Genomic DNA, 41158 nt, shown 5'->3' with positions numbered 1-41158 from the left:
GAGGGATCTCCACAGGCGTCCCTTCCCGGGGAACTCCCGGTAGGGCCCGTCAGGTGGGCCCGCCCGTAGTGTTCCAGGTTGAGCGCCGCGTTCAGGTCCCGATCCAGCACCACCCCGCACGTCGCGCAGCGGAAGACCCGGCAGGAGAGGGGAAGCTTGGGGCCCACCCGCCCGCAGCGCACGCACCGCCGGGTGGACGGGAAACCCCGCGGCGCCACGATGAGCTGTGACCCATACCACCGGGCCTTGTACGCCAGCATCCGCCGGAAGGCGCCCCAACCCGCGTCGGCCACCGACCGGGAAAGCCTCCCCCGCCCCAGACCTGGCACGTTCAGGTCCTCGAGGACGATAACCGGCGCGGTGGAGCCGGGCCAGGCGCAGAGCCGCTTTGGCGTGGTTCCCCGACCCTACGCTACGGAGGAGGCAGGGCCTGCCAGGGGTTTACGAAGCCGCCCGGTCCCCGGATCTCGAAGTGCAAGTGCGGTCCGGTGGAACGCCCAGTGGAGCCCACGAGGCCGATCGTGGCCCCTTTCGCCACTTGCTGCCCACAGCCTACAAAGATAGCGCTGAGGTGGGCATAATACGTCTGGTAACCGTTCCCGTGGTCCAGGACGATTAGGTTGCCGTAGCCGACGGTGCTCCACCCCGCGTAAACCACGGTGCCGGCGTCCGCCGCATAAATCGGATCTCCCAGGCGTCCCGCGAAGTCCACCCCGGGGTGCCACGGGGCGAAGTCATAACCGGAGCGCCAGTGGCTGTTGACTGGCCAGACGAAACTTCCTGTGCCCAGGGGAGGGACCTGCACGCTGGGGCAGGCACCGGAGGGCAGCCGTTTGCCGCCCGCCACGACTACATAGGCCTGCCGGGGTGGAGTCCACCCCGCGAAGGGGCGGGTGCCGCCTGGCACGACCAGTACCTGGCCCACTTGAGGCTCCCCGCCATCCTGCAGGCCGTTCCACTCCGCGTTGCGGATAGCCTCGGGGGTCACATTGTATTTCTTGGCAATCGCCTCTAGAGTCTCCCCTTCCTTCACCACGTGTAGCACCCCATCCACCGGCGGGATGTTCAGGACCTGGCCAATCTCCAGCATATGGGGATCATCCTGGAGGACCTCATAGTTCGCCCAGAGGATGGTCTCAGGCCGCAGCTTGAATTTCTCCGCAATGCCGAAGAGGGTGTCGCCAGCCTGGACCGTATAGGTGATGATCCCTCGCCGGGGCCGCTCTGGGATCTCGGTGTGGAGATCCACTTGGCGGATCAATAGCGCCGGGCCGTTTCGCCGGGTTCCACCTAGATAAGCGGAACGGCGAAGGAGCGCTTGCAGAACCTCTGGGGAGGCCGGCTTGTCTCGGGAGAACACCGGAAGCTGAATAGGCTGGAGCAGCCATGCCGGGGCCATCCGGCTCTGGGTGAGGGCCAGATAGAGCAATCCCACCGCCAGAACCAGGCCGACGTGCACGCTGTAATGAGCCCATAGCGCGGCACTGAACGCCAGAGCTCTCCAAACCCCATTGTGTAGCTTTCTAAGCTGAGCCTGAAGCGGGATAGACCTGGGGACCTGCTCATCACGGGTAGAAGAGATCCGCGGCAGGCGCCCCCCTATCCTCCCGAAACGGGAGGATCTCCGAACCGAGGGGTGATGTTCCATCCCTGCATTCTCCTCAGCGGGAGGAGGGAAATCAGAATCAGGCGGCGGATCCCTCCCCCTCAGGATGGCCAACCTTCATAATCATAATCTCCAGCCCCGGCCCGGATCCCGACCCGGGTTGCCCCTATTATAGGGGGTCCCCCGATTCCAGGCAAGTCCATATTGTGAATATAATCACAAGATATGGGGAAGGATAGCCCGGTGTTCCCCATCAAAGGGGACGGAACCCCAGCAGATCCCGGATGCTGCCCGATCGCTCGGCGGGTGGTCGGAAGACGGCTTCCACTCGCATGCCGCTGGTCCATTCCTGGCCCTCGATCAGCTCGTGCACCAGAACCGCATCGGCGCCGTCCAGACGGATCAAGCCGATGGTTCGGGGGGGAACCTGGCGGGTGCCATCCGGAGCCACATGCAACCGGGTCCACGAAACCAGAGTCCCCTGCGGGCCGACCTCGATCCAGGTGTCCTCTCCCAGGGGACCCAGGCAGCGCTCACAGAACCGTCGAGCCGGAACATAGGTATATTGGCAGCGGGAGCAACGGGTTCCATAGATTTTCCCTGTCTGCAGCCCGCGCAGCCAGCGTTCCCCCGCCACGCCCGCGGTGTAGACGCCCTCCAGCTGGATGGCTCCCCGCCAGACCCGGACCTCGTCCAGATGCTGGATCCGTTCGATCAAGGGCATTGGGGGCCTCCTTAGGGCTCCAGAGGTCGGAAATAGAGGATATCGGTGATCGCGCCTTCCCGCTCCCCGGCCGGCCTCCAGACCGCCTGGACGCGCATTCCGATCCGGACCCGATTCAGGATCTCCTCGAGGGTTCGGCCGACCTCCCCGAGTTTATGCATGATCCCTATTCCTGGGGAGGCCCCATCGATGGCGATCACGGCCGGGACCTCCGGGACTTCCAGGCGGCGCATATCCCAGGAGATGGTGCACACCGAGAACGTGATCACGGTTCCGGTATCGGCCAGGGGCACCCACTCATCCGTGGGCCGGAAGCATTGCTCGCAGAACATCCGGGGCGGGATGATCACCCGGCCGCAGGCCCGGCAGCGACGCCCAACCAGGCGACCCGCTTTTAGTTCTGTTAGGAACCGCCCGATGGCCACCCCGGCGTCCCAGGCATATTCCCCCCGCAGGGGGGTTCGTGTGGCGCACACCCGTCCCTGTCCCACATCCTCTGACCGAAGGCTGGTGACCGGGTAGACCCAGCGTTCCATGGATGTTCCTCCCGAACTTTTAGATCCCCAGGATGATCACCGTACCCACCTGCATGAGATCGCCCCAGGCCTGGGCCAGGCCCCGCCGGGGCTGACCGGGCACCTGGCGCTTTCCGGCCTCTCCCCGCAGCTGCCAGAAGATCTCGGCCACCTTCATTAAACCCGCGGCGGCGATCGGGTTGCCCACTCCCAGAAGCCCCCCCGACGGCGTCACTGGCAGATCCCCATCCCGATTGGCGATCCCCAGGGCAATCAGCTCGGCCGCCTTCCCCCGATCGGCCAGGAGCAGCCCTTCCAGATGGTGCAATTCTTTGTAATCAAAGGGATCATAGGGCTCGACGATGTGGATCTCCTTGCGGGGCTCCTTGATCCCAGCCATGGCGTAGGCTTTGCGGGCCGCCTCTTCGACATACGTGGGGTAGGAGAGATCCCGGTTGGTCCAGTATTGCGTATCCAGCGACCAGCCCACCCCTTCGACCCAGACAGGCTGGCTGGTCACCCGCCGGGCGATATGTTCGGCGGCCATCACGATGGCCACCGCCCCATCGCTGGGAGGGGAAACATCCAGCCGCTGGACAGGCCAGGCCAGCACCTCCGAGTTGAGCACATCCTCGACCGTGATGTGGGGGTCTCCCAGCTGAGCGGCGGGATGGTCGGCGGCGTTCCGTTTGTTCTTCACGGCCACCATCGCGACATCTCGCTTGGTCAGGCCGTATTTGCTCATATACGCGTTCATTTCCAGGGCGAAGATCCACAGGAGGTTGGGGCCCAGGGGGCGTTCCAGGGTGTGATCGAAAATGTAATTGAAGGCGGCTTGGGGGTGGGGATGGCAGGAAGACATCTTCTCTTCGCACACCACCAGCACCGTATCGAACATCCCGCTGGCGATGTGATACCAGCCCTGGATGGCCGCGAAGACCCCTGTCCCACCGCCCACATATCCCCGGATGGTGGGTTTACCCCAGGCTCCCGCCCCGGGGCTCAGGTATTCGACTTTCATATGGACTCCATCGAAGGCGTCTGGAGCGGAGCCCAGGACCACGGCGTCAATCTGGTCCAGGGTCATCTCGCAGGATTCCAGCGCCTTGCTGGCGGCCTCCCAGGCCAGCTCCTGGCCGGTCTCCAGGGCCCGACGGACGAATTGGGTCATCCCAGCGCCCACAATGGCCACCCGTCGTCCCGCCATGATCCATTCCCTCCTATATGGGCTTTTGGAATCCAGAGCAGGACTTCTATCTTTCAACTCCCAGAGCCCTTCCGCAGCTTCTTCGGATCCCTGGAGGCAGTTCACCAGAGCGTCTCCACCCGCCCGGACTGGCGGATGGTCTCATCGTAGGTCACCAGCACCGCGTTGTAACGCTGCGCAGTGGCCACGATCACCCGATCGTGCAGATCTTCCAACTCGGGAAGTTCCCGAACCAGGGCCAGCAGGCTGAGATCCAGGGGGACGATTTCGAATCGCCCCTCTCCCAGCAGCGTGGTGATAGCGATCTCCCAGAGCGGGGGGATCAGCTCCTTCTCCTCGATTCGGATCAATTCCAGCAGGACCACAGCGGGGATCAGGCCTCGGGCCTCTCCCCGTTCGATCTCCTCCAGCGCGCGGCGAGCGGCCGGGCTCAATCGCTCATCCCGGGTGAGATACCAGATCAGGGCATGGGTGTCCAGAACGTAAGCTCTCACAGGGACCTCGAGTTGGAGGTGCTCAGATCATGCCATTCCTGAGCCCACTGGGCCTGGATCTCCCGCCGCACTTGCCGCACCGTCTCCGGATCCAGCCGCTGGCTGGGAAAGGGGGAAAGATTGCGTCGGTGAGCCGCTAGGATAAGGCGGATCACATGTTTGAGCACCATCACCTCGCTTTCCAGCTGCTCTAATCGCACCCGCAGTTCCTCCGAATCCATGGGCCCCTCCGGCCGCACCCCTTGAGGTTACTCTTCCCGCGTGGGGCTTCCTTTCTTCCCCCGATGGCGGAAGGACGCGCCAGATCGGACGGTGAGGGTTTTGCGCCCGTGGGCTCACCTGACCGGGTGCCCTCATCCCCATGTCTGCCATCGGGTTCTGACGCGGCCGGATGGAAGGAAAGGGCGCGGATCGCTTCGCTGCATCCCTTAAGGCTCCCGGCTCAGGATGGCCACCGCTCCGGTGGCGGTGGGCAGCCCTCGCCATGAGGCCACGAGGGCGGTATGGGCGTTCGGGATCTGGCGAGGGCCGGCCTCTCCCCGGAGCTGAAGCACGGCCTCTAGCACCCGGGCCAGCCCCGAGGCATCCAGCAGATGCCCTTCGCCCAAGCAACCCCCCGAGGGATTCACCGGCAATTCCCCTCCGATCTCAGTGGCCCCCTCGGCGGTCCACCAGCCGGCCTCCCCCGGGCGGCAGAGGCCCAGGGCTTCCAGATGTTGGAGCTCTTTGTAGGCGAACGTGTCATCGACCTCGACGAAAGCGAAAGCCTGGCGGGGGGATCGGATCCTGGCCTGCTGATAGGCCAGCTCGGCTGCCCGGCGCAGGTAACGCGCTCCCTCCCAATCCCGGTTTTCCAGGCTGTAAGAATCTGTCGCCCATCCGATACCCCGGATCCAGATCGGCCGATCGGTGAGGGAGCGGGCGATATCCCCCCGGGCCAGGACCAGCACCACGCATCCGTCCGCCGGTTCCGCCGCCATCAGCCGGGTGAGGGGCTCCGCCAAGGGCTCACTGCTCAGCACATCCTCAACGGAGAGCGCTGCCGGGAAGGCCGCTCGCGGGTTGCGCATGGCGTTGCGCCGGTTCTTGACCACCACCCGGGCCACATGCTCCACGGGGGTGCGCGTGGCTTCCAGATAACGGCGCATCTCCAGCCCGGCGATGAAGAGGGGGTGAGCCTCCAGGGGGCGCTGGAACACCGGATCCATGGCGAGAGCGGTGATCTGAGGAAGGTTCCGGATGTTGCTGGCCTTGCTGTGGGACTCGACGGCCACGATACGGGCGGCACCGGAGGCGATTTGCATCACCCCGGCGGCCAGCGCTTGCAGCCCATCCCCGGCGATGGTGTGCACGGATTTGAGAACGGCTCCCATCTGGTCAGGGACGTATTCATCGCTGATGGCGATGCCTTCGTGGAAGTCCTCTTCGGCGGTGACCAGCCCGTCCAGATCCCGGCGGGGATGGATCCCGGCGTCGGCGTAGGCCATGGCGGCGGCCTCAAACATCAGCTCTCGGAACGAGAGATCGGGGGTGATCGAGCGGAAACCGCTCCAGCCGATGCCCACGATGGCTACCTCGCTCATCAGACGCCCCATCCCGAACCTCCGCGGTGAGAATTGAATGCCGCCGGCTTCTCCAGGGGGACTTTGGGGGCCGAGCAAGGCACCGAAGATCCTCGCCGGCCTTGTCCCATCTTGAGGGGCCATTCAGCCCCGTGGAAGCCCAACCGGGCTAGTCCTGGCCTTATTGCGTGCCGCGCATGCGCGGATCCAGGGCGTCTCGCAGCCCATCCCCCAGGAAGTTGAAAGCGAACATCGTGATGGCGAGGGCCAGCGCGGGCGCCAGGGCCTGGTTGGGGTAGGTGCGGATGGCCTGGGCGCCCTGGGAGATCATCAGCCCCCAGCTGGGAGTGGGCGGGTTCACCCCGAGGCCGATGAAGCTGAGAAAGGCCTCGGTCGTGATGTAAGAGGGGATGGCCAGGGTTTCCGCCACAATGAGCGGGCCGATGATGTTGGGCAGGATGTGACGGAACATGATCCGAAGATGGCCTGCCCCGATGGCCCGGGCGGCCTCGATGAACTCCTTCTCCCGCACAGAGAGGACCTGCCCACGGGCCAGTCGAGCCATGTTCTCCCAGGCGGTCAGCCCGATGCCCACGAAGATAAACAGCATCCCCCCGAAGGCGGCATCGACCTTATACATTTGAATCCGTATCGCATCCCAGATCGATCGGGCCTCCTGGGGGACCTGGCGGAAGAACACCATCAGGAGGATGATGAACAGTAGCCCCGGGAAAGCATAGAGGACATCCACAAGACGCATCATGATGTTGTCCAGACGGCCGCCGAAATAGCCGGAGATCAACCCATAGGTGGTTCCCACAAGGAGGCTGATCAACGGGCCCACAAAGGCTACTGTCAGGGACACCCGGGTTCCGTAGATGATACGGCTGAAGAGATCCCGCCCCACGTAGTCGGCCCCCAGCAGGTAGCGATCGCTGATCCGGGCGTAGGGCCCCATGAAGGGGAAGATCTTCACCATCCAGGCGGGGACTTTATCCCGGTCGGTCAGCACCTGCTTATCGTAGGGATAAGGGGCGATGAGGGGGGCGAAGATGGCCACCAGGATCAGCAGGATGACAATCCCTGCCCCCACCATGGCCGCCCGGTTGCGGGAGAGCCGGTAGAAGGCGTCCTCCCAGAACCCGACTGGCCGGCGGGTAGGGACCGCGAGCGCTTCCGCGCCTCGGCGCATCGCTTGCGTCGCCATCGCTCACCTCGATCTTCCAGAGCTGAGATGCTAAAGCCCATATCAAGAAACCCGATTTAAGTATACCGGATTCGCGGATCCAGGAAGGCGTAGGTGATGTCCACCACCAGATTGGCGATTACCAAGAAGATCGCGTAGATCAGGATCGTCCCCATGATCACCGGGTGATCCCGGTTGGTGATACTGGTGACGAAATATCGGCCCAGCCCGGGTATGCCAAAGATCGTCTCCGTCACAAAGGTCCCGGTCACCAGGGCGGCGAAGAGAGGACCGAGGACAGTGACCACGGGGATCAGAGAGTTCCGGAGGGCGTGGCGGATAATGATCAGGCGCTCCGCCAGGCCCTTGGCCCGGGCGGTGCGGATGTAATCCTCCCGGATCACCTGAAGCAGGCTGGCCCGGGTAAGACGGGCGATGAGGGCAGAGCTGGCCAACCCCAGGGCGATCGACGGCATGATCGCATGCTGGGGGGTCCCCCACCCAGTCGGCGGCAGCCATTTGAGCCATACCCCGAAAACGGAGACCAGGATCGGCCCCAGGACGATGACCGGCACAGAGACTCCGAAAATCGCCATGCTCATTCCGAAGTAATCCAGGAAGGTGTTCTGATGGAGGGCCGCCAGGATGCCTAGGGGGATCCCGATCCCGACCGCTACCAGCAGGGCATACATCCCCAGCTCGAAGGAAACAGGTAGGTTCTGGCGGATGATATCGTTCACGGAGCGACTGCGGGAGGAGTACGAGGGGCCCAAGTTGATCCAAAGGAAATAGCCCGGCCCGATCTTCCAGCGAATAAGCGCATCTTCCTGAAGGGAAGTCGGAAGGGTGAGCGAATAGCGGGGAACCAGCAGATCGCGCATGTAATAGAGATATTGGACCACCAGGGGCTTATCCAGGTGATACTTGGCCTCGATGTTGGCCTTGATCTCGGGGGGTAGCGGCTTCTCCCGATCAAAAGGTCCTCCGGGAACCGCATGCATCAGGCCAAAGGTGATCAAAGTGATCACCCACAGGACCAGGAGATTCCACAGCATCCGCCGCGCGATATAGCGAATCATCCCCCATGCTCCTTTAGAAATGTACAGGTTGCGCCACTGGAAAAGACAAAGCCGCCCTCCTCGCAACCTGAAAGCCGGATAGGCGAGAAACCTACTGTTCCAGGGTCAGGGAAGAGATCGAAGGCGCACCGTTCCGCCCTTGTATGCGAAATCAAGAGAGGCCGGATGGGTCTGCGCCCGCTCCCGGCCTCTCCGGTTATACTCCAGTGTCGGATGTGAAACAAGGGGGGCAACCCGAAGGCTGCCCCCCCTGCTCGCTTGGTTATCGCTGGATATCCCACTTCTCGATATGCTCCAAGCCGCCCAGGACGGAGAAGGTTCGCTTCACATACGGCTTGGTGACCGTGACGCGGGTGTACCAGTAGATGGGGATGATCGCCGCATCCTTGGCCACCAGGATCTCCTCAGCCTGGGCGTAGAGCTCTCGAGCCTTCGCCTCATCCGTCTCCTTCAGCGCCTGGTCCACCAGGCGGTCGAAATCCGGGTTGCCCCACTTGGTGTGGTTGTTGTCGGACGTAGAATAGAACACATCCTTCAGGAAGTTGCTGGCGTGGGGATAATCCTGGCACCAGCCCAGCCGCCAGATCTGCGGCGGATCCGTCTGGAGGGTCTTTAGGAAAACCTTCCACTCCTGGGTCTCCAGCTTCACATCGACACCCAAGACCTCCTTCCACATCTGCTGAATGGCCTCGGCGATCTTGATATGGCCTTCCACCTGGTTAACCACTAGGGTGATGGGCGGCAACTTCTTCACATCACCGCCATACTTCTCCTTCAAGACTTCCTGGAAGAGCTGCTTGGCCCGCTCGGGATCATACTTCACACCGAGGTTCGGATGGGTCTGGAGGGTGGGTGCCGCCTGCAGGCCGGGCCGGGAGAACCACTGGGCGGGCTCCTGGCCGCCCTTGGTCACGTTCTCCACGAGGGCCTTGCGGTCCACCGCCAGGGAGAAGGCCAGCCGCATGCGGGCGTCATCGAAGGGCGGCTTGGTGACGTTGAAGCCGTAATAATAGGTGCAGAGGACCGGCGCGATGGTCAGCTCCTTGGAGAGCTGGGGATCTGCCTTCACCCGATCGATCTCGGAAAGCGGCACACCGGCCACATCCAGGTTCCCCGCTTCATATTCGGCGAAGGCGGGGGACTCATCCAGCATCCGGAAGACAATCTCCTCGATCTTCGGCTTCGGCACACTGGGGATGTTGTCTGGCCAGAAAGGATTGGCGACCATCACGATATGGCTGTCATGGACCCACTCCTTCATCACGTAGGGGCCATAGGAGTGGTAGGCGCCGGTCTCCGTCCAGCGGTCGCCTTTCGCTTTTATCAGCCACTGGGGCTCCGCCCGCAGCATCCAGAGGCCGGCGATGTTGGCGAAGAAGCCCACCGGCTCCTTCAGGGTGAACTGGATGGTGTAATCATCCAGCACCTTAATGCCGACCTTGGTTGGGTCAGTGATGGTTCCTTCGTTGAACTCCTTTGCGCCCTCGATGAAGAAGGCCGGCACGTAGGCGTATTCGCCACCGGTCTTGGGATCCAGGGTGCGGATGGCCCCATAGTAGAAGTCGTGGGCGGTCACGTAACGGACGTTGCCCTTTTCATCCTTGACTTGCTCCACCTCCTGGCCGTTCCAGCGCACCCACGGGATGCCCTTGCGCAGATAGAAGGTCCACACCTTGCCATCCGGCGAGACCTCCCAGCGCTCCGCCATCCCGGGCTCGACCGCAGCGGTCTCCTCATTCTGGCGGGTCAGGCCCACAAAGGCCAGTTCGATGATCTGGATTGAGGAGGTATCGGTAGCCAGGGAAGGATCTAGCGTCGGAACATCTCCAGGACCTAGATTGATGCGGAGGACTTTACGGGGCACGGGAGTGGGGGTCACCACTTTCTCCACCACTTTCTCAACCACCTGGGGGGTTGGCGTGGCCGCGGGGGCGCAAGCAGAGAGCACCAGGCCCACCAGAGCGACCAGCGAAAGCCACCACCATGCCTGTGAGCGGTTCATTGCACCTCCTCCTTTTAGCCTGATTCAGAATTGCGCTTCCCTGTGCAGCGGGGCCAGCGCTAAACCGCACGGCGCTGAGAGGCCAGACCCTCCTCGCGCTCTCTTCCTGCGAAATTATTTATAGCCCCCTTCGCAAGTTTTGGCAAGAGGATCTCTGGCTCCGCAGTGTTCCGGAGTCCCCCTGGCCTTCCCCCGCCTCCTTGGGTATGCTGGAAGGTGGATGGGAAATTTGGAATGCTTCCTGGCTTGAGGCGTTCGCGGGGTGAGCTCATTTTTCCCCATCCTTCATCGATCCCAGTGATCGCCGCCCAGGGGAGGGATTACCGGGAATTTTGATCCCCATTCGATGGACCTCAGGGGGGTTCGATGCCGAAGCGGTCTTCTCAGGCAAGCCGGGGATCGGCCCAAGACGCGCTGCTTCGATCCACTCGCGCGCCACAGGTTCAAGTGTATCTGACGCCGGAGCAGGAGCGCGCCCTGGATGCCCGTCTGGCCCGCATCGAGGGGCACCTGGCCGCCGTTCGACGGATGCTGGCCGAGCACCAGGATTGCAACAGCCTGCTGGTGCAGCTGGCGGCAATCAAGGCCGCGCTCAATCAGGCGATCATCACGCTTCTGGAAAGCCATATGCAAGCATGCATTATCGCCTGCGCCATGGATGAGGACAGCCGCGCGGCCCTGGAGGGCCTGAAAGAGGCGATGGCCATCGTCCTGCGGAAGACGTAAGTCGGGGTGGCCACCATGGATCTCCTGCAGCAACTGTGGGCCTGGCTGGCGGATCCCAATGTGGCCTATCTCCTGCTGGTGGGCGGGATCCTGGCCGCTGTCGCCGCCTGGAGCATCCCGGGGACCGGGCTCGCGGAGGGTTTGGCGGTCCTGATGCTGGGCCTGGCACTGATCGGCCTCCTGCGCCTACCGATCAGCGCCGCTGGGCTCCTGCTGATCCTGCTGGGCACCCTCCTGTTCCTGTCGGAGCTCTATTTCCAGAGCGGGGGATACCTGGGCCTATCCGGGGCCCTGGCGCTGGGGCTGGGCGGCATCCTCCTGCTCCCCCCCGGCGCTGGGAAACGGATCGCCCCCGTGGTCCTCGTTGGAACTACCCTGATAGCGGCCGTCGCCTCGTTCGGTCTGGCTTTCCTGATGCGGCCGCTCAGGCGTCGCCCTCCCCTTCAGTCCCTGGAGCAGCTGATCGGGGCGGAGGGCATTGCCCAGACGGATCTGGATCCAGAGGGGACGGTCTGGGTGCGGGGGGAAACGTGGACGGCGCGATCGGCGGAGGGGCGGATCGCCGCAGGCGAGCGGGTTCGGGTACTGGCCATTCATGGATTACGCCTGCAGGTGGCGCGCATGGAACAGCCCTCCGGGCCTTCCCCTGCGTATATCGAATCCTCGCCTCCCCCATCCGGGCCGGCGGCCGTGGGCGGCGGCATGGCCATCCTCCTGGCCGTCCACTGGCTCAGCTTCCTGGAATTCGATCTGTCTTCCCGGCGTTTCCCCGTTCTGGCTGATCCCTCGCTGGCCATAGCCCGTCAGCTCTCCGAGCAGCTCGCGGCCCGTCCAGTGGGTGAACAAGCGATCTCCACCCTTCCGATGGCTCTGGGGTGGATGGCTCTCGGTTTTCTTCTGGCCCTTCTCCTGCTCCGGCTGCGCAGCTCCTCGGGGATCCTCGGGAACGTCATGCTGGGCCTGTTCCCGCTGGCCCTATTTTTCTCTCTCCGTCTTCTGTGGATCTCCTTGCTCGGGCCGCTCCCCCCATGGGGCCTTCCGATCCTGGTAGGGGTTGCTTTCGGTCTGGTGCTCGGATGGCGCTGTCGGCCGGGGTGGGTGGCGTTAAACGGGATGGGGTTGCTGATCTGCAGCGCGGCGGCGGTTTACCTGGGGCATCTCTGGACCCCTGGGGCGACGGCAGCCCTGCTGTTCGTGATGATGCTGTATGACGCGCTGGCGGTTTACATCTCCGGGCACATGCAACAGCTCGCAGAGTGGGCGATCGGGGAGCGCGTGCCCCTCATGTTTTTCATCCCCCTGGACCTCCTCTCCTCCCCTGGGAAGAGCCCGCCCCTGATCCTGGGATTCGGGGACGCGGTCCTGCCGACTGTTTTAACCCTCTCTGCCCTTCGGACCCATCCCACGCCGTGGCCCGCTGTGGGGACGCTCCTCGGGATCCTGATCGGCCATGGGATTCTGGTTCGCGGGTTTCTCACGAGGGGAAAGGGCCACGCCGGGCTCCCTTTCCTCGCCGGAGGAGCGCTGGTGGGCTATGGGCTGGCAAGCGTGCTGGAAATGGTCCTTGAATGATCGCAGGTAGCGCTTTATTCGCCCGGGGGAGAGGCCATGCGGCCTCCCGGACAGAAGCCGAACCGCATAGGTCCTGCTCCATTCATCGAAAAGCCCCGTCAGGAGACCGCGCCTCATTGCATAATCCGTGAATCCGTGGTAGGATACCCCCGGCTTTGCGCCTTTCCGCTCCCGCCTCGAGCGGGGGCAATCCCATGGAAAGGAGGACGTTCTCGTGCTGGTTTCACCGGCGCCCCGCATTCGACCCTATGAGTTAATGGTGGTTCTGGATCCGGAGCTGTCTCCGGAGCAGCAGGAGCAGGTCATCGAACGCCTCAAGGGTCTCATCACCGCAAATGGCGGGCAGATCCAGGAGGTGATCCCCTGGGGCCGCCGCCGTTTCTGTTATCCGATCCGGAAGAGGATGGAAGGCCACTACGTCCTCATGCGGGCCGAGATGCCGGCCCAGGCGACTGCCCCTCTGGAACGTGCGCTGCGCATCACGGAGGAGGTCCTTCGTCACCTCCTGGTTCGCCTGAATGAGGATTAAGCGCCGATGGAATATGGGAGGATGGAGCCCGACGATGCGTGGGTTGAATAAGGTGATGATTATCGGTCAAGTCGGACGGGATCCCGAGATGCGCTTTACCCCGAACGGACGCCCAGTGACAACGTTCCCGGTGGCCACCCCGCGGACCTGGGTTGCCGGCAATGGGGAGCGGCGGGAGGAGACGGAATGGTTCAACGTCGTCGCCTGGGGTGGGCTGGCGGAGATCTGCAAGCAACGCCTGCGGAAGGGGATGTATGTCTATGTGGAGGGCCGGCTGCAGACCCGCGGCTGGGAGGACGCGGAGGGCCGCCGGCATTACCGGACCGAGCTGGTGGCGAATGAGATGATCCTGTTGGGGGAGGGGCGCACCGCGTTCCCGGGCTTTGGGGAAGAGGAGGAACCCGAACCCGGAGAAGAAGCGGCTGAGGAGTTCCCCTTTTAGCCACCATCGGATCTCCGCGGTGCATATCCTGTCGGATTGGCGTTCAATCCCGTGGATTCTCAAGAGATCCTTTGCCTGAGAGGAGGTTGGCCTTGACGGAAGAGCGGGATGCGATCGAAAGCCCGGCCTCGGAAGCCGTGGAAGCCGCTGTGGAGGGCGCGGCTCCGGCTGCGGCGTCTCCGGCGGCCCCTGCGAAGGCCGCTCCAGTGCGCCGTTATGTGCAGCCGCCACGCCTGTGTTATTTCTGTGTCGAGCGTGTGACGATCGACTATAAGAACGTCGACCTGCTCCGCCGCTTTGTGAACGAGCGGGCGCGCATCAAGCCCCGCCGCCAGACGGGCACATGCGCTAAACACCAGCGGCGCCTCTCGGTGGCGATCAAGCGGGCGCGCCACCTGGGACTTCTCCCGTTCACGGCCGAGCATGTCCGCAAATACGGCTGGGGAGGGGTCTGAGTCCGCCCGGCGGCTCCTGGACCGCTGTGGCTTCGCCCGGTTGGGTGCGGGCGGTATCCGACCCCGGAGGGATTCAGGGAACGGGGCGCGTCCCTCGCGCCCCGTTCCCTTATCTGTTGCTCAACCCGGCCTTCCGAAACCGCAGGGGATAAGTCCGGCAATGGCTCGAAAACCGACCAGCATCAATCGCAAAGCGCTCTCCCGGGCAGAACGGGAAGCCCGGATCCAGCGCTGGATCCTGCTAGCCACCGTCGGGGTGGTGGCTCTGGTGATCCTGATCCTCGCCGGCGGGTTTTTCTATGAGAAGATCATCTGGCCAGATCAACCGGTGGCTTCGGTGGATGGCCAGCCCATCCGAACCCGGGAGTTCCAGAAGCGGTTCCGGTTTGTGGAAGATTCACTGCGACGGCAGGTGGCTCTCCTGGAGCAGGAGAGCGCCGCCCTCAACCCGAACGATCCCACGCAGGCCACCATCGCGGCCCTTTATCGGCAGCAGATCCAGCAAATTAACCTCCAGCTGGAAGATCCCATCCTCCTGGGCCAGGCCGTCCTCCAGCAGATGATCGACGAGCGGCTGATCCGAGCCGAGGCCGAACGGCGTGGGATCCGGGTTCCATCGGAGGCGATCGATCGGGAGATCGAGCGCCGCTTCGGCTTCGTTCGGGAGACGCCGACCCCAGCTGGATCTCCCACCCCGACCATCACCCCTGGCCCCGGAACCCCTGAGCCTACTCCTCTCCCCACCCCCACACCGATGTCGGAGGCCAGTTTTCGGGCCCTTTATGCGGCTCAGCTCAAACGTTGGGAGGGGGAGCTCGGGTTCACGGAGGCGGATTACCGGGCCATGATCGAGGCGGAGTTGCTCGAACAGCAATTGCGGGAGGCGTTCGCCCGGGAGGTGCCCACCCATGAGGAGCAAGTGGATGTCCGCATGATCACCGCGGAGACGCTGGATCTGGCGAATGAGCTGTATCGCCGGGTTCAGGCAGAGGGTTTTGAGAAGGTCTTCGCGGCCGTGGAGGCCGGCCAGGTGGTCAGCGCCACCGCTCGGAACATGGGCTGGACGCCGGTGGGGGGGCTGGAGTCGTTATACGGGGCGGAGCTGGAAAAGATCGTTTTCGCCACCCCGGTTCTGTCGACGACGTCCGTGATCACCTCGCCGCTGGGCTATCACCTCGTCTTCGTGGCCGGCCGGGAGGATCGGGAGCTGGCCCCTTATTATCTGGAGGCACGTCAGCGACAGGCCTTCGAGGACTGGCTCCAGAAACAACGCACTGACCCGAATCGGGTGCGCTATTTGGACTGGCAGAACCGGCTTCCCCGCACAACCATAGCCCGCTCCGCGCCGCGTTAGGGGAACTCGAGAAGTCCATGAACGAAAAACGCCCCGGGATGCCCTGCATCCCGGGGCGTGGAGCGCAGAGAGGCGGCGGTGGGAATCGAACCCACGTCTGGGGTTTTGCAGACCCCCGCCTGGACCACTCGGCTACGCCGCCGTAGAGCGGGCGACGGGACTCGAACCCGCGACCTTCTCCATGGCAAGGAGACGCTCTACCCACTGAGCTACGCCCGCATGACCCATGCCGAGAGGCGGAATCGAACCGCCGACCCCCCGGTTTTCAGCCGGGTGCTCTACCAACTGAGCTATCTCGGCTTTTTTCAATTAATATCTAACACGGCCAGAGGGGTTTGTCAAGCCCGCTGCGCGCCGTCCGAATCATGGATCTTCTCCTTGGAGCTTTGCGGGTCGGCCCTCTTCCTCATCGCACCTCCCCAGGGTTCGTTGGAAAGCGCCGCTATATCTCCCCCACGACATCGGCCAGAGGCCGGCCTTTGGTTTCGTAAGGCAGCGACAGAGCGGCCACCCCTGAGATCAGATACGCTGCGGCGAAGGCCGTCAGAGCCAGGGGCATAGAGACTCCAAGCAGGTATCCCCCAAGGGTCGGCGCGAGGGCCCCGGCGATCCGGGTCATCCCGCTGGCCGCGCCCATGCCCGTTGTGCGCAGCTGGGTGGGATAGGCCTCGGGCGTGTAGGCATATAGGGCGCCCCATGCCCCCAGCGCGAAGAACGACATCCAGATCGCCGCTCCCATATAGGCAGGCAGGGAGACAGCCGCAGCAAACAGATAGGTGAAGATCCCACTGGCGATCAGATACAGCCCCAGGGTCCTTCGCCGCCCGATCTGCTCGACCAGATAGGCCGCCGAGAAATAACCCGGGAGCTGGGCCAAGGTCAGGATGAAGATGGATTCATAAGAGCGGAGGAAGGTCAAGCCGCGCTGCACGAACAGAGTGGGCAGCCAGGTGAAGACGCCGTAGTAGCCCAGGGAGATCCCAAACCAGATCAGCCACAGCAGCGCCGTGGTCCGCGTGTAGGGCCGGCGCCACAGATCCCCCACGGTGACCGGCGGCGCCGGCGGCGCCACCAGCCGGATCCCGTCCGGGAGCGGGGCACCGTTCTCCCGGGCGACCTGGGCCAGAACAGCACGGGCCTCCTCCTCGCGCCCGTGGATCAGTAAGAAGCGTGGGGATTCGGGAACATACCGGCGGATCCAGAAGACCAGAAGGCCGGGCAGGGCGGAGATCGCCAGGAGGGGTCGCCATCCCACCCGCGGTACGATCAGCCAGGCCAGCCCCGCGGCGATCAGGGCCCCCAGTGCCCAGAAGGCCTCCAGATAAACCAGGTAACGCCCTCGCTTCTGGCGAGGCAGATACTCCGCGAAGATGGCATAGTCTACCGGCAGGGTGCCGCCCACCCCGAAGCCGGTCAGGGCACGCAGGAGGACCAAGGTGGCGAAATTCGGGGAGAGGGCGGAAAGCAGACCGAATCCGGAGTCGATCAGCACGGTCAGGATGAACCCCAGTTTGCGCCCGATGCGATCGGAGAGCATCCCCCAGAACCAGGCGCCGGCCAGCATCCCCAGGAAGATGGCTGTGCCCAACAGACCCGCCTGGGCCGTGGTCAGCCCCCACTCCTGACGGATGGCCGGCAGCGCGAAGGAGATCAGCAACACCTCCATGGCGTCCGCGGCCCATCCCGCGCCGCAGATCGCCATCAGCTTGTATTGAAACCGGCCCAGGCCCACCCGATCGATGGCTTCCTCGAAGGTCATCGTCAGAGCGGCCATGGAAAGCACCTCCATTCCTGGTGAGATGGGGATAGGGCTTATGCCGTTGGGCTCCGATCCGATAGGGAGGGCGGAAGGGCTCTTCTCCTCCTTCCCAAGGCGGGAGCGCCGAAAGCGCTCCCGGACCCACAACGCAAAAGCGCATGCGATGGGGGGTGAGGTGGAGGGCCCCCTCTGACTTCACTCCACCAGATACCCTCGTTGCCGCAGCGCCTCTCGCGCCCGTTCCAGAGTCTCCGGATTCCGCGCCTCCAAGGTGTGCAGATGCAGCCCGTCGGTCAGCTCGCTCAACAACCGGGCCCCTGTCCGCCGCAGTGCTTCCATGAACTGACGGACATCCTCGCGGGAAGCGATGTGGAGGCTTCCCCGCAGTTCGCCGTAGATCGCGTGCTCCACGATCACGTCCACCACCTCAACCCCCAGATCCACCAAGAGGGTCAGCTCGTCCTCGGTCTGATCCGGGGCATGGCGGACCGCCACCAGCATCCGATGGGCCGGCCGGGCGCTGGGGAGGCAGTATCCCCGGGGCGTGGCCAGGATCTCCACGCCGGCTGCCCGCAATACCGCAATATCCTGCACGATGATCTGCCGGCTGGTTCCCAGGCGCTGGGCCAGTTCCGAACCGGTGAGCGGCCGGCCGGCCGTTTGCAGCAACTCCAGGATCTGCGCCCGACGGGCCTCTGGGCCCGCGAGGCGTTCCGTGGGCTTCCCCTGAACGGCCATTCTCTCCTCCTTCAGGCGGCCACTGGGGAGCGCACCCGCAGGGCATCCACCGTGGTCAGCGTGCCCCGGAATAGGAAGGCGGTCTGGCGGTTGGCCGCTTCCATGTCGAAAGGATGGAGGGCAGACGTCGCATCGACGGGAAGGATCACGTGGAACCAACGCAGGGCCGCGCTGGCCGCCGTATAGTGCACGCAGATGCTGGCCACCGTGCCGCAGATGACCAGATCGCGGATCCCCCGAAGCCGGAGCTCATGCTCCAGGGGCGTGCCATAGAAAGCGTCATAGCGCCGCTTGGGAAGGATCAGCTCCCCCTCCCGGGGCTTCAGATCGTCCACGATCTCCCAGCCCCATGTGCCCGCCAGACAGTGCTCTCCCCAGATCGGGAACTCCGGATCTCCCGGATAATGCGTGTCCTGGGTGAAGACCACGAACATCCCGCTGGAGCGGGCCAGGTCCAGGAGCTTGCGGATCTTCGGGACTGTGGCCGGGGCGTCTGGGACGAAGAGCTTGCCCTGGGGATGGACGAAATCGTTCTGCATATCCACAATGATCAGCGCCGAGGTCTGGGGGTCGATCGCCACGGAGGGAGCCAGGGAATATTCCGGAACTTCCACCATCCGCGCCATGGGAGCCTCCTGCTGTTCCCGCATGTGACTTGTCAACTGTCATGTCACATGTTACTCCCACGATGCCCTCTTGTCAACCCGCGACCTCAGGCGATGGGAAATGACCCGCCCCCTCCCCCTGTTTGTTTCACTTCGAAACAACTTATGATCCAAATTGTTTCTTTTTGGAACATCATGGGTGAAAGGCTTGTGGAGGAGTAGGCCAGCGATTTAAGATGGAGGTGGATTTGTTGATCCAGATTTTGGGGGAAGGAGGTGTGGGAGACGCGAGGGGGAGGAGGATCGTTGGGGAGCATGGGCTTGCGGACGGATTGACCGTCCTGCGCGGTGGGGTCAGTGCGGAATCGCAGATTGAAATCCCTCCTTCACGAAAGGAGCGCAGCCATGGCACCCTGGGTGGCGGAGATCATCGGCACGATGATCCTCATCCTCCTGGGCGACGGTGTGGTGGCCAACGTCGTCCTAGGCAAGACCAAGGGCCAGGCCTCGGGGTGGATCGTGATCACCACGGGGTGGGCCATGGCGGTGGCCATGGCCGTGTATGCGGTGGGCCGCATCAGCGGGGCCCACATTAACCCGGCCGTGACCATTGCCCTTGCTGCCGTCGGCAAGTTTCCGTGGTCCGATGTTCCCCTCTACATTGTGGGCCAGTTCATCGGCGCCTTCATCGGCGCGGTGCTGGTATGGCTGGCGTATTACCCCCACTGGGCGGAGACGCCGGATCCTGCCCTCAAGCGCGCGGTGTTTTGCACGGCTCCCAACATCCGCAATTACGCGCTGAACTTCCTCACCGAGGTCATTGGGACCTTCACACTGGTCTTTGGGGTTCTGGCTATCGGAGGGAACAAGCTGGCGGAAGGTCTCGCTCCTCTGCTTGTGGGTTTCTTGGTGTGGGCCATTGGCCTCTCGCTGGGCGGGCCCACCGGCTATGCCATCAATCCGGCCCGTGACCTCGGGCCGCGCATCGCCCACGCGGTGCTTCCGATCCCCGGCAAAGGCGACTCCGACTGGGGCTACAGCTGGGTGCCGGTGGTCGGCCCCATCGTGGGCGGCTTGATCGGCGCTTTCCTGTTCGTGGCGCTGGGGATGTGAAGGCCATGGGGTCGGTGGGGAAGGCGACCCGCCTCCCCCACCGGTTCCCCGCGGATCGCCAAGGAGGGTGATCATGAAGAAGGAGGGTGATCATGAAGAAATTAATTAACGATCCAATGAATGTGGTCCCGGAAGCGCTTGAGGGGATGGCTAAGGCCCATTCGGATCTGATCAAAGTGCACTTCAATCCCAATTTCGTTTACCGCGCCGATGCCCCCCGGCCCGGGAAGGTGGCAGTGATCTCGGGCGGCGGCAGCGGCCATGAGCCGATGCACGTGGGCTTTGTGGGCTATGGGATGCTGGATGCGGCCTGCCCGGGCGCGGTGTTCACCTCCCCTACCCCCGACCAGATGTATGAAGCGGCCAAAGCCGTCCACGGGGGCGCTGGGATCCTGATGATCGTGAAGAACTACGCCGGGGACGTGATGAACTTCGATATGGCAGCGGATCTCCTGCGGGGCGAGGGCTTCCAGGTGGAGAGCGTGCTGATCGCCGACGACGTGGCGGTGGAGAGCAGCCTTTACTCCCAGGGCCGCCGGGGGACGGGCACCACGGTGTTGGCGGAGAAGATCCTGGGGGCGGCCGCCGAGCGCGGCTACGATCTCCAGCGCCTGGCCGCCCTGGGCCGCCGAGTGGCGGAGAACGGTCGCTCGATGGGGATGGCCCTGACTTCATGCACGGTGCCCCATGTGGGCAAGCCGACCTTCGAGCTGGGCGAGGACGAGATGGAGATCGGCATCGGTATCCACGGGGAGCCCGGCCGTTATCGTGAGCCCTTGAAGCAGGCTGATGAGATCGTGGAGCGGTTGATGGAGCCCATCCTGAAGGACCTCCCCTTCAAGGCGGGCGATCGGGTGATCTGCATGGTGAACTCGATGGGCGGCACCCCCTTGAGCGAGCTCTATATCGTCTACCGCAAGGTCGCGGAGATCTGCGAGAAGTCCGGAATCCAGATCGTCCGCAATCTGGTGGGGGCCTATATCACCTCCCTGGAGATGGCCGGGACTTCTATTACCCTGCTCCGGGCGGATGATGAGATGCTGGAGCTGTGGGATCATCCGGTCAAGACCCCGGCGCTGCGCTGGGGGATGTGAGCGTTCGGGAGGTGGCGGCGGGCAGCCGCCACCTCCCCTTCCCGATGATCCAACCCATCAAATGGAGGTGCCTGGACGATGCCGGTGACGCGGGATGATGTGGTGGCCTGGCTGGAGCGTTGCGCTGCGGTGCTGGAGGAGCATCGGGATGATCTCACGCAGCTGGATGCCGCCATCGGCGATGCCGATCATGGCGTCAATATGGATCGTGGATTCAAGGCCTTCATGGCCAAGCTGCCCTCCGTGGCGGATAAGGACATTGGGACCATCCTCAAGACCCTGGGAATGACCCTCGTGGCCACGGTGGGCGGGGCCGGTGGGCCGCTTTATGGCACGTTCTTCCTACAGTTAGGCGTGAAGACCGCCAATAAGCTCATGCTGACCCCGGAGGATTGGGCCGAGGCCCTGCAGGCGGGCCTTCAGGGAGTGATCGCCCGCGGTCAGGCCCGCCCGGGCGATAAGACGATGGTCGACGCCCTGCTGCCGGCCCTGGAGGCCTTCCAGGAGGCTATCCGCAACGGCGACTCGTTTGGGAAGGCGCTCCAACGGATGGCCGAGGCGGCGGAGCAGGGCATGAAGGCCACCATCCCTATGGTGGCCCGCAAGGGGCGGGCCAGCTATCTCGGGGAGCGTTCTGCTGGACACCAGGATCCGGGGGCTACCTCCTCCTATCTCATCCTGAAAGCGGCCGCTGACACATGGGCCAATGCGACATGATCGGAGAAGGCTTTCCCCTTAAACAAGGATCAGGAGGGATGGCCATGGCGAAGTACGTGATGGCGATTGATCAGGGGACTACCAGCACCCGGGCCATGATCTTCGATCATGAGAGCAACGTGGTCGCGTGGGATCAGAAGGAGCACGAGCAGATCTACCCGCAGCCCGGCTGGGTGGAGCACAATCCGGTGGAGATTTGGGAGCGGACTCAGGAGGTGGTGAAGAACGCCTTGGCCAAGGCGGGGATCACCGGGGCGGACATCGCCGCCATTGGGGTGACCAACCAGCGGGAGACCACCATTGTCTGGAATAAGCGCACCGGCAAGCCGTATTACAACGCCATCGTCTGGCAGGATACCCGCACCGCCCCGATCTGCGCCCAGCTCCAGCGTGAGGGCTACGAGGCGATGTATCGGGAGAAGACGGGTCTCCCCATCGCCACCTACTTCTCCGGCCCCAAGCTCCAGTGGATCCTGGATAACGTCCCCGGGGTGCGGGAGGATGCGGAAAAGGGCGAGGCTCTCTTCGGCAACATCGACACCTGGCTGATCTGGTGGCTGACCGGCGGGCCAGAGGGTGGCGCCCACGTCACCGATGTCTCCAACGCCAGCCGCACCATGCTGATGAACCTGCGCACGCTGGACTGGGACGCTGACATCCTCAAGATCCACCGCATCCCACGCCAGATGCTCCCCCAGATCCGTCCCTCCTCCGATCCAGATCTTTACGGGAAGACCCCGAAGGGCAGCCTCCTCGGGGCGGAGGTGCCGGTGTGTGGGGACCTGGGCGATCAGCAGGCCGCTCTGGTCGGCCAGGCCGGGCTGGAGGTGGGGATGGCCAAGAACACCTACGGCACTGGCTGTTTCCTGCTCCTGAACACCGGCACGAATATTGTTCCCTCCAAGAGCGGTTTGCTCACTACGGTGGCCTATCAGTTCGGCAAAGGGCCCTGTATCTACGCGCTGGAGGGCTCGATCGCGATCACGGGCGCTCTGGTTCAGTGGATGCGGGACAATCTGGGCCTGATCTCCCGCTCGGCGGAGATCGAGGATCTGGCGCGGACGGTGGAGGATAACGGCGGAATCTACTTTGTCCCCTTCTTCTCCGGTGCTTTCGCCCCTTACTGGCGGCTGGACGCCCGGGGGGTGATCGTTGGCCTCACTCGCTACATCAACAAGGGCCACCTTGCCCGCGCGGTCCTGGAGGCTACGGCCTATCAGACCCGGGATGTGTTCGACGCCATGTATGCGGATTCCGGGATCCAACTGGCCGAGCTCCGCGTGGACGGCGGGATGGTCTACAATGAGTTGCTGATGCAATTCCAGGCCGACATCCTGGGCGTGCCGGTGGTCCGGCCGGTGATCGCGGAGACGACCTCCCTGGGCGCGGCCTACGCCGCCGGGATGGCCGTGGGCTTCTGGAGCGGGCCCGAGCAGATCCGCCGGTATTGGAAAGAGGACAAGCGCTGGCTGCCGAAGATGGATCCGGAGACTCGGGAGAAGCTCTACGCGGGGTGGAAGAAAGCGGTCGAGCGCTCCTTCGGCTGGGTGGAGCTCTGAAGCGGGGGCGCCTGGAGCTTTCGAAGTCCAGCCCGTGCGTTCCGCGTTCGGGCGGGCCCTGAGCCCGCCCGAACGCGCCTCTGCAGGAGGAAGATCCCTGTGATGTCTCACCACGTGATCGTGATCGGCGCGGGGTCGACGGGAGCGGCCGTCGCGCACGACCTGGCCCTGCGGGGATTCCGGGTGACGGTGGTGGAGCGGGGCGAGGTCGCCTCGGGGACCTCGGGGCGGAACCACTGTTTGTTGCACTCCGGGGCACGGTATGCGATGCGGGATCCAGAGTCGGCCCGGGAGTGCATCGAGGAGAACATGATCCTGCGGCGCATCATGCCGGAGGCCCTGGAGCTCAACGATGGCCTGTTTGTCGCCCTGGATGAGCGGGACCTCTCGCTGAAGGAGCGGTTCCTGGCCGCCTGCGAGGAGTGCGGCATCCCCACCCGGGAGATCCCCGTGAAGCAGGCCCTGGCCATGGAGCCCTGTCTCAACCCGGACATCCTGGCGGCTGTCCAGGTCCCAGATGGGGTCTTTGAGCCGTTCCGGTTCTGTCTCTCCTTCCTGGCGACGGCCAAACGCCACGGCGCCACGGTTTTCACATATACAGAAGTGGTGGATTTCGTTTTTCATGGTCAGACGGTGGCGGGCGTTCGGGTGCGGGATCGCCGAACGGGGGAGGAGCGGGTGATCGGGGGCGATATCGTGGTGAACGCCGCTGGGCCGTGGTCCGGAAAGATCGCCGCCATGGCCGGGGTGGATGTCCCGGTGGTGCCCACCGCGGGCGTGATGATTTCGGTGGGTCGGCGATGGAGCCGCATGGTGATCAATCGTCTGAACATGCCCGGCGATGGAGATATCATTGTCCCCCAGCGTCGCACCGCCATCATTGGGACTACCTCATGGCGGGTGGAGGATCCGGATTTCATCCCGATCCCAGAGGACCATGTGCGCCTGCTGCTGGATCGGGCGGAGCGCTTCATCCCCGGCTACACCCAGGGAGGGATCCGGGGGATCTTCGCTGTGGCCCGGCCATTGGTGGGACGGCGGGGGATGGCTGTGGATGGGCGGGAGCTTTCCCGCACCTTTGAGTGCTTCGATCACGCGGCCGACGGGGTGGAAGGTTTCGTGACCATCACGGGGGGGAAGATGACCACCGCGCGGGCGATGGCAGAGAAAGCGGTCGATGTGGTGTGCGCCAAGCTGGGGCTGGAAATCCCGTGCCGGACCCGTGAGGTGCCCCTGCTTTCTTATCGGGCGTTCTTCGAATAGGGGCTGGGCCGGCCCGTCCCCAGGGAGTTTTTCCTTCCCAATGGCCTGAAGGGCCATCTTGCCTTCTCCATCGAAGCCGGACAGCGCAGATCGGATTCCGTATGCGGAGGAACCCGCGAATGCCCACATGGCAGCTGCGTCTGCTCCGAGGACGTCCGGGAAGTTCCCCTCGTCTGGAAACCTATCGGGTGGAGCTTCCGGCAGGAAGCTATCTCATTGACGCGGTGGAGAAGATCTGGGCGGAGCAGGATCGCGCCCTGCTCTTCCGGCACGCCTGTCATCATGCTTCATGCGGCGCATGTGGGGTGCGGGTGAACGGTCGTGAGCGCCTCATGTGCATCACCCCACTCCATGAGTTCTCCCCAGACCAGCCGATTCAGGTGGAGCCATTGCGGCATTTCCCCTGGCTGGGCGATCTGCTCGTGGATGTTTCGCCCATGATGCGCCGGATGGCAGAGGTGGGATTCGTCATCCTCCGCCATGATGAGCTGACCGCGGACCGCCCGTTGCCGGAAGGGATCGAGCGGATCACCCGATTTGAGGACTGCATCGAATGCGGACTGTGTCTCTCGGCGTGTCCGGTGATGGCAGCCGATGGGGCTTACTTGGGGCCGGCGACCCTGGCTGCTATTGAGCGAATGCTGGCGGAGCCCCGCGGCGAGGACGCCGCCCGGCTGCTAACGCTGGCCGACGATCCCCATGGGGCTTGGCGCTGTCACTCCGCGATGGAATGCACGGCGGTTTGCCCCTCGAATGTGGATCCGGCCTCCGCGATCGGGCGCTTGCGCCGTCGCCTGATCGGGGAGAAGCTCCGGCGCTGGATGGGAGGTGGGCGATGAAGGAAGCGCCGCGCTGGAAGCGCGCCAGCGGATGGATCGATATGCGGGGCCGCCGGGAGGGCGGGCTGGCCTTCCTGCTCATGCGCCTAACGGGCATCGGGCTGGTGATTTACCTGTTCCTCCATTTGTATGTGTTGCGGTTGCTCGCCCAGGGGCCGGAGGCCTGGGATGCTTTCATCGCGATGGCGAAGTCTCCGCTCTTTCTGGCGCTGGATATTCTTCTGATCATGGGGATCCTGTATCACGGGCTAAACGGGGTTCGGGTAACCATGCTGGGTCTGGGGATCGGCGTGCCTTATCAGGCCCGGCTGTTCTGGGGAGTGGTCGCCCTGACCCTGCTGATGACCGTGATCGCCGGATACGCCATTTTCACGATCGCCGGCTGAGGGGGCCTGCCAGACGTCCGGCGCTTTCCCTGTTCGGCGGCGGGATCGTTTCGGAGGGGGCTTTCCCGGAGCCTCGATCCTTCTCATTAGCTTCAGCGAAGGAAAGGGGGAGGAGCTCGCTCTCCGGGAGGTCCGGATTCTCTATTTCAGGGGCCTTCAGATGTGGATCTGGCAAGCGTTCACCGGGTTGTTGCTGCTGGTCCTGTTAACGCTCCATATGGTTTTCAACCATTTTGTGGTGGAAGGCGGCCTGCGGACCTATCGGGATGTGGTGGCCTATCTATCCCATCCCGTTGTGTTCGCCTGGGAGATCCTCTTCCTGGTGGTGGTCACCGCCCATGCCCTGATGGGGGTGCGGGCCATCCTCCTGGATCTGGGGATTGGGCCGGGAACCGATCGCTGGCTGAAGCGAGGCCTCACGCTGGTTGGCCTCCTGATCATCGGCTATGGGGTGTGGCTCTCGTGGTGGCTTCGATCCCGAGGCGCCTGATCCGCGATTGGGAGCTGTTGTGGGCTCCTTATGAGGAGGAAGTTTACGCTTGGATCCTGGCCCGGCTCAGGCCAGGGGAACGGGTGCTGGACATCGGGGCCGGGGATCTTCGGCTGGCGCTGCGGATGGCCGGGCAAGGGTGCCCGGTGGTGGCGGTGGAACGCCAGTGGGCCCTGCTGGCTCAGGGGATACGCGCCCTGGGGATGCTCCCTGGGGCTCTGCGATGGGAGCAGCCCCTCTCGCTCTCGGACCGGTTGACTGTTGTCTGGGCGGACGCGAGAACCTGGCCTTTTCCCCCAGTGGAAACGGCGGTCCTCCTGATGCGGCATTGCACTGCCTTCTCCTGCTATATCCGTAAACTTCGCGCTGCGGGTTGCCGCCGCCTCTTCACCAATGCCCGCTGGCGGATGGGGGTGGAGGAGATCGATCTGGGGCCCGCCCTTTCTTTTGAAAGGGTCCCACCGGGCTGGTATGCTTGCCGGTGTGGGGCGGTCGGTTTTCGCGAGGGACAGCCGGAGCAAATCGATGCGATGGTCCTGGAACGGATCTGGGAAGTGGAGGAATGCCCGGCATGCCGGTCTGGGGATCTGAAGGAGCCTCGGTTGGGCTGATGGGGGCAGGGTGTCCATCGTCGAGCTCCCGGTGGCCCTTTGGGCTGCAGTGAGCCCATGGATTCTCCAGCGAGGTGGAGTGGCCATGCGGTTGAATGGCCGGAAGGTAGCGATCCTGGTGGAGGAAGGCTTTGAAGACCTGGAGTTCTGGGTCCCGCTGATGCGCCTTCAGGAGGAAGGGGCCTCTGTCACGGTGGTCGGGCTGGAGGCCGGGAAGGTCGTCCGCAGCAAGAGCGGAGGGCTCACGGCGAAAGCAGATGTGGCCGCCGAGCAGGTTTCCGCCGCGGATTTCGATGCGGTGGTGATCCCGGGCGGCTGGGCGCCCGACAAGCTGAGGCGCTATGAGGCGGTCCTGCGCCTCGTCCGGGAGGCCTATCAGCAGGGGAAGATCGTGGCGATGATCTGTCACGGCGGTCAGGTGGGGATCTCCGCAGGCATTGTGCGAGGGCATCGGGCGACCGGAAGCCTGGGGATCAAAGATGATCTGATCAACGCGGGGGCCATCTGGGTGGATGAGCCGGCTTTCCGGGAGGGCAACCTGATCTGGGGCCGTGTGGTTCCAGACATCCCGGCCTTCTGCCGGGAGCTGGTGGCCGCTCTGGTCGGCGAGCCGGCCCCTGCAACCTCTGCCCGGTGAGAGGCCTGCATGGTTGCTCTGGTGATCGTCGCCCATAGCGCCAAACTGGCGGAGGGGGTGAAAGAGCTGGCCGAGCAGATGGTGCAAGGTCGGGTTCCGATCTTTGCGGCCGGGGGCCTGGATGAACACACTCTGGGCACCAATGTGGAGCGGATCCGGCAGGCGCTGGAGATGGCCCTCGCTCGGGCTGATGAGGTCCTGGTTTTAATGGATCTGGGCAGTGCGGTGATGGGGGCCCAGATGGCGATCGAGATGCTGGCCCCGGAGGTTCGCCCCCGCATCCGGTTGAGCCAGGCGCCGCTGGTGGAGGGGGCGATCGTGGCTGCCGTGGAGGCTTCCATCGGCAAAACCGCGGCGGAGATCGAGGCCACAGCGGTCGAGGCCTGCCGGATGCCCAAGGTGCCCCAGGGATGAAGAACATCCTGGAATCCATGGGACCTGAGGCGAGGGATGCAGCAGGTTACGTTGACGTTAACGAACGCAGTGGGTCTGCACGCGCGTCCGGCGGCCCTTTTCGTGCAGACGGCCGCCCGGTTTCGTTCGAACATCACGGTTCGGAACGTCACCCGCGGGACCCCACCGGTGAACGCCAAGGCGATCCTAGCGGTGCTCACCCTGGGGGCGGAGCATGGCCATGTCATTGAGATCGTCGCGGAGGGGCCGGATGAAGCGGATGCCGTGGCCGCTCTGAAGGCGCTGGTGGAATCTCGGTTTGGGGAGGATGGGGGATGAGCCGTCGCCTGCGGGGTCTCCCTGCTTCCCCGGGGATCGCCATCGGACCGATCTGGTGGTTCCGGCGAGCGCTTCCGGCGGCGATGCGGACGCATGGAGAGGATGTGACGACCGAACGGATGCGGCTGCAGGCGGCCCAGGAACAAGCGGCGGCGGAACTCGCGGCGCTCCGGGAGGCCCAACGGGATCGCCTGTCTCCGGAGGAGCTGGCGATCTTCGAGGCTCAGGAGCTGATGCTCCGCGATCCGGAGTTGATGGCCGCGGTGGAGGCGGAGCTCGCCGCAGGCGCTTCCGCGGAGGCGGCATGGATGAAGGCCGTGGAGGCTTTCGCGGCGCAGCTAACGGCGCTTCCGGATCCCTACTTCCAGGCTCGTGCGGCGGACGTGCGGGATGTAGGGAATCGGGTGCTGCGCCATCTCGCGGGTGGCCTGGAGGCGCCCGCCATGCCTGACGAGCCCGTGGTGGTGGCAGCCGATGACCTGTTGCCCTCGGAGACGGTCAGCCTGGATCCCCGGCGGGTGCTGGCCTTTGTCATGGAAGGGGGTGGGCCGACCGCCCATGCGGCTATCCTGGCCCGTCGCTTAGGAGTCCCAGCGGTGGTTGCGATCGGGGCGGACCTCCGAACGATCCCCGAGGGCGCGCAGGTGCTGGTGGATGGAGAGGCCGGGTGGGTGGAAGTGGAGCCGGGCCCGGAGGCGGTGCGTCAGGCCCAGGCCCGGCGGGCGGTGTGGCTTCAGGAGCGGGTGCATGCGGAGGCCGTCGCCCATGAGCCGGCCCGAACCCGGGATGGTGCCCAGATCGAGGTGGCGGCCAATGTGGGAAGCATGGGGGATGCCCAGGAGGCTTTGCGGAAAGGGGCGGACGGCATCGGCCTGTTGCGCACGGAGTTCCTCTACCTAGGCCGGGCGGCCGCCCCGACGGAAGAAGAGGAAATCGCCATCTACCGATCCCTGCTGGAGGCGATGGGGGGGAAGCCGGTGGTGGTACGCACCTTGGATGTGGGCGGTGATAAGCCGTTGCCTTATCTCCCGATGCCTCCCGAGGCCAATCCGTTCCTGGGGGTGCGGGGCGTGCGGCTCTCCCGGCAGCATCCCGACCTGTTGCGCCAGCAGCTTCGCGCGCTGCTCCGCGCCGGGGTGGGGTTCCCCCTGCGAATTATGTTCCCCATGGTGAGCACGGTGGAGGAAATCCGCTGGCTTCGTGCCTTCTTGGAGGAAGTGCGCTCGGCCCTCGCGGCGGAAGGCTTCCCTCTGCCCTCGGATCTGCAGGTGGGGATGATGGTAGAGGTGCCGGCCGCCGCGTTGCTAACGGAGCATTTCCTGCCCTGGGTGGATTTTTTTAGCATCGGGACGAACGATCTGGCCCAATACACGCTGGCGGCGGATCGGACCAACCCGGCGGTGGCCGGGCTGGCCGATGGGTTGCATCCCGCGGTGCTGCGCCTGATCCGCCACGTGACGGCTGCAACCGAAGGAACGAGGAAGTGGGTCGGCGTCTGCGGAGAGCTGGCCGGGGATCTCCTGGCGGTGCCGGTGTTAATCGGGCTGGGGGTGCAGGAGCTCAGTGTGAATCCGGTGCGGGTGCCGGAAGTGAAGGCTACGGTCCGCCGCTGGTCGATGGCAGAGGCCCGTGCCCTGGCGGAGGAAGCGCTTCGCCAGGCCGATGCGGCCGCCGTCCGCTCCCTGGTCGCCGAGGGGCGTTCCTGAGATCCCGGCGAACAACCGATCCCCTCGTCCGGGCCTGATGCGTGTGGTTGTCCGGTCTGGTCCTTAACCGTTCAGCAGCGTGGCGATCAGGGCGATCAGAAAGGCGCCCAGGGCGGCGAGGGCCAGGGACCGATGCCGGCGCCAGAGGATCTCCCCCGCGCTCTCCGGCGGCGCCCAGACTTCGGTCGACCGGCTGGTGGGGCTGATTCCCAGCAGCTCAGCCCGGAAGGCGGCCACGCTGGGCGGGCGGTCATCCGGGTGCATCGCCATCGCGTTTAGGATGGCTCGCTCCACCCGAGGGGAGATCCGCGGGTTGATCGCCCGAGGTGGGATGAGGGAGTCGGGCTTCAGAAAGCGCTGTCGGGCATCCGGAGGGGGGATGTTGGTCAGCAAGTGGTAAAGGGTCGCCCCCAGGGCGTAGATATCGGAGCGGACATCGGTATGGCCCACATCGCCGCCATACTGCTCCAACGGCGTATACGCAGCTGTGCCTCGCCCCTGCAGGATCGTAATCGTCCGCTCCTCATCCGGCGCCAGGAGCTTCACCAGCCCGAAGTCCACCAGCTTGATGCGGCCATCCGGTGTCAGCTTAATGTTGGAAGGCTTGATGTCGCGGTGCACGATGGGCGGCTCCTGACGATGCAGATAGTCCAGCGCATCGCAAAGCTGTTCCGTCCAGTTCAACACCGTCCGCTCGTCGAGGAACCGCCCGCTCTCCTTTGCCTCCTCAACAATCTCCCGCAGATCGCGGCCGGGGACGAAATCCATCACCAGGTAATCGCGATCGCCCTCCGAGAAATAGTCGGACACCTTGGGGAGATTCGGGTGATCCAGTCGGGCCAGGACGCTCGCCTCGCGGTAGAACTGCATGCGGGCCTGTTCCCGATAAGCGGGGTCGGCCTCGAAGCTGAAGAGGATCTCCTTGATGGCGCAGCGACGGCCTTCCAGCAGGGTATCCTCCGCTTCATAGACGGCGCCCATCCCTCCCCGTCCGATGGGACGCAGGATCTTATAGCGGCCGTGGAGCATGGTCCCCGGCTTGAGCATGGCGGTCCTCTTCTCCGCAACCTTTCCATCGGCACCGATTTCATTTTAACCGAACCGCTGCCCGATTATCGGAGAGGATCGGTAGAGAACGGCAGGACATCTTTCCCTCTCCGCGCCGCTGCCTAGCGGGTGGGCGTGCCCACTCATCCCCCTTCCCCGGCATCTCAGCCGAGGATGGCCCGCAGCGCCGATTCGAGATCCGGGTAGCGGAACGGGAAGCCCGCTTCCAGCAGCCGCCGGGGCAGCACGAACTGCCCGGTGAGCAGGAAGTCCGCTCCCTCGCCGAAGACGAGCCGGAGGGCGAGCGCCGGCACTGGAAGCCATGCCGGCCGCCCGAGAACCCGGCCCAGGATGCGGGAGAACTCGGCGTTGCTGACCGGCTGAGGGGCGGTCAGGTTATAAGGCCCGTGGGCATCCGGACGCTCCATCAGGAACTTCACGGCCTCCACCCAGTCCGCCCGGTGGATCCACGACCAGCCCTGGCGCCCGTTTCCCAGCGGACCACCCACGAACAGACGGAACGGAGGCAACAACCGGGCCAGGGCGCCGCCGTCCCGTTCCAGAACCAGGCCGGTGCGCAGGATCACCCGGCGGACCCCCATCGCTTCCACAGGCTGGGTGCTGGCTTCCCAATCCACGGCCAGTCGGGCCAGGAAATCGTTTCCGGGCGGATCCTCCTCGGTCAGCCGCTCGTCGCCTCGGGGGCCGTAATATCCGACCGCCGAAGCCTGCAGCAGGACCTGGGGTTTCGTGCGGGCGGCGGCGATCGCCTCCACCACGGCGCGGCCGGCGTTCAGCCGGCTTTCTCGAATGCGCTGTTTGATGGCTGCTGTCCATCGCTGTCCGATGCTCTCACCGGCTAGGTTGATCAGAGCGAAGGCGCCGTCCACCAGGTGCGCCCATCCGGTCGGGGTGCGTCCATCCCAGCGTGTCGCCTGCACGCTGGGTGGAAGCCGGGCCAGCTCCGGTCGCCGGGAGAGGACGATCACCTCATAGCCGGCTTCCTGGAGACGTCCTGCTAACGCCCGGCCCAGAAACCCGGTCCCTCCTAAGATCAGCACGCGCATTCGCGAACCTCCTCCTGCGGTTTTCCCTATGGGATGATGGAAGGGGCTTTCACCGCGATCCCGAATGCAAGCCATGTTCTACGGCTGGAGCCTCAGGATCCCCTCCGCGTTCTGTTCCACTTCCTCCCGAGACCAGAGCATAGGATGATATTCCCCGCGTAACCACATCGGGATCATATCATCGTAATGCGGGTGATAGGGGAGCCCGGACTGGCCGGTCGTGTGGATGAAGCGGCTATCAGACCAGCGGGCGGTGGAAGCGATGAAGCGAAGGGAAGGCAGGCTGCGGACCGCGAACCCTTTCTGGATGTTGAACCCAATGTTGTTCACGGCCGCGCTGGTTCCCGGAGCCGGATAGGGCCCGCGGTTGAAGATCGCCTCGATCGGTCGGATCCCGGACTGCCCCAGGGTGCCATGGGTAAAGGTGGCCGTATGGACCTTCCCCCAAGTCCACGCGCGGGGATCGGGGCCCAGGCGCGCGCGTAGCTCGGCCACTGCCTGTTCAAAGGCCCGCCGCACGATATCATCCCGGGTCTCCCGCTGGGGCGTGCGCAGGTCATCCCACCAGGAAAGCTCCGGCTGGGCCAGAGCCCAGCGGGCCCAGTAGCGGTTGTGGCTACCGCCGGTGAGCAGATCCTGGACGATCTCCTCACCCAGCTCATCGACCCAAGCCTCGTGGAGCAGATGTTTCAGGAAGCTCTCGAAGATGGTGGGCCCGGCCTGATCCGGCGTGGCCCGGAAATCCCAGGCCCGCAGGATCTCCTGAGCCTGGCGGGCCAGGGGATCCGTAAAGGAGATGGGGAGGACATACGACACGATGTCCCGTGCCGCCAGCGAGAAGGTATCGTTCTGAATCACGGCCATGTCATCGATGGAGAGGCGGTCCTTCATGCGGAGGAGGTCCACGATCCGCTGCGCCCGGTCGCCGTAATCCCAGACGGCGGCCAGGAAGTGGGGATAGGAAGGATCCACCACGGCGTTGTTCGCGGTGACGATAAATCCCTCCGGCGGATCCAGCCGTCGGGGCATTTCCTCATACGGAACATATCCCACCCACTCATACTCTCCGCTCCAACCCGGGACGGGGAGCAGGCCGTTCCCCTTCGCCCGGATGGGGACACGGCCGGTGGCTTGATAGCCAATGTGGCCGTCCACATCTGCATAGACGAAGTTCTGGCCGGGCACATCCCAATCCGCCAGGGCTTCATGGAACTCCTCCCAGTTCCGCGCGCGGTTCACCCGCAGGAGCGCCCGCACGATCCGCGAGGGCTCCAGGGCGGTCCACCGGAAGGCATAGAGGGTCTGGGTGCGGGTGAGGGCTTCCACCACATCGTTGATCACCGGGCCGTGTCGGGTGATCCGCACCGGGAGGAGGAGAGGCTCGGCCTGGCCGGCGATGCGGATCTCCTCGGTGATCACCCGCACGGGCTCCCACTTCCCTTGGAATTCCACCTCCAGCGGGTTTTGCGGGTTGACCCGCTCCATGTAGAGGTCCTGCACGTCGGGCCCCAGGTTGGTCACGCCCCAGGCGATGCGGTCGTTGTGGCCGATCACGACGCCCGGGACGCCGGGGAACGAGGCGCCGGCGACCTGGAGGGGGCATTCGGGGGTGACGGGCTCGCAGTGCAGGGCCACTTCATACCAGATGCTGGGCATCTGGATGCTCAGGTGCGGATCGTTGGCCAAGATCGGCCTCCCGGTGGTCGTGCGGGATCCTGCCACCACCCAGTTGTTGGATCCCAGGTCCGGGGCGTCGCCCAGGGTGATCCGTCGCAGCTCGTGCCCGAGGTCCAGCCAGGCGCGGGCCGTTTCCTCGGGGATCGGGGTTTCGACGACCGCAGCCGGCACGATGATCGGCCGGTCGGTGGGATAAGGCAGGACGATCTCCGACAGGCGCTCCGGGCCGATCTTTTGGACGATCCGCGCGTTGAGGAGCTCGTCATCCCAATTCCCGCCCAGATCCCAAGCCATGACTTTGGCCCAGGCGACGGTGTGGAGCGGCTGCCATGGCTCGATTTCCCATCGTCGTCCGAAGAGGCGGAAGAGGGTGAACTCTAAAGGCAGGCGATCGCGCTGCTGTTCCAGGTACGCATTCACCCCGGCCGCGTAGGCTTCCAGGATCGCCCGCTCCTCAGGCCCCAAGGCTTCCAGATCCTGCCGCGCGGCCCGATGCCACCCCAGGGTGCGGATGAAGCGATCCTGGTTCATCGTCGTCTTCCCCAGCATTTCGGAGAGGCGACCGGTCCCGATGTGACGCCAGAACTCCATCTGCCAGAAGCGATCCTGAGCGTGAACGAAGCCCTGGGCCATGAAGAGGTCGTGAAGATTCGAGGCGTAAATGTGGGGCACACCCCAGCGATCCCGGATCACTGTGACCGGGGCCTGGAGGCCGCGGAGGCGGAGGGTTCCGTGGATCTGGGGGAACGGCTGACGGGAAGTCCGGTAGAAAGCGAAGGCGCCTCCTGCGAGAAGGAGCAGGAGCCCAATTCCCAATCCCAGGATGATCCCAAGCAGCAGGCGTCGGCGCATGGCAAGCCTCCTCGGAGAGATGTCCGACCGGACCTTGGGCATGCGACGGGAGGGCTGAGTTCTCCCCGGATGCCAGCAGCGCGGCTTCTTTATCCTACCCTGAGACTGGGTCGCATGGGGAATGCATGGCGTCGAGGGGATTCGACCCGGATAGACCTTCGGCCGATGGCCGGCCGACGCCCGGCGCGAAGGGTCTCAGGAGGCCGATTTCCCATGGGCGTGGGAAGCCCGTTTGACACCCTTTTCCCAACCCGGGTATGATGCCCATCGATAGGGATCCGGGCGGATTCTCCCGAGGTCGCGGGGGGAGAGAATGGGGCGAGAGCACATCCGCAACTTCTGCATCATCGCCCATGTGGACCATGGCAAGACCACTCTGGCCGACCGGCTCCTGGAGCGCACCGGCACCATCCAGCCGCGAAACGGGGTGGAGTTGGTGCTGGACTCCATGGACCTGGAGCGGGAGCGAGGGGTCACCATCAAGGCCTCGGCCGTCCGGATGCAGTATACGGCGCGGGATGGCCGGACCTATGTGCTGAACCTGATCGACACGCCGGGCCACGTGGATTTCTCCTACGAGGTGGGCCGGGCGATGGCCGCCTGCGAGGGGGCCGTTTTGCTGGTCGACGCGACCCAGGGGATCGAGGCCCAGACCCTGGCCAACCTGTATCTGGCCCTGGAGCATGACCTGGTGATCATCCCGGTGGTCAACAAGATCGATCTGCCGGCGGCACGGCCCGACGAGGTGGCCCGTGAGATCGCCGAGCTCATCGGCGTCCCCGAGTCCGAGATCCTCCGCATCTCTGCCAAGTTGGGGATCGGAGTGGAGGAGGTCCTGGAGGCGGTGGTGCAGCGCATCCCGCCGCCCCGCGGCGATCCGGAGGCCCCCCTTCAGGCCCTGATCTTCGACAGCCACTACGATCCCTATAAGGGCGTTATCGCCTACGTGCGTGTGGTCAACGGAACCCTCGTCATGGGGCGGAAGATCATGGTGATGTCCACCGGGGTGACCAGCGATCCGGTGGAGATCGGGGTCTTCACGCCGGACTTCACCCCCACGGGCCGGCTGGAGGCGGGGGAGGTAGGCTATGTGGCTACCGGTCTCAAATCGGTGCGGGAATGCCGGGTGGGGGACACCTTGACGATCGCGGACCGCCCGGCCCCGGAGCCCCTGCCGGGATTCCGCCCGCCCAAGCCCATGGTGTTCGCCAGCTTCTACCCGGCGGAGGGCGAGGATTACGAGGTGTTGCGGGAGGCGTTGGAGAAGTTGCAGCTCAACGACGCCGCCCTAGTCTTCCAGCCGGAGACTTCGCAGGCCTTGGGCTTTGGCTTTCGCTGTGGCTTCCTGGGGATGTTCCACATGGAGATCGTGCAGGAGCGGCTGGAGCGGGAATACGGGTTGGACATCGTGGCCACGGCGCCCAGCGTGGAGTATGAGGTGGTGTTGCGGAACGGACAGGTGAAGACCATCACCCGTCCCTCGGATCTCCCCGACCCATCGATGGTGGAGGAGATCCGGGAGCCTTGGATGAAGGTGACTATCATCACCCCGGCGGAGTTCATCGGACCGGTGATGGATCTCATCACCTCGCGGCGAGGAGTTTACCAGAACATGACCTACCTGGACCCGCGGCGGGTGATGATCGAGGCGGAGGTGCCCCTGGCTGAGTTGATCGTGGATTTCTACGATCAGCTGAAAAGCCGCACCCGGGGATATGCATCGATGGATTACGCGTTCATTGGGTATCGGGCAGGGGATCTGGTGAAGTTGGACATCCTAGTCCACGGCCAGCCGGTGGACGCCTTGGCGCTGATCGTACATCGGGAGCAAGCCTACTCCAAAGGGCATGCCCTGGTGGAGAAGCTGCGGGAGGTGATCCCGCGACAGCTGTTCGATGTGGCGATCCAGGCCGCGGTGGGCGGCCGTGTCATCGCCCGGGCGACGATCAAGGCCCTGCGCAAGGATGTGCTGGCCAAGTGCTACGGCGGGGATGTCACCCGCAAGCGGAAGCTGTTGGAAAAGCAAAAAGAAGGCAAAAAGCGCCTTAAGATGATCGGCCGCGTGGAAGTCCCCCAAGAGGCCTTCCTGGCCGTCCTCCGACTGGGCCGCGAAGCCTGATCCTCCCTCGCTGGCCATCCCCGCAGCCCGAACCGCCCACGCCGGTTTGTGTGTTCGAACGTGCCGACCGGGCGGTGCGGAAAAGAAACACCCGCAGCGTTTCGGGAAGCGCTCGAAGCCAGGAGTAGGCCAGCTCCTCGAGCAGCCGGTCTTGGGCTTCCGGCCAGCGTTCCGAGAGAAGGCGGTCCCCGTCGGGTTGGGCGAGGAGCGCCATGGCGATGGGCCAGCCCCGGGTGCGGGCATGGAGCTGGGTGGCCGTCTTCTCATCCCCCCGAGGATCATGGAGATCCCGCTTTCGAGGCCTTCGGCCGATGGCTGGCCTCGGCCGGTGGGCCTTTCGCGTTGGGGGAGAACAACGCCGGCGGTTGCTCGCTGGAGTGCAGCACAGGGGAGGCCCCTGCAAGCGATGGGGGGCAGAGGATAATTGGAAAGCTCATCCCGCGGAGCAGAACACCGGGTCCGGGGTCTGCCGGGAATGGATGTCTGGACCTTCCCCCTGGTCTTTTGGAAGGGAAGTGGGCCAGGGGAAGCTATGGAATGGGGTTTGACATGGCGGCCCGAAGGCGTATTCGAGGGCCCGCTGATGGAGATCGGCGATCATGGACCAGAGGGTGGCGAACCCGGGTCGATGGCCGCAGACGGGGGCCTGGTGATCGCTCAGGGCCTGGCGCAGGCGTTCCCGGGGCGGCACGTCCGTCCTGGTGATCCGTTCCATCAGTTGTTCCTGCCGTCGGAGGGAAAATCGTAGATCCCGGGAGCCGTGATATGCCCGCAGCGCCGGATGGTCATAGTGGTTCGTCACGGTGAGGATCCCGTTCTCCGGGGTGCGCACGGCCACGCAGAGCGGATGAACCTCTACCGCGAACCCCTCGTGGGGATCGGCGATCAAGAAATTCATGGGAAGCATATGGGGCATCCGCAGCAGCAGCTCCACCGCCTCTCCAGCGGATCGGCAGCGCTCGAGCAGGATGCGGGGGATCAGGTGGAAGGGGATCCCGGGCCGGGGCGGGGGCTCGTCGGCCATTACGGCGTGCAGGGAGACGAAGAGGCCCGCCTCGTTGACCCCATCGTAGCGGCCGCCGGGGACGCTGCCCATCATCCCCAGGGAGGCCATGCCTCCCTCCGGGCGCAACCCGATCAGATCCCGTCGACGTTGAAGGGGTTGAAAATCGTAGTTTCGTCCCACCCACACCCCCTCCGGACTCCACCATGCCGCAGCGGAACATGCGAACAGGCGGGCGCGCATAGAGGTCCGGCAGATCTGCTGCCAGAGGAACCGAGGATCCAGCCTCTGGGCCGCGGCGTAGCCTTCATATTCCTCGATCAGGGGAGGGTGCCAGCGGGCCACCAGCCGGCGGCATGCTTCCGCCAGCTCCGGATCTGGGGGCGGTGGCCACCAAGGAGGACGGCGGAAGGGTGGGTCGAGATGGCCCATGGCTTCCCCGATGGCTCGATGAGGGCCCGCGAGCTCCAGAAAGCGATAGGGCGCCGGCAGGTTCATCCGTCCCCCTTTCGGGACTGGGCCCGTAGCGCACGCAATGCGGCCAGCTCCTCCGGGGCGGGGGGCGGCGTGACCGTCAGATCCGGGGCGATTCGGAGAGGCCATCCCGTTTGCTCTTGCACTGTTTCCACGAGGATTCCCGGGTGGATCGCGGTCAGCACCAGTTCCCCGGAGGCATCCGGGGTGAGGATGCCCAGATCCGTGATGACGGCGGCTGGCCCACCCCCGGAGAGCCCGGCCCGCTGTCGGCTTCCCCATCCTTCCAGGAAACCGGGCGCGGTGCGGAAATCGCAATGTTCGGGGAAGCGACGCCGCTCATGAGGGGTGATCACATAGAAACGGCCCGCCCACGCGGCGATCTCTGCCGCACCCCCCGATCCGGGCAGCCGGACCTGGGGCCGGTGATACGCTCCGATCACCGTGGCGTTCAGGTTCCCGAAGCGATCCACCTGGGCCCCGCTCAGGAAGCCCACGTCGATCCGTCCTCGTTGTAGATAGAAGGCGAACAGATCGAACATCGGGAGGACAGCCAGTGCCCCGCTTACCAGCGCGGGATCGCCGATCGAGAGGGGGAGGCGGCGGGGACGGGCGCCGATGACGCCGGCCTCGTAGATCAGAACGAGGTTCGGGGCGTGGAGGCGGCGGGCCAGATTGCAGGCCAGGTTCGGCCATCCGATCCCCACGAACACGACCTCGCCGTCCCGAAGCATCCGGGCGGCGGCGATGATCATCATCTCCTCCGGCGTGTAATCCATTGCCTTTCCTCAGATGTAGGGGTAGGAAGCCACTTCGGGGACGCCCCGTTCGCAACTCCTCATCGTCGGGATCCTGGCGCCTCCCGCGGGATCACCGTGAACGTCCGGAGCTGATTCTGTCGCATCACCTGGAGCTCTACGGGACGTCCTGGAGGCCAGTGGGCCAGGAATCGGTGCAGCTCCCCCAGGCTCTTCACGGGTTGCTCCCCAATCCGGATCAGGACATCTCCTTCTTGAAGTCCCGCCTGAGCCGCTGGCCCCCGGGGATCCACCTCCAGGATCTCCAGCCCGGTGGCGGAAGCCGGCCATGCGATGGGGCGGATCTGGACCACAATCCCCAGATAAGCCCGGCGGATGCGTCCTTCTTTGATCAGCAACGCTGCGACCCATTCCGCTGTATCGCTGGGGATGGCGAAGGCGATGTTTTCCGCTCCCAGGATCGTGGCCACGCACACGCCGATCACCTCGCCCCGGCTATCGACCAGAGGGCCTCCGGAGTTCCCCGGGTTGAGGGCGGCGTCAGTCTGGATGATATCCTCGATCACCTGCCCCCCCGGGCCCTGGAGCGCTCGCCCCAGGCCGCTGATGATCCCGGCCGACACGGTAAAGTGGAAGCCCAGGGGATTGCCAATGGCCACGACCAGCTGTCCCAGGCGCAGACGGGAGGAGTCGCCCAGCCGCGCGGCCGGGAAGGTTCCCCCACGCTCCACCCGCAGGACGGCCAGATCGGTGTAAGGATCCTCGCCGATGAGGCGGGCGGGAAAGGTGCGGCCATCGATCAACGTCACCTCGGGATCCCGGATGTGGCGGATCACATGGCTGTTGGTCAGGAGATAGCCATCCGGGGTGATGAAGAAACCGGAGCCCATCGGCTCGATCGCCCGGTGCCTTCGAGGGGCACCGGCCGACCGGATGCTGACCACCGCCGGGCCGACCTCTTCCACAACGCGGATCACAGTCTGGGAATATGCATCCAGCGGTTCCTCTTCGCGCATTTCCATTCCCGCAAGACTTAGAGAGCCCCTCAGCTCGAATCAACGGCGCAGCTCCTGAACTTCCATCAGCCCCCAGAGGCGAGCGGGGTCCACGGGCTCCACCTCCAGTCCGAACACCTCCGCGAAGGAACGGGCGAGGGCTTCCTGGACCGCGGCCAATTGCCGGGCCCGCTCGGCCTCATCCCTGGGTTCCCCCCAGAACATCGCCATCGAGACCACGCCCTTATCCGCGATGCCGCAAGGGACAATGCCGGTGAAGTAGGTAAGATCCGGACACACGTTGAGGGCGAAGCCATGCGTTGTGATCCCCCGTGCATCGACGCGCGCGCCGATCGCCGCGATCTTCGCGGGGGCCTGCCGCAGATGAGGCGGGCACCAGGCGCAGCGGCTCAGGGCATCCGGTTGCACCCACACCCCGGGGGCTCCGGGGATTGTCCCTGCAGCGATGCCGAAGCGAGCCAGGGTCTCCACCAGCATTTGCTCGATCCGGCGAACGAAAGCCCCTTTGTCCAGACCCAGCGCGGGGAGATCCAGGATAAAGTAGCCGACGACCTGGCCCGGGCCGTGATACGTCACGTCGCCGCCGCGATCGGTGACCACCACGGCGACCCCCCGACGGGCGCGTTCCCCCTCATCCCACAGGATATGCTCCGGGCGGGCCGAACGCCCCAGGGTGAACACGTGGGGATGCTCCAGCAGGAGCAGCGTGTCCGGGATCTGCCGAGCCGCGCGCGCATCCGCCAGCGCTCGCTGCAGCGCCCACGCGGCCGCGTATTCCACGGTGCCCAGTTTTGACCACCAGCCTTTCATCAGTTCCCCTCCTCGGGCCTCAGCAGCCCAGGATAGCTCCCTCCCTGAGAGATCTTCATCCGATGGTCCTCTCCCGCATGATTCATCACCTGGACCATGTTCGGCGCACGATCTCCCCCCGTCCGCCCAGGGGGCTCTCCGGGCGCCCATTGATGCGCACCTGGAGGGCGGCAGCGTTCCCGGTTTCCAGTTGCAGAGATGAGCGGGCCTCCCAGGTTCGGGTTTCCCCCGGTCGCAGCAAGCCTTGATAGACCACCTGATCATCGGCCCGGATCCGTATCCACACGTGCTCGCTGGCCTCCACTTCGAGGCGGAGCGCTGGCGCGGGGGCTGCGGATACGGGGGTAGACGTAGTGGGCGGAAGGGATGCCGCTCCGGGCACGGTGGGCGCTGGAGGAAGCCCCAGCGATCGAACCCGCCATGGCCCACGGGCCAGCCCGAAGACGCCGGCCAGCAACAGGATCGCCAGGCCGATCATGACGAGGGGTCGCCATGGAAGAGCAGGGCGGGCTGGGATGCGGGTGAGTTCGAACATGGAGGGCATGCGGGAAGGTTGGGTCGGGGGGATGGCCGCCGGCATCCCATCCCATTCGGCCAGGAGCACGGCCTCATCCAGCCCCAGCCATCGGGCGT

General features: G+C 64.8%; 42 protein-coding genes and 3 tRNA genes (1 of these 45 cut by a window edge). 20 read left to right on the top strand and 25 right to left on the bottom strand.

What is annotated here, in order from left to right:
* The 11 genes from ACFMO3_RS05360 to ACFMO3_RS05310 form a co-directional block, all read right to left on the bottom strand.
* Positions 1-329 (bottom strand): RNA-guided endonuclease InsQ/TnpB family protein (locus ACFMO3_RS05360; protein WP_376789399.1); only part of this gene is annotated, 329 nt, incomplete at its 3' end.
* A gap of 83 nt (positions 330-412) precedes the next feature.
* A complete protein-coding gene (locus tag ACFMO3_RS05355; protein WP_376789398.1) occupies positions 413-1459 on the bottom strand; it encodes a peptidoglycan DD-metalloendopeptidase family protein in 1047 nt (348 codons plus the stop codon).
* Between the two features lie 400 nt (positions 1460-1859).
* Positions 1860-2330, bottom strand: a complete 471-nt coding sequence (locus ACFMO3_RS05350; protein ID WP_376789397.1) for a Zn-ribbon domain-containing OB-fold protein — start codon at positions 2328-2330, stop codon at positions 1860-1862.
* A gap of 11 nt (positions 2331-2341) precedes the next feature.
* Entirely contained in the window at positions 2342-2866 is a 525-nt protein-coding gene (locus ACFMO3_RS05345; RefSeq protein ID WP_376789396.1) for a Zn-ribbon domain-containing OB-fold protein, read from the bottom strand.
* A 19-nt stretch (positions 2867-2885) separates the two neighbouring features.
* Entirely contained in the window at positions 2886-4052 is a 1167-nt protein-coding gene (locus ACFMO3_RS05340) for a thiolase domain-containing protein (protein WP_376789395.1), read from the bottom strand.
* Positions 4053-4153: 101 nt separating this feature from the next.
* Positions 4154-4546, bottom strand: a complete 393-nt coding sequence (locus ACFMO3_RS05335; RefSeq protein WP_376789394.1) for a type II toxin-antitoxin system VapC family toxin — start codon at positions 4544-4546, stop codon at positions 4154-4156.
* Positions 4543-4767: a hypothetical protein gene (locus ACFMO3_RS05330; RefSeq protein ID WP_376789393.1), complete on the bottom strand. Its 225-nt coding sequence runs from the start codon at positions 4765-4767 to the stop codon at positions 4543-4545. The genes ACFMO3_RS05335 and ACFMO3_RS05330 overlap by 4 nt, the downstream gene beginning before the upstream one ends.
* Before the next feature lie 207 nt (positions 4768-4974).
* Positions 4975-6141, bottom strand: coding sequence for an acetyl-CoA acetyltransferase (locus ACFMO3_RS05325; protein ID WP_376789392.1), 1167 nt, complete (start codon positions 6139-6141; stop codon positions 4975-4977).
* Between the two features lie 148 nt (positions 6142-6289).
* Positions 6290-7315: an ABC transporter permease gene (locus ACFMO3_RS05320; protein WP_376789391.1), complete on the bottom strand. Its 1026-nt coding sequence runs from the start codon at positions 7313-7315 to the stop codon at positions 6290-6292.
* A 56-nt stretch (positions 7316-7371) separates the two neighbouring features.
* The gene (locus ACFMO3_RS05315) at positions 7372-8373 is read right to left on the bottom strand and encodes an ABC transporter permease (protein WP_376789390.1); all 1002 of its coding nucleotides are present in this window, start codon (positions 8371-8373) and stop codon (positions 7372-7374) included.
* Between the two features lie 262 nt (positions 8374-8635).
* Positions 8636-10375: an ABC transporter substrate-binding protein gene (locus tag ACFMO3_RS05310; protein ID WP_376789389.1), complete on the bottom strand. Its 1740-nt coding sequence runs from the start codon at positions 10373-10375 to the stop codon at positions 8636-8638.
* A 366-nt stretch (positions 10376-10741) separates the two neighbouring features.
* Between ACFMO3_RS05310 and ACFMO3_RS05305 the strand changes: the two genes are divergently transcribed.
* The 6 genes from ACFMO3_RS05305 (at position 10742) to ACFMO3_RS05280 (ending at position 15453) form a co-directional block, all read left to right on the top strand.
* A complete protein-coding gene (locus ACFMO3_RS05305; protein ID WP_376789388.1) occupies positions 10742-11101 on the top strand; it encodes a metal-sensing transcriptional repressor in 360 nt (119 codons plus the stop codon).
* Positions 11102-11116: 15 nt separating this feature from the next.
* Positions 11117-12673, top strand: a complete 1557-nt coding sequence (locus ACFMO3_RS05300) for a presenilin family intramembrane aspartyl protease (protein ID WP_376789407.1) — start codon at positions 11117-11119, stop codon at positions 12671-12673.
* 214 nt (positions 12674-12887) lie between these two features.
* Positions 12888-13202: a 30S ribosomal protein S6 gene (gene rpsF / locus ACFMO3_RS05295; RefSeq protein ID WP_376789387.1), complete on the top strand. Its 315-nt coding sequence runs from the start codon at positions 12888-12890 to the stop codon at positions 13200-13202.
* Positions 13203-13236: 34 nt separating this feature from the next.
* Complete coding sequence (locus ACFMO3_RS05290; RefSeq protein WP_376789386.1) at positions 13237-13644, top strand: single-stranded DNA-binding protein; 408 nt, start codon at positions 13237-13239, stop codon at positions 13642-13644.
* Between the two features lie 92 nt (positions 13645-13736).
* Positions 13737-14099: a 30S ribosomal protein S18 gene (rpsR, locus tag ACFMO3_RS05285; protein WP_376789385.1), complete on the top strand. Its 363-nt coding sequence runs from the start codon at positions 13737-13739 to the stop codon at positions 14097-14099.
* Between the two features lie 160 nt (positions 14100-14259).
* Positions 14260-15453, top strand: coding sequence for a SurA N-terminal domain-containing protein (locus ACFMO3_RS05280; RefSeq protein ID WP_376789384.1), 1194 nt, complete (start codon positions 14260-14262; stop codon positions 15451-15453).
* A gap of 70 nt (positions 15454-15523) precedes the next feature.
* Here ACFMO3_RS05280 and ACFMO3_RS05275 read toward each other — a convergent pair.
* The 6 genes from ACFMO3_RS05275 to ACFMO3_RS05250 form a co-directional block, all read right to left on the bottom strand.
* Positions 15524-15595, bottom strand: a tRNA-Cys gene (locus ACFMO3_RS05275).
* A gap of 4 nt (positions 15596-15599) precedes the next feature.
* Positions 15600-15672 (bottom strand) — tRNA-Gly (locus tag ACFMO3_RS05270).
* An 8-nt stretch (positions 15673-15680) separates the two neighbouring features.
* Positions 15681-15753: transfer RNA gene (locus tag ACFMO3_RS05265), tRNA-Phe, on the bottom strand.
* A gap of 142 nt (positions 15754-15895) precedes the next feature.
* Positions 15896-17227, bottom strand: coding sequence for an MFS transporter (locus tag ACFMO3_RS05260; RefSeq protein WP_376789383.1), 1332 nt, complete (start codon positions 17225-17227; stop codon positions 15896-15898).
* Positions 17228-17407: 180 nt separating this feature from the next.
* Positions 17408-17950, bottom strand: coding sequence for a transcription repressor NadR (locus ACFMO3_RS05255; RefSeq protein ID WP_376789382.1), 543 nt, complete (start codon positions 17948-17950; stop codon positions 17408-17410).
* Positions 17951-17961: 11 nt separating this feature from the next.
* Positions 17962-18567 (bottom strand): cysteine hydrolase family protein, encoded by a 606-nt coding sequence (locus tag ACFMO3_RS05250; RefSeq protein ID WP_376789406.1) that lies wholly within the window; start codon positions 18565-18567, stop codon positions 17962-17964.
* A 393-nt stretch (positions 18568-18960) separates the two neighbouring features.
* Between ACFMO3_RS05250 and ACFMO3_RS05245 the strand changes: the two genes are divergently transcribed.
* The 13 genes from ACFMO3_RS05245 (at position 18961) to ptsP (ending at position 29702) form a co-directional block, all read left to right on the top strand.
* On the top strand, positions 18961-19668 hold the full coding sequence (locus ACFMO3_RS05245) for an MIP/aquaporin family protein (RefSeq protein ID WP_376789381.1): 708 nt from the start codon (positions 18961-18963) through the stop codon (positions 19666-19668).
* A gap of 92 nt (positions 19669-19760) precedes the next feature.
* Positions 19761-20762, top strand: coding sequence for a dihydroxyacetone kinase subunit DhaK (gene dhaK, locus ACFMO3_RS05240; protein WP_376789380.1), 1002 nt, complete (start codon positions 19761-19763; stop codon positions 20760-20762).
* A 78-nt stretch (positions 20763-20840) separates the two neighbouring features.
* Positions 20841-21479 (top strand): dihydroxyacetone kinase subunit DhaL, encoded by a 639-nt coding sequence (gene dhaL, locus ACFMO3_RS05235; RefSeq protein WP_376789379.1) that lies wholly within the window; start codon positions 20841-20843, stop codon positions 21477-21479.
* 44 nt (positions 21480-21523) lie between these two features.
* Complete coding sequence (gene glpK / locus ACFMO3_RS05230; RefSeq protein ID WP_376789378.1) at positions 21524-23038, top strand: glycerol kinase GlpK; 1515 nt, start codon at positions 21524-21526, stop codon at positions 23036-23038.
* A 102-nt stretch (positions 23039-23140) separates the two neighbouring features.
* Positions 23141-24301 (top strand): FAD-dependent oxidoreductase, encoded by a 1161-nt coding sequence (locus tag ACFMO3_RS05225; RefSeq protein WP_376789377.1) that lies wholly within the window; start codon positions 23141-23143, stop codon positions 24299-24301.
* Positions 24302-24420: 119 nt separating this feature from the next.
* Complete coding sequence (locus ACFMO3_RS05220; RefSeq protein ID WP_376789376.1) at positions 24421-25140, top strand: succinate dehydrogenase/fumarate reductase iron-sulfur subunit; 720 nt, start codon at positions 24421-24423, stop codon at positions 25138-25140.
* Entirely contained in the window at positions 25137-25526 is a 390-nt protein-coding gene (sdhC, locus tag ACFMO3_RS05215; protein WP_376789375.1) for a succinate dehydrogenase, cytochrome b556 subunit, read from the top strand. The genes ACFMO3_RS05220 and sdhC overlap by 4 nt, the downstream gene beginning before the upstream one ends.
* 160 nt (positions 25527-25686) lie before the next feature.
* Entirely contained in the window at positions 25687-26016 is a 330-nt protein-coding gene (locus ACFMO3_RS05210) for a hypothetical protein (protein ID WP_376789374.1), read from the top strand.
* Positions 25989-26627, top strand: coding sequence for an SAM-dependent methyltransferase (locus tag ACFMO3_RS05205; RefSeq protein WP_376789373.1), 639 nt, complete (start codon positions 25989-25991; stop codon positions 26625-26627). The genes ACFMO3_RS05210 and ACFMO3_RS05205 overlap by 28 nt, the downstream gene beginning before the upstream one ends.
* 85 nt (positions 26628-26712) lie before the next feature.
* Positions 26713-27264 (top strand): type 1 glutamine amidotransferase domain-containing protein, encoded by a 552-nt coding sequence (locus ACFMO3_RS05200; RefSeq protein WP_376789405.1) that lies wholly within the window; start codon positions 26713-26715, stop codon positions 27262-27264.
* Positions 27265-27273: 9 nt separating this feature from the next.
* Positions 27274-27678, top strand: coding sequence for a dihydroxyacetone kinase phosphoryl donor subunit DhaM (gene dhaM, locus ACFMO3_RS05195; protein ID WP_376789372.1), 405 nt, complete (start codon positions 27274-27276; stop codon positions 27676-27678).
* A 36-nt stretch (positions 27679-27714) separates the two neighbouring features.
* Positions 27715-27996, top strand: a complete 282-nt coding sequence (locus tag ACFMO3_RS05190) for an HPr family phosphocarrier protein (protein WP_376789371.1) — start codon at positions 27715-27717, stop codon at positions 27994-27996.
* Complete coding sequence (gene ptsP, locus ACFMO3_RS05185; RefSeq protein WP_376789370.1) at positions 27993-29702, top strand: phosphoenolpyruvate--protein phosphotransferase; 1710 nt, start codon at positions 27993-27995, stop codon at positions 29700-29702. The genes ACFMO3_RS05190 and ptsP overlap by 4 nt, the downstream gene beginning before the upstream one ends.
* 63 nt (positions 29703-29765) lie before the next feature.
* Here the strand turns inward: ptsP and ACFMO3_RS05180 are convergent, their stop codons facing one another.
* The 3 genes from ACFMO3_RS05180 to ACFMO3_RS05170 form a co-directional block, all read right to left on the bottom strand.
* On the bottom strand, positions 29766-30749 hold the full coding sequence (locus tag ACFMO3_RS05180) for a serine/threonine-protein kinase (RefSeq protein ID WP_376789369.1): 984 nt from the start codon (positions 30747-30749) through the stop codon (positions 29766-29768).
* A 164-nt stretch (positions 30750-30913) separates the two neighbouring features.
* The gene (locus tag ACFMO3_RS05175; protein ID WP_376789368.1) at positions 30914-31816 is read right to left on the bottom strand and encodes a TIGR01777 family oxidoreductase; all 903 of its coding nucleotides are present in this window, start codon (positions 31814-31816) and stop codon (positions 30914-30916) included.
* A 78-nt stretch (positions 31817-31894) separates the two neighbouring features.
* On the bottom strand, positions 31895-34345 hold the full coding sequence (locus ACFMO3_RS05170) for a penicillin acylase family protein (protein ID WP_376789367.1): 2451 nt from the start codon (positions 34343-34345) through the stop codon (positions 31895-31897).
* 313 nt (positions 34346-34658) lie between these two features.
* On the opposite strand from ACFMO3_RS05170, the gene lepA reads away from it, so the two are divergent.
* Positions 34659-36464: a translation elongation factor 4 gene (lepA, locus tag ACFMO3_RS05165; protein WP_376789366.1), complete on the top strand. Its 1806-nt coding sequence runs from the start codon at positions 34659-34661 to the stop codon at positions 36462-36464.
* Positions 36465-36897: 433 nt separating this feature from the next.
* Here lepA and ACFMO3_RS05160 read toward each other — a convergent pair whose 3' ends face one another.
* From ACFMO3_RS05160 to ACFMO3_RS05140, 5 genes are all read right to left on the bottom strand, one after another.
* Complete coding sequence (locus tag ACFMO3_RS05160; RefSeq protein WP_376789365.1) at positions 36898-37965, bottom strand: C45 family autoproteolytic acyltransferase/hydolase; 1068 nt, start codon at positions 37963-37965, stop codon at positions 36898-36900.
* Complete coding sequence (locus ACFMO3_RS05155; RefSeq protein WP_376789364.1) at positions 37962-38720, bottom strand: CoA-transferase subunit beta; 759 nt, start codon at positions 38718-38720, stop codon at positions 37962-37964. Before ACFMO3_RS05155 ends, ACFMO3_RS05160 begins: the two co-directional genes overlap by 4 nt.
* Positions 38721-38779: 59 nt before the next feature.
* Positions 38780-39715 carry a S1C family serine protease gene (locus ACFMO3_RS05150; protein WP_376789363.1) on the bottom strand — a complete coding sequence of 312 codons (936 nt, stop codon included), beginning with the start codon at positions 39713-39715 and terminating at the stop codon, positions 38780-38782.
* A 39-nt stretch (positions 39716-39754) separates the two neighbouring features.
* On the bottom strand, positions 39755-40525 hold the full coding sequence (gene lipB / locus ACFMO3_RS05145; RefSeq protein WP_376789362.1) for a lipoyl(octanoyl) transferase LipB: 771 nt from the start codon (positions 40523-40525) through the stop codon (positions 39755-39757).
* 85 nt (positions 40526-40610) lie between these two features.
* Positions 40611-41158, bottom strand: the 3' portion of a protein-coding gene (locus tag ACFMO3_RS05140) for a helix-turn-helix domain-containing protein (RefSeq protein ID WP_376789361.1). 166 nt of this gene lie beyond the right edge of the window; the window shows 548 of its 714 coding nt (coding positions 167-714); its start codon lies off the right edge, out of view; it ends in the stop codon at positions 40611-40613.

The organism is Thermoflexus sp. (assembly GCF_042408815.1).
Taxonomy (GTDB): domain Bacteria; phylum Chloroflexota; class Anaerolineae; order Thermoflexales; family Thermoflexaceae; genus Thermoflexus.
Note: the sequence above shows the minus strand (reverse complement) of the source record. Positions and strands in the feature narration are given on the sequence as shown.

Bases quoted from the DNA above. Each gene is read 5' to 3' on its own strand.
- ACFMO3_RS05350 (WP_376789397.1), bottom strand. From the start codon at position 2,330: ATGCCCTTGATCGAACGGATCCAGCATCTGGACGAGGTCCGGGTCTGG.
- ACFMO3_RS05345 (WP_376789396.1), bottom strand. From the start codon at position 2,866: ATGGAACGCTGGGTCTACCCGGTCACCAGCCTTCGGTCAGAGGATGTG.
- ACFMO3_RS05340 (WP_376789395.1), bottom strand. From the start codon at position 4,052: ATGGCGGGACGACGGGTGGCCATTGTGGGCGCTGGGATGACCCAATTC.
- ACFMO3_RS05330 (WP_376789393.1), bottom strand. From the start codon at position 4,767: ATGGATTCGGAGGAACTGCGGGTGCGATTAGAGCAGCTGGAAAGCGAG.
- ACFMO3_RS05325 (WP_376789392.1), bottom strand. From the start codon at position 6,141: ATGGGGCGTCTGATGAGCGAGGTAGCCATCGTGGGCATCGGCTGGAGC.
- ACFMO3_RS05320 (WP_376789391.1), bottom strand. From the start codon at position 7,315: ATGGCGACGCAAGCGATGCGCCGAGGCGCGGAAGCGCTCGCGGTCCCT.
- ACFMO3_RS05315 (WP_376789390.1), bottom strand. From the start codon at position 8,373: ATGATTCGCTATATCGCGCGGCGGATGCTGTGGAATCTCCTGGTCCTG.
- ACFMO3_RS05310 (WP_376789389.1), bottom strand. From the start codon at position 10,375: ATGAACCGCTCACAGGCATGGTGGTGGCTTTCGCTGGTCGCTCTGGTG.
- ACFMO3_RS05305 (WP_376789388.1), top strand. From the start codon at position 10,742: ATGCCGAAGCGGTCTTCTCAGGCAAGCCGGGGATCGGCCCAAGACGCG.
- ACFMO3_RS05300 (WP_376789407.1), top strand. From the start codon at position 11,117: ATGGATCTCCTGCAGCAACTGTGGGCCTGGCTGGCGGATCCCAATGTG.
- ACFMO3_RS05290 (WP_376789386.1), top strand. From the start codon at position 13,237: ATGCGTGGGTTGAATAAGGTGATGATTATCGGTCAAGTCGGACGGGAT.
- ACFMO3_RS05280 (WP_376789384.1), top strand. From the start codon at position 14,260: ATGGCTCGAAAACCGACCAGCATCAATCGCAAAGCGCTCTCCCGGGCA.
- ACFMO3_RS05260 (WP_376789383.1), bottom strand. From the start codon at position 17,227: ATGGCCGCTCTGACGATGACCTTCGAGGAAGCCATCGATCGGGTGGGC.
- ACFMO3_RS05255 (WP_376789382.1), bottom strand. From the start codon at position 17,950: ATGGCCGTTCAGGGGAAGCCCACGGAACGCCTCGCGGGCCCAGAGGCC.
- ACFMO3_RS05250 (WP_376789406.1), bottom strand. From the start codon at position 18,567: ATGGTGGAAGTTCCGGAATATTCCCTGGCTCCCTCCGTGGCGATCGAC.
- ACFMO3_RS05245 (WP_376789381.1), top strand. From the start codon at position 18,961: ATGGCACCCTGGGTGGCGGAGATCATCGGCACGATGATCCTCATCCTC.
- dhaK (WP_376789380.1), top strand. From the start codon at position 19,761: ATGAAGAAATTAATTAACGATCCAATGAATGTGGTCCCGGAAGCGCTT.
- dhaL (WP_376789379.1), top strand. From the start codon at position 20,841: ATGCCGGTGACGCGGGATGATGTGGTGGCCTGGCTGGAGCGTTGCGCT.
- glpK (WP_376789378.1), top strand. From the start codon at position 21,524: ATGGCGAAGTACGTGATGGCGATTGATCAGGGGACTACCAGCACCCGG.
- ACFMO3_RS05225 (WP_376789377.1), top strand. From the start codon at position 23,141: ATGTCTCACCACGTGATCGTGATCGGCGCGGGGTCGACGGGAGCGGCC.
- ACFMO3_RS05220 (WP_376789376.1), top strand. From the start codon at position 24,421: ATGCCCACATGGCAGCTGCGTCTGCTCCGAGGACGTCCGGGAAGTTCC.
- sdhC (WP_376789375.1), top strand. From the start codon at position 25,137: ATGAAGGAAGCGCCGCGCTGGAAGCGCGCCAGCGGATGGATCGATATG.
- ACFMO3_RS05210 (WP_376789374.1), top strand. From the start codon at position 25,687: ATGTGGATCTGGCAAGCGTTCACCGGGTTGTTGCTGCTGGTCCTGTTA.
- ACFMO3_RS05200 (WP_376789405.1), top strand. From the start codon at position 26,713: ATGCGGTTGAATGGCCGGAAGGTAGCGATCCTGGTGGAGGAAGGCTTT.
- dhaM (WP_376789372.1), top strand. From the start codon at position 27,274: ATGGTTGCTCTGGTGATCGTCGCCCATAGCGCCAAACTGGCGGAGGGG.
- ACFMO3_RS05190 (WP_376789371.1), top strand. From the start codon at position 27,715: ATGCAGCAGGTTACGTTGACGTTAACGAACGCAGTGGGTCTGCACGCG.
- ptsP (WP_376789370.1), top strand. From the start codon at position 27,993: ATGAGCCGTCGCCTGCGGGGTCTCCCTGCTTCCCCGGGGATCGCCATC.
- ACFMO3_RS05180 (WP_376789369.1), bottom strand. From the start codon at position 30,749: ATGCTCAAGCCGGGGACCATGCTCCACGGCCGCTATAAGATCCTGCGT.
- ACFMO3_RS05175 (WP_376789368.1), bottom strand. From the start codon at position 31,816: ATGCGCGTGCTGATCTTAGGAGGGACCGGGTTTCTGGGCCGGGCGTTA.
- ACFMO3_RS05170 (WP_376789367.1), bottom strand. From the start codon at position 34,345: ATGCGCCGACGCCTGCTGCTTGGGATCATCCTGGGATTGGGAATTGGG.
- lepA (WP_376789366.1), top strand. From the start codon at position 34,659: ATGGGGCGAGAGCACATCCGCAACTTCTGCATCATCGCCCATGTGGAC.
- ACFMO3_RS05160 (WP_376789365.1), bottom strand. From the start codon at position 37,965: ATGAACCTGCCGGCGCCCTATCGCTTTCTGGAGCTCGCGGGCCCTCAT.
- ACFMO3_RS05155 (WP_376789364.1), bottom strand. From the start codon at position 38,720: ATGGATTACACGCCGGAGGAGATGATGATCATCGCCGCCGCCCGGATG.
- ACFMO3_RS05150 (WP_376789363.1), bottom strand. From the start codon at position 39,715: ATGCGCGAAGAGGAACCGCTGGATGCATATTCCCAGACTGTGATCCGC.
- lipB (WP_376789362.1), bottom strand. From the start codon at position 40,525: ATGAAAGGCTGGTGGTCAAAACTGGGCACCGTGGAATACGCGGCCGCG.